The 57,671-nt window shown below is 54.1% G+C and carries 50 protein-coding genes and 1 riboswitch (2 of these 51 cut by a window edge); of the genes, 23 read left to right on the top strand and 27 right to left on the bottom strand.

Going from position 1 to position 57,671, the window contains the following annotated elements; translation table 11 throughout:
* Window positions 1–360, top strand: partial view of a galactofuranose ABC transporter, permease protein YjfF gene (gene yjfF / locus IMQ33_RS20320; RefSeq protein ID WP_037376500.1) — the 3' end only. 633 nt of this gene lie to the left of the window's left edge; 360 of the gene's 993 nt are visible here — the last part of the coding sequence; the start codon falls outside the window, past its left edge; it ends in the stop codon at window positions 358–360.
* Window positions 361–364: 4 nt separating this feature from the next.
* On the opposite strand, the gene hdfR is transcribed toward yjfF, so the two are convergent.
* Window positions 365–1,192, bottom strand: a complete 828-nt coding sequence (gene hdfR / locus IMQ33_RS20315; RefSeq protein ID WP_065683942.1) for an HTH-type transcriptional regulator HdfR — start codon at window positions 1,190–1,192, stop codon at window positions 365–367.
* A 119-nt stretch (window positions 1,193–1,311) separates the two neighbouring features.
* On the opposite strand from hdfR, the gene IMQ33_RS20310 reads away from it, so the two are divergent.
* Entirely contained in the window at window positions 1,312–1,650 is a 339-nt protein-coding gene (locus IMQ33_RS20310) for a DUF413 domain-containing protein (RefSeq protein ID WP_021181829.1), read from the top strand.
* Between the two features lie 28 nt (window positions 1,651–1,678).
* Here IMQ33_RS20310 and IMQ33_RS20305 read toward each other — a convergent pair whose 3' ends face one another.
* Window positions 1,679–3,202, bottom strand: a complete 1,524-nt coding sequence (locus tag IMQ33_RS20305) for a YifB family Mg chelatase-like AAA ATPase (RefSeq protein WP_065683943.1) — start codon at window positions 3,200–3,202, stop codon at window positions 1,679–1,681.
* A gap of 342 nt (window positions 3,203–3,544) precedes the next feature.
* Between IMQ33_RS20305 and IMQ33_RS20300 the strand changes: the two genes are divergently transcribed.
* From IMQ33_RS20300 to IMQ33_RS20265, 8 genes are all read left to right on the top strand, one after another.
* A complete protein-coding gene (locus IMQ33_RS20300) occupies window positions 3,545–4,777 on the top strand; it encodes an MFS transporter (RefSeq protein WP_065683944.1) in 1,233 nt (410 codons plus the stop codon).
* Window positions 4,778–4,910: 133 nt separating this feature from the next.
* Window positions 4,911–5,009 carry an ilv operon leader peptide gene (gene ilvL, locus IMQ33_RS20295; RefSeq protein ID WP_071681478.1) on the top strand — a complete coding sequence of 33 codons (99 nt, stop codon included), beginning with the start codon at window positions 4,911–4,913 and terminating at the stop codon, window positions 5,007–5,009.
* 141 nt (window positions 5,010–5,150) lie between these two features.
* Complete coding sequence (gene ilvG / locus IMQ33_RS20290) at window positions 5,151–6,797, top strand: acetolactate synthase 2 catalytic subunit (protein WP_098929464.1); 1,647 nt, start codon at window positions 5,151–5,153, stop codon at window positions 6,795–6,797.
* Window positions 6,794–7,051, top strand: coding sequence for an acetolactate synthase 2 small subunit (gene ilvM / locus IMQ33_RS20285; RefSeq protein ID WP_021181824.1), 258 nt, complete (start codon window positions 6,794–6,796; stop codon window positions 7,049–7,051). Before ilvG ends, ilvM begins: the two co-directional genes overlap by 4 nt.
* 21 nt (window positions 7,052–7,072) lie before the next feature.
* Entirely contained in the window at window positions 7,073–7,999 is a 927-nt protein-coding gene (gene ilvE / locus IMQ33_RS20280; protein WP_021181823.1) for a branched-chain-amino-acid transaminase, read from the top strand.
* Window positions 8,000–8,067: 68 nt separating this feature from the next.
* Complete coding sequence (ilvD, locus tag IMQ33_RS20275) at window positions 8,068–9,918, top strand: dihydroxy-acid dehydratase (protein WP_021181822.1); 1,851 nt, start codon at window positions 8,068–8,070, stop codon at window positions 9,916–9,918.
* Window positions 9,919–9,923: 5 nt separating this feature from the next.
* The gene (gene ilvA / locus IMQ33_RS20270; protein WP_021181821.1) at window positions 9,924–11,468 is read left to right on the top strand and encodes a threonine ammonia-lyase, biosynthetic; all 1,545 of its coding nucleotides are present in this window, start codon (window positions 9,924–9,926) and stop codon (window positions 11,466–11,468) included.
* A gap of 21 nt (window positions 11,469–11,489) precedes the next feature.
* A complete protein-coding gene (locus tag IMQ33_RS20265) occupies window positions 11,490–12,191 on the top strand; it encodes a DUF2461 domain-containing protein (RefSeq protein WP_196061861.1) in 702 nt (233 codons plus the stop codon).
* Between the two features lie 181 nt (window positions 12,192–12,372).
* Here IMQ33_RS20265 and ilvY read toward each other — a convergent pair whose 3' ends face one another.
* A complete protein-coding gene (ilvY, locus tag IMQ33_RS20260) occupies window positions 12,373–13,254 on the bottom strand; it encodes an HTH-type transcriptional activator IlvY (RefSeq protein ID WP_024527663.1) in 882 nt (293 codons plus the stop codon).
* Between the two features lie 168 nt (window positions 13,255–13,422).
* On the opposite strand from ilvY, the gene ilvC reads away from it, so the two are divergent.
* Window positions 13,423–14,898, top strand: a complete 1,476-nt coding sequence (gene ilvC / locus IMQ33_RS20255; RefSeq protein WP_196061860.1) for a ketol-acid reductoisomerase — start codon at window positions 13,423–13,425, stop codon at window positions 14,896–14,898.
* An 87-nt stretch (window positions 14,899–14,985) separates the two neighbouring features.
* Here the strand turns inward: ilvC and IMQ33_RS20250 are convergent, their stop codons facing one another.
* Window positions 14,986–15,918, bottom strand: a complete 933-nt coding sequence (locus IMQ33_RS20250; protein WP_173408518.1) for a sugar kinase — start codon at window positions 15,916–15,918, stop codon at window positions 14,986–14,988.
* Between the two features lie 153 nt (window positions 15,919–16,071).
* On the bottom strand, window positions 16,072–16,275 hold the full coding sequence (locus tag IMQ33_RS20245) for a 2-hydroxymuconate tautomerase family protein (protein WP_021181815.1): 204 nt from the start codon (window positions 16,273–16,275) through the stop codon (window positions 16,072–16,074).
* 142 nt (window positions 16,276–16,417) lie between these two features.
* On the opposite strand from IMQ33_RS20245, the gene pdeH reads away from it, so the two are divergent.
* Together pdeH and IMQ33_RS20235 are read left to right on the top strand one after the other, a co-directional pair.
* On the top strand, window positions 16,418–17,218 hold the full coding sequence (pdeH, locus tag IMQ33_RS20240) for a cyclic-guanylate-specific phosphodiesterase (protein ID WP_186531206.1): 801 nt from the start codon (window positions 16,418–16,420) through the stop codon (window positions 17,216–17,218).
* Window positions 17,219–17,321: 103 nt separating this feature from the next.
* Complete coding sequence (locus IMQ33_RS20235; RefSeq protein WP_196061859.1) at window positions 17,322–19,367, top strand: AsmA family protein; 2,046 nt, start codon at window positions 17,322–17,324, stop codon at window positions 19,365–19,367.
* Between the two features lie 7 nt (window positions 19,368–19,374).
* On the opposite strand, the gene IMQ33_RS20230 is transcribed toward IMQ33_RS20235, so the two are convergent.
* The 3 genes from IMQ33_RS20230 to yhjD all read right to left on the bottom strand — a co-directional run bounded on the left by IMQ33_RS20230 (window position 19,375) and on the right by yhjD (window position 22,879).
* Window positions 19,375–20,127: a CDP-diacylglycerol diphosphatase gene (locus tag IMQ33_RS20230; protein WP_196061858.1), complete on the bottom strand. Its 753-nt coding sequence runs from the start codon at window positions 20,125–20,127 to the stop codon at window positions 19,375–19,377.
* Between the two features lie 92 nt (window positions 20,128–20,219).
* Window positions 20,220–21,542: an MFS transporter gene (locus IMQ33_RS20225; protein ID WP_021807376.1), complete on the bottom strand. Its 1,323-nt coding sequence runs from the start codon at window positions 21,540–21,542 to the stop codon at window positions 20,220–20,222.
* A 341-nt stretch (window positions 21,543–21,883) separates the two neighbouring features.
* Window positions 21,884–22,879 (bottom strand): inner membrane protein YhjD, encoded by a 996-nt coding sequence (gene yhjD / locus IMQ33_RS20220; RefSeq protein ID WP_021181810.1) that lies wholly within the window; start codon window positions 22,877–22,879, stop codon window positions 21,884–21,886.
* Window positions 22,880–23,200: 321 nt separating this feature from the next.
* Between yhjD and IMQ33_RS20215 the strand changes: the two genes are divergently transcribed.
* On the top strand, window positions 23,201–24,067 hold the full coding sequence (locus tag IMQ33_RS20215; protein ID WP_065683951.1) for a crotonase/enoyl-CoA hydratase family protein: 867 nt from the start codon (window positions 23,201–23,203) through the stop codon (window positions 24,065–24,067).
* A gap of 19 nt (window positions 24,068–24,086) precedes the next feature.
* Here the strand turns inward: IMQ33_RS20215 and pdeR are convergent, their stop codons facing one another.
* Window positions 24,087–26,078, bottom strand: a complete 1,992-nt coding sequence (pdeR, locus tag IMQ33_RS20210; protein WP_065683952.1) for a cyclic di-GMP phosphodiesterase — start codon at window positions 26,076–26,078, stop codon at window positions 24,087–24,089.
* Between the two features lie 411 nt (window positions 26,079–26,489).
* On the opposite strand from pdeR, the gene spy reads away from it, so the two are divergent.
* Complete coding sequence (gene spy / locus IMQ33_RS20205) at window positions 26,490–26,993, top strand: ATP-independent periplasmic protein-refolding chaperone Spy (protein ID WP_098929472.1); 504 nt, start codon at window positions 26,490–26,492, stop codon at window positions 26,991–26,993.
* A 70-nt stretch (window positions 26,994–27,063) separates the two neighbouring features.
* On the opposite strand, the gene IMQ33_RS20200 is transcribed toward spy, so the two are convergent.
* Window positions 27,064–28,284, bottom strand: coding sequence for a Tm-1-like ATP-binding domain-containing protein (locus tag IMQ33_RS20200; protein WP_196061864.1), 1,221 nt, complete (start codon window positions 28,282–28,284; stop codon window positions 27,064–27,066).
* Between the two features lie 385 nt (window positions 28,285–28,669).
* Between IMQ33_RS20200 and IMQ33_RS20195 the strand changes: the two genes are divergently transcribed.
* Window positions 28,670–29,206, top strand: a complete 537-nt coding sequence (locus IMQ33_RS20195; protein WP_226906696.1) for a TetR/AcrR family transcriptional regulator — start codon at window positions 28,670–28,672, stop codon at window positions 29,204–29,206.
* 409 nt (window positions 29,207–29,615) lie between these two features.
* On the top strand, window positions 29,616–30,467 hold the full coding sequence (locus IMQ33_RS20190) for a helix-turn-helix domain-containing protein (RefSeq protein WP_098929477.1): 852 nt from the start codon (window positions 29,616–29,618) through the stop codon (window positions 30,465–30,467).
* Here the strand turns inward: IMQ33_RS20190 and IMQ33_RS20185 are convergent.
* From IMQ33_RS20185 to IMQ33_RS20175, 3 genes are read right to left on the bottom strand one after another with little or no spacing between them, the layout of a single operon-like run.
* Complete coding sequence (locus tag IMQ33_RS20185; RefSeq protein WP_065683956.1) at window positions 30,457–32,244, bottom strand: ATP-binding protein; 1,788 nt, start codon at window positions 32,242–32,244, stop codon at window positions 30,457–30,459. The genes IMQ33_RS20190 and IMQ33_RS20185 overlap by 11 nt on opposite strands.
* Entirely contained in the window at window positions 32,241–32,735 is a 495-nt protein-coding gene (locus IMQ33_RS20180) for a molybdopterin-dependent oxidoreductase (RefSeq protein WP_024527650.1), read from the bottom strand. The genes IMQ33_RS20185 and IMQ33_RS20180 overlap by 4 nt, the downstream gene beginning before the upstream one ends.
* Before the next feature lie 22 nt (window positions 32,736–32,757).
* The gene (locus IMQ33_RS20175) at window positions 32,758–33,792 is read right to left on the bottom strand and encodes a glycosyltransferase family 9 protein (RefSeq protein ID WP_098929479.1); all 1,035 of its coding nucleotides are present in this window, start codon (window positions 33,790–33,792) and stop codon (window positions 32,758–32,760) included.
* A gap of 230 nt (window positions 33,793–34,022) precedes the next feature.
* Between IMQ33_RS20175 and IMQ33_RS20170 the strand changes: the two genes are divergently transcribed.
* Window positions 34,023–34,565 (top strand): hypothetical protein, encoded by a 543-nt coding sequence (locus tag IMQ33_RS20170; RefSeq protein WP_065684038.1) that lies wholly within the window; start codon window positions 34,023–34,025, stop codon window positions 34,563–34,565.
* Between the two features lie 37 nt (window positions 34,566–34,602).
* Here the strand turns inward: IMQ33_RS20170 and IMQ33_RS20165 are convergent, their stop codons facing one another.
* Window positions 34,603–35,685 (bottom strand): mechanosensitive ion channel family protein, encoded by a 1,083-nt coding sequence (locus tag IMQ33_RS20165; protein WP_065683958.1) that lies wholly within the window; start codon window positions 35,683–35,685, stop codon window positions 34,603–34,605.
* Window positions 35,686–36,080: 395 nt separating this feature from the next.
* On the opposite strand from IMQ33_RS20165, the gene IMQ33_RS20160 reads away from it, so the two are divergent.
* The 4 genes from IMQ33_RS20160 to IMQ33_RS20145 all read left to right on the top strand — a co-directional run bounded on the left by IMQ33_RS20160 (window position 36,081) and on the right by IMQ33_RS20145 (window position 43,759).
* The gene (locus tag IMQ33_RS20160; RefSeq protein WP_065683959.1) at window positions 36,081–37,646 is read left to right on the top strand and encodes a PTS transporter subunit EIIC; all 1,566 of its coding nucleotides are present in this window, start codon (window positions 36,081–36,083) and stop codon (window positions 37,644–37,646) included.
* A gap of 12 nt (window positions 37,647–37,658) precedes the next feature.
* Window positions 37,659–39,011, top strand: a complete 1,353-nt coding sequence (locus IMQ33_RS20155; protein ID WP_186531192.1) for an adenylosuccinate lyase family protein — start codon at window positions 37,659–37,661, stop codon at window positions 39,009–39,011.
* Window positions 39,004–40,212 carry an N-acetylglucosamine-6-phosphate deacetylase gene (locus IMQ33_RS20150; protein ID WP_196061857.1) on the top strand — a complete coding sequence of 403 codons (1,209 nt, stop codon included), beginning with the start codon at window positions 39,004–39,006 and terminating at the stop codon, window positions 40,210–40,212. The genes IMQ33_RS20155 and IMQ33_RS20150 overlap by 8 nt, the downstream gene beginning before the upstream one ends.
* Before the next feature lie 298 nt (window positions 40,213–40,510).
* Window positions 40,511–43,759, top strand: a complete 3,249-nt coding sequence (locus tag IMQ33_RS20145; protein ID WP_196061856.1) for a S8 family serine peptidase — start codon at window positions 40,511–40,513, stop codon at window positions 43,757–43,759.
* 51 nt (window positions 43,760–43,810) lie between these two features.
* Here the strand turns inward: IMQ33_RS20145 and IMQ33_RS20140 are convergent, their stop codons facing one another.
* On the bottom strand, window positions 43,811–45,358 hold the full coding sequence (locus tag IMQ33_RS20140) for a hypothetical protein (protein WP_196061855.1): 1,548 nt from the start codon (window positions 45,356–45,358) through the stop codon (window positions 43,811–43,813).
* Between the two features lie 302 nt (window positions 45,359–45,660).
* Between IMQ33_RS20140 and IMQ33_RS20135 the strand changes: the two genes are divergently transcribed.
* On the top strand, window positions 45,661–47,049 hold the full coding sequence (locus tag IMQ33_RS20135; RefSeq protein WP_196061854.1) for an amidohydrolase family protein: 1,389 nt from the start codon (window positions 45,661–45,663) through the stop codon (window positions 47,047–47,049).
* 77 nt (window positions 47,050–47,126) lie between these two features.
* Here IMQ33_RS20135 and IMQ33_RS20130 read toward each other — a convergent pair whose 3' ends face one another.
* The 12 genes from IMQ33_RS20130 to IMQ33_RS20075 all read right to left on the bottom strand — a co-directional run.
* On the bottom strand, window positions 47,127–48,491 hold the full coding sequence (locus IMQ33_RS20130) for a cation-efflux pump (protein WP_196061853.1): 1,365 nt from the start codon (window positions 48,489–48,491) through the stop codon (window positions 47,127–47,129).
* A gap of 148 nt (window positions 48,492–48,639) precedes the next feature.
* On the bottom strand, window positions 48,640–48,807 hold the full coding sequence (locus tag IMQ33_RS20125) for a hypothetical protein (RefSeq protein ID WP_158006201.1): 168 nt from the start codon (window positions 48,805–48,807) through the stop codon (window positions 48,640–48,642).
* Window positions 48,807–48,887: a protein MgtS gene (gene mgtS, locus IMQ33_RS20120; RefSeq protein ID WP_255518653.1), complete on the bottom strand. Its 81-nt coding sequence runs from the start codon at window positions 48,885–48,887 to the stop codon at window positions 48,807–48,809. Before mgtS ends, IMQ33_RS20125 begins: the two co-directional genes overlap by 1 nt.
* A 26-nt stretch (window positions 48,888–48,913) precedes the next feature.
* On the bottom strand, window positions 48,914–49,093 hold the full coding sequence (locus tag IMQ33_RS20115) for a hypothetical protein (protein ID WP_161738622.1): 180 nt from the start codon (window positions 49,091–49,093) through the stop codon (window positions 48,914–48,916).
* A gap of 71 nt (window positions 49,094–49,164) precedes the next feature.
* Window positions 49,165–49,336, bottom strand: a riboswitch (M-box (ykoK) riboswitch).
* Window positions 49,337–49,574: 238 nt separating this feature from the next.
* Window positions 49,575–50,927, bottom strand: coding sequence for a glutathione-disulfide reductase (gene gorA / locus IMQ33_RS20110; protein ID WP_021181790.1), 1,353 nt, complete (start codon window positions 50,925–50,927; stop codon window positions 49,575–49,577).
* A 123-nt stretch (window positions 50,928–51,050) separates the two neighbouring features.
* Complete coding sequence (locus tag IMQ33_RS20105) at window positions 51,051–51,839, bottom strand: DeoR/GlpR family DNA-binding transcription regulator (RefSeq protein ID WP_024527643.1); 789 nt, start codon at window positions 51,837–51,839, stop codon at window positions 51,051–51,053.
* Between the two features lie 128 nt (window positions 51,840–51,967).
* Window positions 51,968–53,017 carry a galactitol-1-phosphate 5-dehydrogenase gene (gatD, locus tag IMQ33_RS20100; RefSeq protein ID WP_065683964.1) on the bottom strand — a complete coding sequence of 350 codons (1,050 nt, stop codon included), beginning with the start codon at window positions 53,015–53,017 and terminating at the stop codon, window positions 51,968–51,970.
* A gap of 51 nt (window positions 53,018–53,068) precedes the next feature.
* Window positions 53,069–54,451, bottom strand: coding sequence for a galactitol-specific PTS transporter subunit IIC (locus tag IMQ33_RS20095; RefSeq protein ID WP_024527641.1), 1,383 nt, complete (start codon window positions 54,449–54,451; stop codon window positions 53,069–53,071).
* A 3-nt stretch (window positions 54,452–54,454) separates the two neighbouring features.
* Window positions 54,455–54,739 carry a PTS galactitol transporter subunit IIB gene (gatB, locus tag IMQ33_RS20090; protein ID WP_021181786.1) on the bottom strand — a complete coding sequence of 95 codons (285 nt, stop codon included), beginning with the start codon at window positions 54,737–54,739 and terminating at the stop codon, window positions 54,455–54,457.
* The gene (gatA, locus tag IMQ33_RS20085; protein ID WP_098929490.1) at window positions 54,736–55,233 is read right to left on the bottom strand and encodes a PTS galactitol transporter subunit IIA; all 498 of its coding nucleotides are present in this window, start codon (window positions 55,231–55,233) and stop codon (window positions 54,736–54,738) included. The genes gatB and gatA overlap by 4 nt, the downstream gene beginning before the upstream one ends.
* Window positions 55,226–56,527: a tagatose-bisphosphate aldolase subunit GatZ gene (gatZ, locus tag IMQ33_RS20080; protein ID WP_098929492.1), complete on the bottom strand. Its 1,302-nt coding sequence runs from the start codon at window positions 56,525–56,527 to the stop codon at window positions 55,226–55,228. The genes gatA and gatZ overlap by 8 nt, the downstream gene beginning before the upstream one ends.
* 437 nt (window positions 56,528–56,964) lie before the next feature.
* Window positions 56,965–57,671, bottom strand: the 3' portion of a protein-coding gene (locus IMQ33_RS20075) for a tagatose bisphosphate family class II aldolase (protein WP_098929494.1). The gene runs 148 nt beyond the window's last position; 707 of the gene's 855 nt are visible here — the last part of the coding sequence; its start codon lies off the right edge, out of view; it ends in the stop codon at window positions 56,965–56,967.

The following is a 57,671-nucleotide window of genomic DNA, read 5'->3' as shown; positions in this document are numbered from 1 at the left end:
CAGATTTACATGCTCTCCAGTACGCTGGCGGCCCTCTCCGGCATAATTTTCTCGCTGTACACTTCTGCCGGTTATGCGCTGGCTGCCAGTGGTGTTGAACTGGATGCCATTGCGGCGGTCGTGATTGGGGGAACATTGCTGACTGGCGGCGTCGGTACCATTTTGGGCACCTTGTTTGGCGTGCTGATCCAAGGCTTGATCCAGAGTTACATCACTTTTGATGGCTCCCTCAGCTCCTGGTGGACAAAAATCGTCATCGGCATCCTGCTGTTCTGCTTTATCGGCCTCCAGAAGGCGATGAGCGCCTTTTGGCAGACCAGACGGGCAAAACCCCGCCATCCACGCCTGAAGCCGTCATAGCCGCTCAGGTTGCGGTATTTAAAGGTATTTTCAGCAGTTGGCGGATTAACGGCTGCTGGTCGCTGTTTTGCAGCCAGACGGCATAAAGCGGACGAACGATCGGCTGGGCGTCAGCAACAGCGACCAGTTGAGGGTAGTCTTTTTCCCACTGGCTGGGGAGAAATGCACAGCCACCGGTTGTCTCCAGCAATTGGCGCGTCAGATGCGCCGAAGTGGTGGTCAGCACGGGCATGCTGTCGCCCTCAAGCATGCGGGCTTCCTGTTGGTGAAAATCGGCACCCCATTCCAGTTTGATGTAAGGCATGGGGGCGGGGTTATCGCGTAGCGACGAGGAAAACAGGCGAAGCGAGAAGTTACCCAATAGCTGGCTGGCCAGCTCATCCATCTTTGGCGGTTCGGTGGTGATTAGCAAATCGAGCTGTCTTTCATGTAACTGCTTCACCAACGAATGGCGCAGGGCTACCCTGGCTTCGAGCTGCAAGGCCTCCCGCTGCTGGTAGAGCGATTGCAGCCAGGGCGTGAGGTAAGCTTCCCATAGCGACGCGGTGGCACCGATCGAAAGTTCGCTGTGCTGTAGCGATCGCACCACCTCTTTCTTTGCCAACTGCCACGTGTTCATCAGGCTCTCGGCATAGGGCAACAGCCGCTCTCCTGCAGGTGTCAGGCGGATGTTGTTGCGGTGGCGAGTGAATAAATTCGCCCCTAATTGAGTTTCAAGCTGACGGATACGGAAACTCACCGCAGACTGCGTTAAGTACAGGGATTCCGCTGCGCGGCCAAAGTGTCGCGTTCTACTGACCTCCAAAAAGGTTTTCAGTAATTCGGTGTCCACACCAATCTCCAAAGTTTTTTATCGTTAAGATTTAAATGTTTTGTTTTACACGATGTCAAGCCTATCTAATACTCCGCGCCATAAACAGCACGGCCATGAGAGAATTAGGAGCGTGTCAGATGGCGGATAGCTTCACCACCAACAGTCGTTTTTTTGATAATAAAAACTATCCTCGCGGGTTCTCCCGTCACGGCGATTTCACCATTAAAGAAGCGCAATTGCTAGAGCGTTTCGGGTATGCGTTCAACGAGTTGGATGCCGGCAAACGCCAGCCAGCCACTGAAGAAGAACAGTTGTTCGTTGCAGTGTGTCGCGGTGAGCGTGAACCGGTAACCGAGCAAGAAAAAGTATGGTCTAAATATCTGGCGCGCACCCGCCGCCCGAAAAAATTCCATACGCTGTCAGGTGGCAAGCCGCAGGCTGATGCGGTAGAAGACTACACTGAAAGCGACGATTGATCATCATGGGGCCATTCGGCCCCATTTTTTATTCCAGGCTGCGGTGTAGCTGCAGCAGCAGGCGATCCATACTGCGATAGCTGAGCGCTTCGCTGAGATGGCGTTTATCAATCTGTTGTTCCCCTGCCAAATCGGCCAGCGTGCGTGCCACTTTCAGGATGCGATGCCAGGCTCGAACCGATAATCCCAGTTGGCTCAGCGTTTTCTCTAAAAACTCCGCTTCAGTTGCAGGCAAATGGCAATCCCGATCCACCTCGCGGTTACTCAACAGCGCATTCACTTTACCTGCCCGTGCCAGCTGCTGTTCGCGCGCCACCAGCACCCGTTGACGTACCTGTTGGCTGCTTTCCCCCGCATGGTGCTGCTTGGCCAGTACGCCCGGTGGCAGCAGCGGCACCTCAATCGACAAATCAAATCGATCGAGGAAGGGGCCAGAGAGCCTGCCGAGGTAGCGCAAAATCTGCTGCGGTGGTGTGCGGTTGTGTATGCCCTGATAGTGCCCGGTTGGGCTGGGGTTCATCGCCGCAATCAGCTGCACTCGGGCAGGGAAGCGTACCTTGGCGCTGGCGCGTGAGATGACGATTTCACCTGATTCCAGCGGCTCACGCAGCGCATCTAATACTCGCCGTTCAAATTCGGGTAACTCATCCAGAAACAGTACGCCGTTGTGCGCCATGGAGATTTCCCCTGGCCGTGGCAAGGAACCTCCCCCAACCAGGGCAGCCATCGAAGCGCTGTGGTGTGGGGCGCGAAACGGCCGCTGGCGCCATGGCAGGGTTTCATCTGGATGATGCAGTAAGCTGGCAACGGCGACGCTTTCCAGCGCCTCCCGATCGCTTAACGGCGGCAGCAAGCCGTTGAGGCGGCTGGCCAGCATGGTTTTGCCGGTGCCCGGGGGGCCAAGCAGCAACAGGTTGTGGCCCCCGGCCGCAGCAATTTCCAACGCTCGCTTTGCCTGTTCCTGGCCAATGACTTCCTGCAAGTCGGCAGTTTCCGTTGACGTGGCAGCCGCAGGAGGCGCTACGGCGATCGGCAGATCCCCCTTACCCTGCAAAAAAGCGCACACCTCCAGTAAATGTTCTGCGACTCGGGTCGTGCTGTTGGGAAGCAACCCCGCCTCTTTGCCGTTGGCCGCAGCCAGGATCAACTCCCGCTTGGCCTCGGCTGCCGCTATTGCCGCCGGAATGGCGCCGTGCACCGCCCTCAATGCGCCAGAAAGCGCTAATTCACCCAGGAACTCATAGTGCGCCAACTTATCTGCTGGCAGCTGCTCTGAGGCCGCCAGAATGGCCAGCGCAATGGGTAAATCATAGCGCCCCCCTTCCTTAGGCAAATCGGCCGGTGCCAGATTGACGGTGATGCGTTTGGCCGGAAAAGTGAAGCCGTTGTTGATCAGTGCGCTGCGCACCCGGTCACGGGCTTCTTTCACCGTGGTTTCCGGCAGGCCGACCAGGGTAAGGCCGGGTAATCCGTTGCTGATATGGACTTCAACCATGACCGAAGGCGCCTGCACGCCGATCGTGGCACGGGTATAGATTACCGCCAGTGACATATTGCTCTCCTCGCTGAAGGCAACATGATGCGGGAACAGCCCGAAAGCCGCGCGCTACTCATCGTCAACTTGCGTAGTGCTACAAAATTAAAAGTAATTTATTTCATCATGTTAGTGATTTTTTTCGAGCTGGTACGCATTTCGTTGTAATACCCATTAACAATTACGGGAAAGCTGCAACAAATTAGCAAGCTAACCAAGTTGCAACAGCAGGGTTAATGGGTGTATTTAACAATTGGTTAAAATAAAAATCACTTCTTTAACAAAGCCCCGACCGCTACCGCACCCGCTGCGGCCGCCGCTAAATCTGATGACCTCGTACTCTACGGTAGGGATAACACTATGTTTGGTTGGACTCCGCTGCAGCGCAATGCGGCAATTGCCAGCTTTTCAAGCTGGACGCTCGATGCTTTCGATTTCTTTGTGCTGGTCTTCCTGCTCAGCGATATAGCTCAGGCTTTTCAGGTCGGGATGGAAGAAGTCACCCTGGCGATCCTGCTGACGTTGGCGGTACGCCCGATTGGCGCGCTTATTTTTGGCCGTGCGGCGGAAAAGTACGGTCGTAAACCGATCCTGATGTTGAATATCGTGTTTTTCTCGGTATTTGAGCTGTTGTCGGCGGCCGCTCCTTCTTTGACTGTCTTCCTGTTGCTGCGAGTGCTTTACGGCGTGGCGATGGGCGGCATCTGGGGCGTGGCCTCTTCGCTGGCGATGGAAAGCATCCCAGACCGTTCGCGTGGCCTGATGTCCGGTATCTTCCAGGCGGGGTATCCGTTTGGCTATCTGTTGGCGGCGGTGGCCTATGGCCTGCTGTTTGAAGTGGTCGGCTGGCGTGGCATGTTCGTGATCGGGGCCGCGCCGATCCTGTTGCTGCCGTTTATCTACTTCTGCGTGGAAGAGTCGCCGGTGTGGCTGGCGGCACGGGCACGTAAAGAAAGCACCGCTTTGCTGCCAGTTCTCAAGAGTCATTGGAAGCTGTGTCTCTATCTGGTGCTGCTGATGGCGGCGTTTAATTTCTTCTCCCACGGCACGCAGGACATGTATCCGGCCTTCCTGAAAATTCAGCACGGTTTCGATCCTAAAACCGTCAGTATCATCGCCATTAGCTACAATATCGCGTCCATTATCGGCGGTATTTTCTTTGGTACCCTGTCGGAAAAAATTGGCCGCAAGAAAGCCATAATTATTGCTGCCCTGCTGGCGTTACCGGTCATCCCGCTGTGGGCCTTCGCGAGTGGTTCGCTGATGCTGGGGTTGGGGGCGTTCATGATGCAATTCATGGTTCAGGGGGCATGGGGGGTGATCCCAACCTACCTCAACGAACTGGTGCCAGCGAATACTCGCGCGGTATTGCCAGGGTTTGTTTACCAACTGGGTAACCTGATTGCTTCGGTGAATGCAACCTTGCAGGCCGCGATTGCGGAACATCATGGGCAAAACTACGGCCTGGCGATGGCGATAATCGCCGGGACGGTGGCGATTGTGATCGCGGTGCTGGTGTATTTTGGCAAGGATACGCGCGGCAAAGCGATTGCGGTGGAAAGTAAAGCGCCTAGTGCTGGTGTTAGCGTTTGAATTTCATGCGCTTTGTTGCAGTTTTGACCCGGCAGAGCCGAATAATAACGCAAAAAAAGTGTTGTCAGGTTACCGCCTGCTATGGTAACTCTGTAGGCATTAGTTCGAAACGAGCACAGTGAACAAACCGATTATGAAAGCCCTAGCCCAAGTGATTAGCCTAGTCGTGATTAGCGTGGTGGTGATTATTATCCCACCGTGCGGGGCTGCACTTGGACGAAGAAAGGCTTAGAAAACAAGCCGGAATCGCAAGATAACCCCCGCACCCAAAAGGTCCGGGGGTTTTTTTATGCCAAGAAAATGTGAACAAGGAGCAGAGAATGACCAACAGAATAAAATCCTGCACTTCCCGCAACAAGGCGGGGAAATAACCATGAATGGTGCTCAGTGGGTAGTTCAAGCGTTGTGTGCGCAGGGGGTAGACAAGGTATTCGGCTATCCCGGTGGTGCGATCATGCCGGTCTACGATGCGTTGTATGACGGCGGGGTTGAACATCTGCTGTGTCGTCATGAGCAAGGTGCGGCGATTGCGGCTATTGGCTATGCCCGTTCCAGCGGTAAAGTTGGCGTCTGTATCGCCACCTCTGGCCCCGGCGCGACCAACCTGATCACCGGGTTGGCGGATGCGCTGCTGGACTCGGTGCCAGTGGTTGCGATCACCGGTCAGGTCGGTTCTGCGCTTATCGGTACCGATGCTTTTCAGGAGATCGATGTTCTGGGCCTGTCTCTGGCCTGTACCAAACACAGTTTCCTGGTGGAGTCGCTGGAAGCGCTGCCGGGGATCATGGCAGAGGCGTTTGCCATTGCCACCAGCGGCCGCCCAGGCCCGGTACTGATCGACATCCCGAAAGACATCCAACTGGCGCAGGGTGATTTGCCTCCTCATCTGATGCCTGTAGAAGATCCGTTCGAACATCCCGCAGCAGAGTTGGCCATGGCCACGCAACTGCTGGCACAGGCGAAGAAGCCGATGCTGTATGTGGGCGGTGGCGTGGGGATGGCGCAGGCCGTCCCGGCATTACGGGAATTTGTCGAGCTGACGCAGATCCCAACCGTGGCGACCTTGAAAGGCCTGGGCGCACCGGATGCCAACCATCCGTATTATCTCGGCATGTTGGGTATGCATGGCACCAAAGCTGCCAACTTTGCCGTGCAAGAGTGTGATTTATTGATAGCCGTGGGGGCGCGTTTTGACGACCGGGTGACCGGCAAGCTGAACGCCTTTGCGCCGCAGGCCAAGGTGATCCACATGGATATCGACCCGGCGGAAATGAGCAAGCTGCGTCAGGCGCATGTGGCCCTGCAAGGGGATCTGAGAACCCTGCTGCCAGCGCTGCAACAGCCGATGCAGATCGCTCCCTGGCTGCAACGAGTGGCCGAACTGAAAGAAACCCACCCTTGGCGTTACGACCACCCGGGCCAACCGATTTATGCTCCGTTGCTGCTCAAGCAACTGTCTGAACGCAAACCGGCCAATACCGTAGTGACCACCGACGTGGGCCAGCACCAGATGTGGACCGCGCAGCACATGAGCTTTGAACGCCCAGAGAACTTCATCACTTCCAGCGGGTTGGGGACGATGGGTTTCGGTATCCCCGCAGCGGTAGGTGCGCAGATGGCGCGCCCGGAGGACATGGTGATCTGCGTGTCCGGGGATGGTTCCTTCATGATGAACGTGCAGGAGTTGGGCACCATCAAACGCAAACAGTTACCGCTGAAAATCGTGTTACTGGATAACCAGCGTTTAGGGATGGTTCGCCAGTGGCAGCAACTGTTCTTTGATGGTCGTTACAGCGAAACCAACCTCTCCGATAACCCCGATTTCCTGATATTGGCCAGCGCCTTCGGCATCCCCGGCCAACGTATTACTCGCAAAGACCAGGTCGCAGACGCGCTCGATACCTTGCTTAACAGCGAAGGGCCTTATCTGCTGCAGGTTTCCATTGATGAACTCGAGAACGTCTGGCCGCTGGTGCCGCCGGGCGCAGGCAACGAAACCATGTTGGAGAAAGTATCATGATGCAGCATCAACTCTCGATCCAGGCCCGCTTCCGCCCTGAAATGTTAGAGCGCGTATTGCGCGTTGTCCGTCACCGTGGCTTCCAGGTCTGTGCTATGAATATGGCTTCGGGCAGCAATAGCGACGATATAAATATTGAATTGACCGTTGCCAGCCAGCGCCCTGTGGATTTACTGTCATCTCAGTTAAGCAAACTGATGGATGTCTCCAGCGTTGAGATACAGCAACAATCATCACAACAAATACGCGCCTGATTGCGTAAAAGGAACAGAACAATGACGAAGAAAGCTGATTATATCTGGTTCAATGGTGAGATGGTTCCCTGGGCCGATGCCAAGGTTCACGTAATGTCACATGCGCTACACTACGGGACGTCGGTATTTGAAGGGGTCCGCTGCTACGACTCCCATAAAGGCCCAGTGGTATTCCGCCACCGTGAACATATGCAGCGTCTGCATGACTCGGCCAAAATTTACCGCATGCCGGTAACGCAAAGCGTCGATGAGCTGATGGAAGCCTGCCGTGCTACGCTGCGTAAAAACAATCTGGTCAGCGCTTATATTCGTCCTTTGGTGTTTGTTGGTGATGTTGGCATGGGCGTTAACCCACCGGCTGGCTATAAAACCGACGTGATTATCGCGGCGTTTCCTTGGGGCGCGTATCTGGGTGAAGAAGCGCTGGATCAAGGTATCGATGCGATGGTCTCTTCCTGGCACCGTGTGGCACCAAACACCATTCCTACCGCGGCGAAAGCCGGGGGCAACTACCTTTCCTCACTGCTGGTGGGCAGCGAAGCACGCCGCCACGGCTATCAGGAAGGTATCGCGCTGGATGTTCACGGCTATATCTCTGAAGGCGCAGGCGAGAACCTGTTTGAAGTGAAAGACGGCGTGCTGTTTACTCCACCGTTCACCTCTTCCGCTCTGCCGGGTATCACGCGTGACGCGATCATCAAGCTGGCAAAAGACATGGGCTTCGAAGTGCGTGAGCAAGTGCTTTCCCGTGAGTCTCTGTATCTGGCGGACGAAGTGTTTATGTCCGGCACCGCGGCGGAAATCACGCCGGTGCGCAGCGTGGATGGCATTCAGGTGGGGATCGGCAAGTGCGGCCCAATTACCAAGCAGATCCAGCAGGCATTCTTTGGCCTGTTCAGCGGCAAAACCGAAGACAAGTACGGCTGGTTGGATCCGGTAAACCAATAACGACAGACAACACTAAACGGATGGTTCGTTCGCCATCCGTAAAATGACTATTTTTTGGAGTGAAGAGCATGCCTAAGTACCGTTCCGCCACCACCACCCACGGCCGCAACATGGCGGGTGCCCGCGCATTATGGCGCGCGACCGGGATGACCGACGACGATTTCGGCAAACCGATTATTGCGGTGGTCAACTCCTTCACCCAGTTTGTGCCGGGCCATGTGCATCTGCGCGACTTGGGCAAGTTGGTTGCAGAACAGATCGAAGCCTCTGGCGGCGTTGCCAAAGAGTTCAACACCATTGCGGTGGATGATGGGATCGCCATGGGCCACGGCGGCATGCTCTATTCTCTGCCGTCGCGCGAACTGATCGCCGACTCGGTGGAGTATATGGTGAATGCCCACTGCGCCGATGCGATGGTGTGTATCTCCAACTGCGACAAGATCACCCCAGGGATGCTGATGGCGTCACTGCGCCTGAATATTCCGGTGATCTTCGTTTCCGGCGGCCCGATGGAAGCCGGTAAAACCAAGCTTTCCGACAAAATCATCAAGCTGGACCTGATCGATGCGATGATCCAGGGGGCTAACCCGAACGTCAGCGACGCCGACAGCGCACAAATCGAACGTTCCGCTTGCCCAACCTGCGGTTCGTGCTCCGGGATGTTTACCGCCAACTCCATGAACTGCCTCACCGAAGCGTTGGGCCTGTCCCAGCCAGGCAACGGCTCGCTGTTGGCGACCCACGCCGATCGTAAAGACCTGTTCCTGAACGCCGGTAAGCGCATCGTTGAACTGACCAAGCGTTACTACGAGCAGGACGATGAGAGCGCACTGCCACGCAGCATCGCCAACAAGGCAGCGTTCGAAAACGCCATGACGCTGGACATTGCGATGGGTGGCTCCACCAATACCGTGCTGCACCTGTTGGCGGCAGCGCAGGAAGGCGAGATCGACTTCGCCATGGCGGATATCGATCGTCTATCCCGCAAAGTGCCACACCTTTGCAAGGTGGCGCCAAGCACTCAGAAATACCATATGGAAGACGTACACCGTGCCGGTGGCGTGCTGGCCATTCTTGGCGAGCTGGATCGCGCCGGGCTGATGAACCGCGATGTGGATAACATCCTGGGGATGAAGCTGCCAGAGACCCTGGAAAAGTACGACATCATGCTGACTCAGGATGAGGCCGTGAAGAAAATGTTCCGCGCAGGCCCGGCAGGTATCCGTACCACCCAGGCATTCTCTCAAGACTGCCGTTGGGACACCCTGGACAACGATCGTGCCGATGGCTGTATCCGCTCCTTGGAAAACGCCTTCAGCCTGGAGGGGGGTCTGGCGGTGCTGTATGGCAACATGGCCGAAGACGGCAGCATCGTTAAAACCGCCGGCGTGGATAAAGACAACCTGACCTTCCGTGGGCCAGCCAAAGTTTATGAGAGCCAGGATACGGCCGTTGAGGCGATCCTGGGCGGTAAAGTGGTCGCGGGCGACGTGGTTGTTATCCGCTATGAAGGGCCAAAAGGCGGTCCTGGCATGCAGGAAATGCTTTACCCAACTACCTATCTGAAATCGATGGGGCTGGGCAAGGCCTGTGCGCTGATCACCGATGGTCGCTTCTCTGGTGGCACTTCCGGTTTATCCATTGGTCACGTTTCGCCGGAAGCGGCCAGCGGTGGCCTGATTGCGCTGGTGGAAGAAGGGGACATGATCGATATCGATATCCCGAAACGCAGCATGGTGCTGGATGTGCCGGAGAGCGTACTGGCTGCACGCCGTGAGGCGGAACTGGCACGCGGTGATGCGGCCTGGACACCGAAAGCGCGTGAGCGCCAGGTATCTTATGCGTTACGTGCTTACGCTACGCTAGCTACCAGTGCAGACAAAGGCGCAGTGCGGGACAAGAGCAAGCTGGGAGGCTAACCACCATGGCGGTATCACAACCCCTACCCGACGCCCCCTGCGGCGCCGAATATTTGCGAGCGGTACTCCGCTCGCCAGTTTACGAGGTGGCTCAGGTCACCCCGTTACAGACAATGGGCAAGATCTCTGCGCGCCTCGGCAATACCATTCTGGTGAAGCGCGAAGATCGCCAGCCGGTGCACAGCTTTAAGCTGCGCGGGGCTTACGCGATGATTGCCAGCCTGGATGAAGAGCAGAGGGCACGTGGCGTGGTCACGGCCTCTGCGGGCAACCATGCGCAGGGCGTCGCCTTTTCCGGCAACCGTTTGGGGATCAAAACCCTGATCGTGATGCCGGTGTCGACGGCGGATATCAAGGTTGATGCGGTGCGCGGCTTCGGCGGTGAAGTGTTACTGCACGGTGCCAACTTCGACGAAGCCAAGGTCAAGGCGATTGAGCTCTCGCAGCAGCAGGGCATGACCTTCGTGCCACCGTTCGATCACCCGGCAGTGATTGCCGGGCAGGGCACTTTGGCGATGGAGCTGTTGCAGCAGGACGCGCACCTGGACCGGGTGTTTGTCCCGGTTGGCGGTGGCGGCCTGGCGGCCGGTGTAGCGGTGCTGATCAAGCAGTTGATGCCACAAATCAAAGTGATTGGCGTGGAAGCCGAGGATTCGGCCTGCCTGCGTGCGGCGCTGGATGCCGGGCAGCCGGTCGATCTGGCGCGCGTTGGGCTGTTTGCCGAAGGCGTGGCGGTAAAGCGCATCGGTGATGAAACCTTCCGTTTGTGCCGTGAATACCTTGATGACGTGATCACCGTTGATAGCGATGCGATCTGCGCAGCGGTGAAAGACCTGTTCGAAGACGTGCGGGCCATCGCTGAACCTTCCGGCGCGCTGGCGTTGGCAGGGCTGAAAAAATACGTGCAGCAGCACAATATTCAGGGTGAGCGGCTGGCCCACGTGCTTTCCGGTGCCAATGTGAATTTCCACGGCCTGCGCTACGTTTCCGAACGCTGCGAACTGGGCGAACAACGCGAAGCGCTGCTGGCGGTGACCATTCCAGAACAGAAGGGCAGCTTCCTGAAGTTCTGCCAACTGTTGGGCGGCCGTGCGGTTACCGAGTTCAACTACCGCTATGCCGATGCCGACAACGCCTGCATCTTTGTCGGTGTCCGCCTGACCCGAGGCCATACCGAGCGGCTGGAAATCATCGATGAGCTGAACCGTGATGGCTATCAGGTAGTGGACCTGTCCGACGATGAGATGGCGAAACTGCACGTGCGTTACATGGTTGGCGGGCGGCCTTCGAAACCGCTGCGTGAGCGTCTGTACAGCTTTGAGTTCCCAGAGTCACCGGGTGCTCTGCTCAAGTTCTTGCAAACGCTGGGCACGCACTGGAATATTTCGCTGTTCCACTACCGCAGCCACGGCACCGATTTTGGTCGCGTGTTGGCAGGGTTTGAGCTTTCGCAGACCGAGCCAGAGTTTGAGCAGCACCTGCAGGCGTTGGGTTACGACTGCCATGATGAGACCGACAACCCGGCCTTCCGGTTCTTCCTGCAAGGCTAACATCGGCGACAAGGATAGCGTATGAGTAATGAGTTCACCGGGTTCAGCCAACAAGGGCTGGACTTCCTGCAACAGGTGCGGATCGAGAACGACAAGGAGTGGTTTGATGCCAATCGGGGCGTGTATGACCGTGAGCTGTTAACGCCGTTTCGTTCGCTGGTGGATGCGCTGAGTCCTGCGATGCTGATGATTGACCCGCAGTTTGAAACCCGTCCGGCCATTGGCAAAACGCTGTCGCGCATTCATCGCGACACGCGTTTTTCCCATGATAAATCCCGCTATCGTAGCCGTATGTGGCTGACCTTCAAGCGGCCAAGCAAAGACTGGAAGCTGGCACCGGTGTATTTCTTTGAGCTGGGGCCGGACATGCTGCGTTATGGCCTGGGCTATTACAGCGCCGACAAAGCCACCATGGATCTGTTTCGCCATACCTTGCTGCGCAGGCCACAGGCGTTTTTGGAGGTGGCCGAGTGCTGCCGCGCGCCGTTCGAGCTGGTGGGGGAAAGCTATAAGCGCCCGCGAGTGTTGGAGCAGGCACCGGAGATTGCCACCTGGTACAACCGTAAGTCCTTTGCGGTGATGGCCACAGATAATCAGGTGGAAAAGCTGTTCAGCACCGATCTGGTCGCAACCTTGACCCAGAGTTTCCAGCAGTTGGAGCCGCTGTACCAGTGGCTGATGCAGGTAGAAGCGATGAAGCAGGTCGATCCCCAAGACCTATGAATACCCGTCGTCTTTCAAGCACAGCGCTGTTGGCTGCACTCACTCCCCCCTGTCACTTACCCAAAAGTAAGCTCCTGGGGATGAGCGAGCTGGCCGCCTAGCTGTGATTTGAAATCCATAGGATATTATTAAGTTGTGATAAACAACCTCATTGAGTTTTGAGTGGGGATCGCACTGCTATTCACAAAAGTTGCCAGAACGCCTCAATTAGCGGTTCGTTGAGGCGTTTTTTCGGCACGCAGACCCCCAGTTCGAACGGTTCGACCATCGAGATATTCTCCAACTGAGAAATGCGGTTGCGAACTGGCTCCGGGCTATTGTCTACCACCACGCTGGGGATCAACGCGATACCGCAGCCTAATGCCACCATCGAAACAATCGCCTCATGCCCACCGACGGTGGCGTAAATCAGCGGATTGGTGATGTGCTGGCGGCGGAACCACAGCTCGATGCGTTTTCGTGACGGGCCATGCTCCGGCAGGATAAACGGCATATTGGCCCAGTCCGGCTGCTCGGCAAAAGCCTGCGTTCGAACCGCGCACGGCAGAGCGGGAGCAATCAGCACCAGCGGGATCTCACCGATTTGGGTGAAAGCGACGCTGGTGGGGAGGGTTTCAGGCCGCCCGGCGATACCAAGGTCGGCCTCGTTGGACTGTACTTTGTCCACCGCATCGGCGGCATCACCGGTGGTCAATTTGATTTCAACCAGGGGATGCTGAGCACGGAAGCGATCGAGGATCGGCGGCAGATGGCTGTAAGCGGCGGTGACAGAGCAGAACAAGCGCAGTTCGCCGCTCAGCGATGGGCCGTGCTGGCCAAGCGAATGTTTCAACTGCTGATACTGCAGCAGCGTTTGTTGTGCGAACACTTTCAGCTGTTCACCCGCATCGGTCAGCTCTACGGTGCGGTTATCACGCAGAAACAGCGGTTGTCCAAGCGTTTCTTCCAGCCGTTGGATCTGGCGGGAAAGCGTGGAGGGGCTGACGTGCATCGCCTTGGCGGTACGGCCAAAGTGATGGCTTTCCGCCAGGTGCAGGAACAGCTTGAGATCACGTAAGTCCATAATCAGTACGCTCGCAGCGGGGTGTTGCAGAAATTGCAACGTCACGTTCGTAATATATCAATTTAAGCAACGCAATTCCTGTTATACATTGGTTTCAACGGATCCCGTACCGACAGGGCGGGGATGAGAATAATATTGCACGACACAACATCTAACTGGAGCATCACCATGGCTAACTATTTCAACACATTGAACCTGCGTCAGCAGTTGGCGCAATTGGGTAAGTGCCGTTTCATGGCGCGTGACGAATTTGCGGATGAAGCTGGCTACCTGAAAGGGAAAAAAGTGGTGATTGTCGGCTGTGGTGCTCAGGGTCTGAACCAGGGTCTGAACATGCGTGATTCCGGCCTGGACGTGGCTTATGCGCTGCGTAAAGAAGCGATTGCCGAGAAGCGTGCCTCATGGCGCAAAGCCACCGAGAACGGCTTCAAGGTTGGCACCTACGAAGATCTGATCCCGCAGGCCGATCTGGTAGTTAACCTGACGCCAGACAAGCAGCACACCTCAGTAGTTCGTGCCGTACAGCCGCTGATGAAAGACGGTGCTGCGCTGGGCTACTCCCACGGCTTCAACATCGTTGAAGTGGGCGAGCAGGTTCGTAAAGACATCACCGTAGTGATGGTTGCGCCTAAGTGCCCAGGTACCGAAGTACGTGAAGAATACAAACGTGGTTTCGGTGTACCAACGCTGATCGCGGTTCACCCGGAAAACGATCCAAAAGGCGAAGGCATGGCGATTGCCAAGGCATGGGCGGCAGCCACCGGCGGCCACCGTGCAGGCGTGCTGGAATCCTCCTTCGTGGCAGAAGTGAAATCTGACCTGATGGGCGAGCAGACCATCCTGTGCGGTATGCTGCAAGCGGGTTCTCTGCTGTGCTTCGACAAGCTGGTGTCTGAAGGTACCGACCCGGCGTACGCAGAAAAACTGATCCAGTTCGGCTGGGAAACCATCACCGAAGCGCTGAAGCAGGGCGGTATCACCCTGATGATGGATCGTCTGTCCAACCCGGCGAAACTGCGTGCCTATGCGCTGTCTGAGCAACTGAAAGGCATCATGGCTCCGTTGTTCCAGAAGCACATGGACGACATCATCTCTGGTGAGTTCTCCAGCGGTATGATGGCAGACTGGGCCGCAGACGATGTGAAACTGCTGACCTGGCGTGAAGAGACCGGCAAAACCGCTTTCGAAACCGCGCCGCAGTTTGAAGGCAAAATCAGCGAGCAGGAATACTTCGACAACGGCGTACTGATGGTAGCAATGGTGAAAGCGGGCGTTGAGCTGGCCTTCGAAACCATGGTGGATTCAGGCATCATCGAAGAGTCTGCTTACTACGAATCACTGCACGAGTTGCCGCTGATCGCCAACACCATCGCGCGTAAGCGTCTGTATGAAATGAACGTGGTGATCTCCGATACCGCAGAATACGGTAACTACCTGTTCTCTTATGCGGCGGTACCGTTGCTGAAAGAGTTCATGACCACTCTGCAGGTGGGCGATCTGGGTAAATCTGTTGCTGGTACCACCGTTGACAACGCGCAGCTGCGTGACGTGAACGAAGCGGTGCGTAACCACCCAATCGAATCCGTTGGCCGCAAACTGCGTGGCTATATGACCGATATGAAACGTATCGCAGTAGCTGGTTAAGCACCAAGATTGTAGCGGCCCGATTTATCGGGCCAACTAAAAAGGCCAGCATCGTTGCTGGCCTTTCGCCTATCTAGACGACGGAAATTACTGCGGCATCGCCTCGCGTGGGATAATGGCCCCGCGATACTGGATCACCGTGCTGGCGGTCAGGTGACCACGCTTGGCCGCGCTAACTGCATCACCGCCGGTCAGGCGTACAGCCAGATAGCCCGCGCTGAAGGAGTCCCCGGCGGCGGTGGTATCAATCACTTTCTCTTTTGGCAGTTTGACTGCTGGTACATCGTGGGTTTCCCCATTGGCACAGAAGACCAGGCAGGAATCTGCGCCACGCTTAATCACAATCTCACTTACGCCAAAGTCGCGGGTACGGCTCACCACCTGCTCAACCGGCTGTTTACCCCACAGTAAATCTTCATCATCCAGCGTCAGGAAAGCGATGTCGGTACAGGCCAGGATCTCGCGATAGGCCTGCTGAGTCTCTTGCTGGCTTTGCCACAGCCGTGGCCGATAGTTGTTATCGAAGATCACTTTGCCGCCGTTGGCCCGGCATTGGCGCAGCAGGGTCAGCAATTTGGCCCGGCTGGCAGGGTTGAGGATCGCCACGCTGATACCGCTCAGATACAGGTAATCAAACTGCGCCAGCTGCGCGCACAGGCTCTCTGCCTGCGGGCCATCCAGCCAGTAGCGGGCGGCAGCATCGTTACGCCAATAATAGAAGGTGCGCTCGCCGGTATCGTCGGTTTCGATCACGTACAGCCCCGGCAGCTTGTTGTCCAATTGCTGGATCAGATCGGTTTTCACCTGCTCCTGCTGCCAGGTTTGCAGCATTTCCCGGCTGAAGCTGTCGGTGCCCAGTGCGGTGACATAATGCACGTTCAGAGCCTGTTGCGGCACCTGGCGGGCGATATAGACGGCAGTGTTGAGAGTGTCGCCACCGAATCCACGGCTGAGATCGGCGCCTTTCTGCGACAGTTCGATCATGCATTCGCCGATCACGGCGAGGTTTTTGCTGTTCATGATAATCCCTGGCTTGATAATGAGTCTGGTTGCTGCGAATACGTCCAGTCTCAACGCAAGGGCGAAATGAGTCAATAGGAATAAAACAGCGTTTTAATTAGTTTATGATCGCGATCGGGAAACGCGTGGTTTCCCGCCGCTGAGGAAGAAAAACTACTTGGCTGCCGCGCGCAGATCGGTGACGCATTGACCACCAATCCCCCAGTTATCGGTTTCCACTTCATCGATCACCACCACGGTAGTGGCGGGGTTTTTGCCGAGCGTATCGACCAACAGTTGGGTTACGCCTGCGATTAGCTGTTTTTTCTGCTCCGCGGTTGCACCCTCGCGGGTAATTTTGATATTTACGTAGGGCATTAAAATTTCCTCTTGTTATAGAAACGTTGCATGTAGGTAATGGCTTAATGTAGGGACCTTTTACCCAAGCTTAAAGTTTTATTGTGCGTTGCCGATAACAAGATCGACAAATTTCCGGCAACGTTATCGTTCCCATTCCCTAATGGCGATAGTACCGATGATAACCAACATGATCTCTGGTTTACTGACGCCATTGTTTGCCGCCTGGCAGCGTGCCAAGGTCTTCCATTACTGGCGGCAGTGTCGGCGTTTGTATACTTTTCAACCCATTTACCGCACCTGCGGCAAACTGCTGGCGGTGGAGTTGCTCACGGCGGTACATCATCCGGCGTCACCGGGCAAGCCGGTATCCCCAGAACATTACTTTGCTGCACTGGGGCTACGCCAGCGCCTGGCGGTCATTCAGGAACAGCTCGATTTACTGCAGCAATGGCAGCCCCTGTTTACCCGTCATGCGCTAATGGTCTCCATCAATATCGACGGTAAGGCATTGCAGGCACTGCAACTGCATCCGGCGATGCAGCGGCAAATCAGCGTCATGCCTTACCTGCGTTTTGAGCTGGTGGAGCAGGCAGACAGGGCGTTGAATGGGCCGCTGCAGCATATCCCCGGGGCGGAGCGCCTGTGGCTGGATGATTTCGGTAGCGGGCTGGCGAATTTCTCCGCGGTCAGCAGTTGGCGTTATCAGTATATCAAGGTGGCGCGCGAGCTGTTTATGTTGCTCAAGCAGAGCGATGAGGGCATCCAGCTGTTTTTTACTCTCGTGCGCCTGATGAGCCAGCACAGCGACGGGGTGATTGTCGAAGGGGTAGAAACAGAGCAGGAATGGCGACTGGTACAGCGCTCTGGCGCGTTTGCCGCCCAAGGGTATTACCTTAGCCGCCCTGCACATTTTGACCAGCTTAAAACCCTGCCTATGCGGTTTATTGCCCCTACTCCCTGATCCATTAGTTCCCAAAGCGTGAACTCTAGCCTATCCTCTACTAGGCTTTCAGTAAGGCTGCTTATCAATTTGAGCAGTCTGCTATCGCCTCGAGGGAACCGTTATGACAAGAACAGGCAAAACGTTTAGCTGGATTGGCGGCATCGTACTGCTGATCGTCGTGGTTTTGGTGGTGTTCATTGCCACCTTCGATTGGAACCGTCTCAAACCCACCATCAATAGCAAAGTCTCTGCCGAGCTGCAGCGCCCGTTTGCTATTCGTGGCGATCTGGGCGTTAACTGGGAACGTCACCAGGATGAGGGGGGCTGGCATGCCTGGGTACCGTGGCCTCATATCCACGCCGAAGATATTATGCTGGGCAACCCGGCCAAAATACCGGGCGACGAGATGGTCACACTGCAACGTGTCGATGCCTCGATCGCGCCATTGGCGCTGCTGGGCAAAGAGGTACTGATCCCGCGTATCTGGTTGAAGCAGCCAAATGCCTCGCTACAGCGCCTGGCGAACGGTGACAATAACTGGACCTTCAACCTGGCCAACAGCGCCGATAAAGACCCCAACCAACCACAGTCAAACTGGTCGGTCAGCATTCACGATATCGTGTTCGATCGCGGCCAGATTGATTTTAAAGACGCCACGCTCAAGGCCGACTTCCAGGCGTTGATCGACCCGCTTGGCAAGCCTCTGCCCTTTAGTGAAGTTGCGGGTAAACAGCCGGGGGATAAAGTGACGACGCCGGATTATGTTTTCGGCTGGAAGGTTAAAGGAAAATACCACGGTGAAGCGCTGTCAGGCAGCGGCAAGATGGGTGGCATGCTGTCACTGCAAAGCGCTGATATACCGTTCCCACTGCAGGCCGATGTCCGTTCCGGCAATACCAGAGTGCAGGTCGCGGGGACGTTATCCGATCCGCTGAACCTTGGCGGTCTGGATCTACGGCTGAAATTCTCCGGTGACAGCCTGGGAAACCTGTATGCGCTGACCGGCGTGTTGTTACCGAATACCCCTCCTTATTCTACCGATGGTCATCTGATCGCCCAGCTGCATCAACCGGGCGGTGCGGTATTCCAGTATCAGGGCTTTGACGGCAAGATCGGTGACAGCGATATCCATGGGGATTTGAAGTACGTTGCGAGCCACCCTCGGCCCAAGTTGAGTGGTGAAGTGCTTTCCAAACAGCTGCGTTTTGCCGATCTTGCGCCATTAATCGGTGCGGACTCCAATCAGCAGAAAGCCAATCGCGGCGAGAAGACCCGCCAGCCGAGCGATAAAGTGCTGCCGGTTGAGAAGTTCGAAACCAAAAGCTGGGGGGTAATGGATGCCGACGTCAAATTTACCGCCAAACGCATTGAGCATGGCAGTTCGCTGCCGCTGAGCGATCTGAATACCCACCTTAAGCTGGATAACGCGGTGATCCTGATGGACCCGCTGCGCTTCGGCGTGGCCGGGGGGAACCTGAATGCCACCGTCCGTCTTGATGGTAGCAAGAGCCCGATGCAGGGCCGGGTGGATATGCATGCGCGTAAGTTCCAGCTGAAACAGCTGCTGCCGAACGTGGAGTCGATGAAGCGTAGCCTGGGAGAATTGAACGGCGATGCTAAATTGACAGGCAGCGGCAACTCGGTAGCCGACTTGCTGGCAACCAGCAGCGGCGACCTGCGCCTGCTGATCAATGACGGCGTGATCAGCCGCAGCCTGATGGAAATTCTGGGCCTGAACGTAGGCAACTACCTGGTAGCTCAACTGTTTGGCGATGACGAGGTGGGGATCAACTGTGCGGCGGCGGATGTCGGCATTCGCAGCGGGTTGGCGACGCCGCGGCTGTTCGTGTTTGATACGGAAAACGCCATTATCAACATCACCGGCAACATCAATTTCGCCACCGAGCGGCTGGATCTGTCCATCGACCCGGAGAGCAAAGGGATGCGGGTGCTGACCCTGCGTTCGCCGCTGTATGTCAAAGGGACGTTCAAAAAACCGGACGCGGGCGTGAAGGCCGGGCCGTTGATTGCCCGCGGGGTGGCTGCTGTGGCGTTGGGCGTTGTCGTTGCTCCGGCAGCGGCATTGCTGGCCCTGGTTTCACCGAGTGACGGTGGCGAAGAAAACCAGTGTGGCAAGATCCTGCAGCAGATGAAGAACAAGAAGTGACCCAAGATTACTGTAGTACCTGGCAGCTGTGATCCTGGATCTCTTCGGCGGAGGCCAGATTCAGCTGCCATAGGTTACGTTTCACAGCCAACAGCAGGAAATCCCCTCCCGGCAAGGCCGTCATCGCCATGCCGTAGCTCCCCATGCTTTCACGTGCGCCCTCAACGCCCTGAGCCAGCAAACGGAATGCCCCAAGCTGCTTGAGTTCAGCAGCGCTGGCGCGGCGAGCCAAATAATCATGCCCCAGCAATCCACCGGGTAGCGGCTGCCAGCTTTCGCTGAAATCCCCTTGCAGCTGCGCCAGCCGGATTTTTACCGCCGGTTGCAGGCAGGAGATATGAATATGCAGCTGATTTTGCGTACGGCCGTATTCAGAGTTGATCGCCAGTGAGATGACGGCATCGTCGATCGGTTTACCGAGTTTATCTGCCATAAAATGCCGGGCCTGCCAGGCTAAGGCGAAGAAGTTGGCGGTGTCGGGCTGTAATATCTGCGGGCTTTCAATGCCGGTGATTTTGACCGTTGGCATCAACAGGTATTGCAAGGGCCCATTGCGGTCTTTCAGCACTACGAACCCGGCCTGCTCATCTACCTGTGCGCAGGGGGCCGGATTATGGTTTTGTTGCTGATTTGGCAGGCATTGCTGGTTGACGATATGCCACAGTACATCCGGGTGGGCCGGTTTCAGCCAGAAATAGGCGGCAATGGCGATAATAATCAGCAACGTAACAGACAAACAGAGCCAACGGCGCAACGACATGGGCGGGTTTCCTCAGCAAATGGGGGGATAGCATAGCCGGGATTTGTGACAACAGACAAACAGGCCCCCATAGGTAGGGGGCCGGGAGAGGATTACAGCGACGTGTGGCGGGTTTCTTTCATCAGCAACAGCGCGATCAGCGTCAGGCTGGCCATGGCCGCCAGGTACATACCAACGTAGAACAGCCCGTAGTTGTTAGCTAACCAGGTCGCAATATAAGGCGCTACCGAAGCCCCCAGGATCGAGGCCACGTTATACGAGAACGAGGCCCCGGTGTAGCGCACTTCGGTTGGGAACAGTTCAGGCAGCAGTGCGCCCATCGGGCCAAAGGTCAGGCCCATAATGCTCAGCCCAAGCAGCAGGAAAGCCATTACCAACAGCTGATTGCCGGAACCCAGCATGCTCGGGAACAGGAAGGCAAAGCCGATCATCAACAGGGTGATGACAATCATGGTCTTGCGGCGGCCAAAGGCATCGGCCAGCAAACCGGCGATCGGCACCATCACGCCAAACCCAATCACTGCCACCATCAGCATCCACAGGAAGCTGTTACGCGAATAGCCCAGCCCCAGCGGCTCTGCGGCCGTGCCGTAGGTCATGGAGTAAACGGTCATCAGGTAGAACAGCGTATAGGTAGCCAGCATGATGAAGGTACCCAGGATGGTGGCCTTTTTGTGCTTGCTCAGCAGCGTCCCGAGCGGGACCTTTACCTGTTTGCCCGCTTTGGCCACCTTGGCAAAAACCGGAGTCTCGTGCAGCGAAATACGCACATACAGACCCACCAGCACCAGCGCGGCAGAGAGGATAAACGGTACGCGCCAGCCCCAGGTCATGAACTGTTCGTCAGTCAGCAACCAGGAGAGCAGCAGGAAGGTGCCGTTGGCGAAGAAGAAGCCTATCGGTGCCCCTAACTGTGGGAACGAGCCGTACAGCGCCCGCTTGTTGGCAGGCGCATTCTCGGTGGCCAGCAACGCGGCACCTCCCCATTCGCCACCCAAACCCAGGCCTTGGCCAAAGCGTGCCAGCGCCAGCAGGATCGGTGCAAAGATGCCAATGGTTGCATAGCTTGGCAGCAGGCCGATCAGCACGGTGGAAATCCCCATGGTCAGCAGTGAAGCCACCAAAGTCACCTTCCGCCCGACGCGATCGCCGAAGTGGCCGAACAGCGCAGAACCGATTGGCCGCGCCACAAAGGCGATGGCGAAGGTGGCCAGCGATTGCAGCGTGGCGGCGGCAGGATCGCCCTGTGGGAAGAAGATATGCGGGAACACGATCACCGCAGCGGTGGCATAAATATAGAAATCAAAGAACTCGATGGCGGTACCGACCAGAGAGGCGACGATGACTTTTCCCCGGGAGTTAACCGGTGTGGACGCGGCATCGGCGTCCAAGGGGGTTGCGATGGTGGCTTGCATAGTTATTTCTTATATTTTGACTAGGGAAAAATTCATCTTAGTCATAGCAAAATGGCTTTTCAACGGGGAGATTTTGTACTATCTGGCAAATAAACTGTTAAAAAGACTAATGTTTTAACGAGTTGATGTTCTATGGTCGTTAACGTGGTGAAGTGAGCTATAAGCAGAGAGAATGACTGGAAAAGGTGCAAAGAAAAGTTATAGGGTAGTTTGTTATGCTGGTTTTGGCCGGTTGGTTAGTCTGGTTTTAGAGCTATTGACTGCTTTTTGGTTTGATTATCGAAATAAAAAACCAGTCGCAACCTTGCGACTGGCATGAATGCAATGCTGATGGCGGATATTCACTTGCCCTGCGGCAGGGTTTTGTCCTCTTTATACTGTGCCGTGGCGATCCAGGCGGCGCAAAACAGCGTCAGGCGGGCAAAAAAGTAGAAGAACGCCATCAGCCCGATCACCGAGCCAAAGGCGGCACCGGAAGGCGATTTGGCGACCTGCGGCAGCGTCATGGTCATCACAAACTTGATCGCCTCAAAGCCAATTGCGGCGATTAGCGTACCGCGCAGCAGCGCTTTTTTCTTCGGCTTATGGCGCGGCAGCATCCAGAAGATCCACAGAAACAGCAGGTAGTTGGCAAAGATGGAGATCGACAGCGCGATCAGCGTCATCGCCGGCCGTAGCCATTCAATGCCATCCAGCCCCAACGCATGCACGATGGCCGCCTGGGCAGAACCCGCAATCGAGGTTAACGACAGCGTGACGATCAGTGCCACCACCAGGCCGGTTAATGAAATAAAATCGCGGGTGTAGCGAAAATAGATTTTCTCCTGATCCTGCGGATTACGTTCCCAAACGTCACGGGACTGGGCGCGGATCGCCTCACGCAGGTTACCCATCCAACTGATGCCGGAGTACAGCGCCAGCGCCAGGCCGGTCAGGCCGACGGTGGTACGTTGCTGAATGGCGGTGTTCACCGTGTTCTTCAAGGTACTGGCCAACGTGGGATCGCTGATGCTATTGACGATCTTGTTGATCAATTCGGCCAGCAAATCCGGGTTAGATGCCAGCACAAAGCCCACGGCGGCAAACGACACCATCAGGATCGGGATCAGAGAGAGAAACGAGAAGTAAGTAATGGCGGCGCCAAACTGGCTGCCAAGACGGTCGTTGAAGCGTTCGGTGGCTCGCAGCAGGTGAGCGATGGTGGGCCAGGCTTTAACGCGCTCTATCAGGCGAGCGAACCCCGAAAGGCCTTTATCCAGTTTTTGGTTGCCGGTTTTGATGGCGATCGTCGGTTTCTCAATGGCCTCAGGCTGCTCTGGAGCGGCTTTATTCTGCATTACGTCACGGTATCCTTCAGGTAAATCAATGGGCATGTGCTTGATTATAGCCAAATATGCCCTCGATTTGGTCGCTAATGGACGAGATTGGGTTAATTCTGATGATGGCTCCTACCAACCGCTGCGAGCAAGAACGTTCGATTTTGTCCTCTTCACCACACGTCTGTTTTTCTGCCGGATCCCTGCAATTTTATCTATCTCAGCGCCAGGAAGGCTTTTACTCATCTTATGGCGCGCGCTTTTTTACCCGGTTTGCGCCTACTGCAGCCGTAGGGGCTGGAACGGTTATCTCCTGAATCAATAGATAAAATGGAAGGTCTTATGAAATTATTCAATCATCCCACCTGTCGCCCATTTACCGAAGCGGGCAACCTGTCGCAACTTTCCGCTTATTACGAGGAAGATCGCCACATTATGTGGATGCTAATGCGTGCAGAGCCGCGCCCTTGCTTCAATCAGGCACTGATCGAAGACATCATGACGCTGGCGCAGGCGGCGAAAGAGTCGACGTTGCAGTTCGACTTTTGGGTCACCGGCTCGCTGGTGCAAAACATGTTTAACGTCGGCGGGGATCTGAGCTTTTTTGCCGAAGCGATCAAAAACCGCAAGCGTGAGGCGATGATGGCGTATGCCCGGGCCTGTATCGACTGTGTGCATGCCGCAGCACGAGGCTTTGATACCGGAGCCATCAGCATTGCCATGGTGGAGGGCAGCGCGCTAGGGGGCGGTTTTGAGGCGGCATTGGCGCACCATTTTGTTTTGGCGCAGAACAATGTGCGGATGGGATTCCCAGAAATCGCCTTCAATCTGTTTCCCGGTATGGGGGGTTATTCACTGGTAGCCCGCAAGGCAGGCATGCGCTTGGCAGAAGAACTGATCTGGAGTGGGGAATCTCATACTGCCGAATGGTTCGAAAGCTATGGGCTGGTGGATAAGCTGTTTCAACCGGGGGATGCCTATATGGCGACTCGTACCTTTATCGACACCATCAGGCCCAAGCTGAACGGTATGCGTGCCATGTTGCGCGCGCGTCAGCGGGTATTGCAGTTAACCCGCTCCGAGCTGATGGATATTACCGAGGATTGGGTGCATTCGGCCTTTACCATCGAGGAGAAGGATCGCCTGTACATTGAGCGGTTGGTGATCTTGCAGGATCGGCACACGCTTAATCAGCGTCACGCTGGCTAAGCGTTAATTCCCGCCCGCATCACTTTGGTGATTGCGGGCTATAGGTTTTCAGCCACTGTTCCAATTGCTCGGGCAGCATCGGCCGGGCGAACAGGAATCCTTGTTTTTCATCGACTCCTACGCAGTCCAGGAAGCGATTTTCACTGTCTGTCTCAACCCCTTCGGCAATCACCTTGAACTGTAGCGCTGCGGCGACCGCGACGATGGCGCGTATCAGTGATTGTGATACCGGGGCCAGATTGACGCCGCGAACAAAGCTTTGATCCAGCTTGATGGCGTCCAGCGGGATACGTGCCAACTGGGCCAGAGAGGAGTAGCCGGTGCCAAAATCATCCAGATGTACCTGTGCACCCAAGGCCCGTAGTCGGGCGATCACCTCACGCGCCCGGTTTTCATCTTCTATCAGGCTGCTTTCGGTCAGTTCAAAATCCAGCGTGCAGTGAGAAAGTTGATTTTCTCGCAGTACCTCAACCAGATCGTTTACCACGCTGTCATCCACTAACTGCCTGGCGGAAAGGTTAACCGCGATGCGCAGATTCAGCCCTTGCTGTTGCCAAATGGCTGCCTGTTTAGCGGCGGTTTGCAGCACCCAGCGGCCAAGTGGGGCAATCAGCCCGGACTCTTCGGCGTAGGAGATAAACTGTAATGGTGGGATCAGCCCGCGCTCCGGCGAATCCCAGCGGACCAGCGCCTCTACGCTGTGCACGGCGCCGTTGAGCGTTGTGATCTTGGGTTGGTAATACACCACCAGTTGCTCCTGTTCCAGCCCCTTACGCAGATTGGTATCCAGCCACATGTATTCGGCAACGCGGCGGTTCATTTCCGGCGAGAAGACGATAAAGGTGCGTTTGCCGTGTTCCTTGGCAACGTACATGGCGGTATCGGCGCTGCGGATCAGGCTGTCCAGATCGTGGCCATGTTGCGGGCACAGGGCAATGCCAATCGAACAGCCGGTGTAGACCTCGATCAGGCCGATGCGGAAGGGCATTTGCAAGCGATCGATAATGCGCTGTGCCAGCTCTTGCAGCATGATCCGGTCGGCCTGGGTAACCAGCACCAGAAATTCATCGCCTCCCAGACGGGCAAGTTTTTCTCCATGATCCAGGCAACTGAGAATGGCGTGGGACACCTCGATCAACAAGCGATCGCCAAACATATGCCCATAGGCGTCGTTCACTTTTTTGAAGTTATCCAGATCGAGATAGACCAGCCCAATGTGGCTGTCACCGCGTTCGCTAATCGCCCGGTTAATATCATCCTGAATGGCGTTGCGGTTTGGCAGGCCGGTGATGGTATCGGTATTGGCCAATAGCCGCAGGCGTTCCTGGGCGCGGCGTTCTTCGGTGATATCCGTGCCGGAACAGATCAGGAACACCTCTTTTTTGCCGCTGCCGCTGTGGACGAACTTGTTGCGGAACAGGAATAACCGCTCGCCTTTGACCGTTTTGATCCAGCGCTCCACCTCATAGGAGGCCCCGTTGCGAAAGAAGGTGGCAATATTGCGCCGGGATGCAGCGGCCTCTTCGGGGCTCATAAACATCTTGAAGACGTTTTTGCCGATCACATCCTGTTCCTGCAGGCCGGTATACTCTTCGCTCAGGCGGTTAAAGCGCTGGACGCGGCCGTGTTGGTCAACGATGACAATGACGGAATTAGCTTCTGACACCACCTGTTCGGCAAACGATAGGCCGTGCACCAAATCACGTGCCACGGCCTCGGTATCGGTATAGGCAGAGGCGGTACCCGCCCACTCTAATTTATTGACCCGGCGGCCGACCAAATGCAGGTGGATGGGTTGGCCGCTGAGCAGAATGGTCAGATCCAGGCTGGCGGTGACCCCGCTCAGACGGCGGATTTTCGCTGCCTGCATTTCGTCGAGGGCCACGGCAAGGTGTGTTTTGCCTTTGATTGCCGTCAACTGCAGGGCATTACTGTCAAACGCCAGATGCCAGTAAGGGCTGCTGGTGCCAAAATGAGTGTTTAGGAGTATCGGGCCTTGGTCTGCGAACATGTTCATTCCTCAAAAAGGGACAGCCGGACCCTACGCTGCAACCTGAAAGACGATGGGGATCGCGTGAACGACGTCTGTATAGAGTGTAAAAGAGAACCGCGCAGTGTGCGAAAATCAGTTTTTGGCTTCGTTGAGCCAGGGTTGTGGCTAGGGATGCTAAATTAATCCCTGGCTGGAGGTGGACAAAAGCCACACTAATAATTACGCTTGGGCAATGTAATCTTCCAAATAACAGACGCCTTCTCCATAATTTATTCATAATTGACGAATATTACCATTTTTGATTTTAAAAAATTTACACTCCATCGCATTACTATATATTCATACGCATACTATTATTTCCGACGACGAGATAGTGAGCCTGTTAACGTACAGCGCTCCTGATGAAGAATAACTTTTAAGGAAATAATTATGCGTAAACTGACTGCTTTATTTGTCGCTTCAACGTTAGCCCTGGGTTCTGCTTCTGCCGCCTTCGCAGCCGACGCAACTACCGCCCCGGCAACCGCATCGGCCACAACCGCCGCCCCGGTGAAAATGATGCACTATAAAGACGCAAAAAGAGACAGTCCTTTTGCTGGCTTGAACCTGACCAAAGAGCAGCGCCAGCAGATGCGCGATATCATGAAAGAGTCGCATCAAAAACGCGGCCCGGGTGCTAAAGACGAGCGCCAGGCACTGCACAGCATGATCGCTTCGGAAAGCTTCGACGAAGCCAAGGCAAAAGCCCAGATCGATGCGATCGGTAAAGCGCAATCTGAGCACATGCTGGAACGCGCCAAAGCGGAAAACAAAATGTATAACCTGCTAACGCCAGAGCAGAAAAAACAATACAATGAGAATTATCAGAAACGTGAGCAGAAGATGATGGAGCATATGAAAAAAATGCGCGATCATGTCCCTGCTGCTGAATAATTAACATTGCTGTCAAAATAAAAATGCCGGGTTATTTGCCCGGCTTTTTTTATTTTATTTTCTGACAGGATTATTTAGACGTAGCAGCAATGGCATTAAATTGTTCGATAATAACCGCGGCGAACAGGGGATCGTTGATATGGTACGGCACTTTGAGCAACCGGCGTTTTGCGGTCTGTACCAGCGTCCGTTCCAGCGAGTGAACAAAAGCGCCCAGCGCCTGTGGATCCCAGAAGGGCTGCCCTGGCGCATCCAAGGTTGAAAAGCCCCCCAGCGGTACTACAAAGCATACCTCCCCGGCACAGGCGTTCAGCTTGCTGCCAATCCATCGCCCCAACTGGGTATTCTCCTGCGCCGTGGTGCGCATCAGCGTTACCTGGCTGTTGTGGCAATAAAATTGACGATTGGCGTAGCGGGCCGGAATGGTTTTCGGGTGACCGAAGTTGATCATATCCAGCCCTCCGCATGACATCACACCAGGGATCTCAGTGCGGGCAATGGCCCCAAAGCGATCTTCGTTGCAGGCCAACACGCCATCAAACAGATAGTCGCACACCTCGGTGGTGGTCAGATCCAATACGGCGTTGAGCAAGCGGCTGTCGATCAGCTTTTCCATAGCCTGGCCACCACTGCCGGTAGCGTGAAACACCAGGCAATCCCAGTCGTGCTCAATGGCGCTGGTCACGGCCTTGATACAAGGCGTAGTGACGCCAAACATGGTCAGGCCGGTGGCGGGTTTGCTGTCGGCATCATCATCGATATGAAAGCGGATGGCCCCGGCTATCTGGTTGGCGGCATTGCTCAATACCTTGCGTGAAATGCGATTTAGCCCGGCGATATCGGTGACGGAATACAGCATGGCAATATCGCTGGAGCCGACATAGCCGGCGACATCACCCGCAGCCATACTCGATACCATCAGTTTTGGCAGGCCGATGGGCAACTGTTGCATGGCGGGCGTGATGATTGCGGTGCCACCAGACCCGCCCAAACCGAGTAGTGCAGCAATATCACGGCGTGAGAGCATGAAGCGCTCAAAAGCGATAGCCATGGCCGCAATCGCCTGCCCGCGATTAGCACAAAAAACGGCTTGTTCACCTTCCGGATGGTAACCCGCGATCTCATGTGCAGAAACGTCCGCGTGATACAGAGAAGGCTTACCGGAAGTGGAGAGATCGAGGGTGATGACGGGTAAATCGAGATTGGTGATCAGATGACGGACATATTCCAGTTCTTGTCCTTTAGTATCTGCTGTGGTAGCAATATAGACAAAACCTGGGGTGCTGCTCATCATCTGTTCCTGAAAAAGGTTCAGACAAAAGTCTGAACAAATTGATTTTAATGCTATTTTTTATTGTAGGTTGTGAACCCTGGTGTCGGACAATAAGGTACTATCGTTTATTTGTTGGTCATAATGAGACTGCCGTATCATTTTTGCAAGCATTAATTTGTTTAAAGTGAGACTTGTGTCCCGTTTTTGGCTATCTTAGCTATGATTTTTTACGCTGCCGATGGGCCAGGATCTGTCGGTGAGGCTGTCTATCGTATTGACTCCAAGGCTGGAAGATACGAGGAAGTTCGAGGAAAACGTGCCAATATCCGCATTTCCCGCTCCGCGGGATGAATCTTTGACACATACTCGTGCCAAAACCCGCAGCTTGCTGCTGGCCTGTGCGATGGAGCTCTACGATGGTGGTGTCTTCCCTTCGATTACAGAGCTAGCGGCGCATGCGCAGGTCTCCCGCGCCACCGCTTATCGCTATTTCCCCACCCAAAGCGCCCTGATCTCCGCCGTTGTGGCGAAAAGCCTGGGGCCGATCCTTGAATGGCAACCGCAGGATAACGATGCGCTCAAGCGCATTCATCAACTGTTGGCGTTTGCCTATCCGCAGATGGAGCAGCATGAAGGCGCGCTACGTGCGGCGTTACAACTATCGCTCCAGCAATGGGCTAACGCGACGCCCGGCGAAAAGTTTGTGCGTGGCAATCGCAAGCGGCTGTTGAAGCTGGCGGTGGAGCCCTTGCAGAACAAACTCCCTGCTGAAGCCCTGCAACGCGTGATCCACGCCTTTTCGCTGATTTATGGTTCCGAGGTGTTCCTGGTGCTGAAGGACATTTGGGGTTTAGAGCTCGATGATATTCAAGATGTGACCCAGTGGATGGCCAAAGCCATCATTCGCCAGGCTGAGGAAGATGCCAACGCTGGAGGGTAATCTGCCGATCGAGGTTGGCCATGCTGACGGGCCGGGGAGTGTTCTCCGGCCTTTTCATTGGGTTTTGGGCAAATAAAAAACCGGAACCCTTGCGGGCCCCGGCTTAACGAGGGGTGAAGCAATTAACTCTGCGGTTAAACTTGCTCAGCTTGCAACTCCCTGTCGATACTTTAATCAGGTGTTGTGGCCGGCTTATAATTTCCCTGGTGTCGGTATGGTTATTACTGACTTATCGTTTTACTATCGTTTTTATAATACATCACTTCTGATACCATGTTTGACCATAAAAGATGGTATGTCAAGCAAGCTATTAGGCTAAGATTGTATAGTATGCGAGATTTCGATAACGTTTTTGTACGTATGGGTGTCAAAGCGACTGAAAAATCAGCGAGATATATCGAAGGATAAAATGTTTAACAATCATCAAAAATTCGATTCGCAGTCGATTGCAGGCAAGGTCAGGGAACTCTTTTTGCAGCATGGGATCGGCAAGCGACAACATGCCAAGGAGCTCAGCCGCATTTTGGATCTGAGTTTTTCCCATGCTCACCGCAAGCTGAAAGGCCAGAGCCCATGGACGCTGGAACAAATCAACAGCGTGGCACTGGCCTTGGGAGAAACGCCGGCGTCCATCGTCGACATTCTCCCCGAAAGCGAGCCTGTTGGGTCCACTGTGGCACAGGATGCCATCTTTTCTGTGGCCGGGGTGGCGTTACCTTGTGTGGCGCACATTAGCAGCGAGCTATTGGGCAGCAAGCAGGCCGAATTTGTTGGCTTGCAGCAGGATGGGCAGTGGATCGTTTATCGAGCCAGCGAGGCTCCACAGGGCAAGCGTTTTGTTGTCGAACTGATCGAGATCCGTCCCGGCCATATCGAAGACGATCGCCTGAGCATTGCGGTATTGGATGATGCACATCAGGCCGCTGATGAGCTAACCAAGTATCTCAATAGTCAAGGATTCAACGCCGTGGCTTTCTATGACGTCAGCAGTTTCTGCCAGGCGCTGGCCAAAAACCCGTTTGATGGCTACGTGGTGGATTGGTTGATAGGCCATGAGACGGCGCAGAGATGCATTGAAACCATTCGCACTTCCGATCATGCAGATGCGCCGATCCTGGTGCTGACCGGCCAGTTGGGCACCGATTTGCGTGAGTCAGAGATTGCCAGAGCGATGCGCGATTATGACGTGCTAGGCCCGTATGAAAAGCCGGTGCGGCTCCATGTGATCGAAGCCGCACTGCAACGGTGCTTTAATCTGTAGCGACAAACAGCGACGTGAGTGAGGTGGATAGCGCCTCCATGCGTACCGGTTTCATCAGATAATCGTCAAACATGGCGCGTTGCTCGCTAGGCAGCAGCTCCGGCGTATAGGCGCTGATACCGATAATCGGGATATTACGGTTCGGGCCACGCTGGTCACGCAGCTGTTGTGCCACTGCCACACCATCGATGCCGGGCATTTGCAGATCGAGCAGCAAGGCATCGTAAGGCCGCCGCAACAGCTTTTGCAGCGCACGTTCCGACGAGTCACACAGCTCATATTGATAGCCCAATTTGTCGAGCAGGGCGATAAAGGCCATGCCTGCGGCAGGATTGTCGTCCACCACCAGGATGTGCTGCTCTTTTTTCAACAGCGTCGCTACCGGGCGTGGGCTTTGCTCTGGCAACTGTTCTTCACTGATCTCAACGGGGATGCTGACGATAAAGGTGCTGCCTTCTCCTACTTCGCTGTACACCGTGATCGTGCCATCGAGCAATTCAACCAGGCCGTGGACGATCGCCAACCCCATGCCAACCCCGCTGTATTGGCGAGTATTTGACTGATCGAGTTGGGTAAAGGGCTCAAAAATCTGCGGTAGCAGGGCATTGTCGATACCGATGCCAGTATCCGTAACTTCAATGATTAACGAACTCCCCGCAGGTTGGCTACGCAGGCAGCTGTGCAGCGTGATGGTACCGCTTTCGGTATATTTAAAGGCGTTGGTCAGCAGGTTAACCACGATTTGCCTTAGCCGCTGCGGGTCGGAATAGACCTGCGCATGGGTAAACTCCACTTCACGTACCAGTTTGACCCCTGGTTTATGGGTCAGCATGGCGATTTCATCCGTCGTTTCGTCGATCACCTGTTGGGCATTAAAGGGAACAATGCGCAGCTCCATCATGCCGCTGTCCAGGCGTGCATAATCGGTGAGATCCTTCATCTGGCTTTCTATCTGCTCGGCGGCAGTTTCCAACCGGTGGAAGGTATCCTTGTGCTCATGGGATACGCGGGTATTGGTCAGCACATCAATGGCGGACATAATGCTTTGCAGCGAGGTGCGAAGTTCATGCCCGATGGCCCCGAGGAAGGCGTTTTTGGTGCGGATAGCCTTTTGCTCTGCGCGAATGGCCTTCGACTGTTGGCTGATGGTTTGACGCTGCTGGCGGATGACGATCAGCGTGATGGCAATCAGCGCGATCACCGAGAACATGATGATCACCAGGCCATAAAAGATGATGTGCCTTTTCTCGATAAAATCTTCGTAAGCCCCGGTACGCTGCTTCACTTCAGCGTGGTCCGCCAGGTTGGCCATCATAATCGCGGAGGGTTTGATCTGTTGCATGGCCTGCGAAATCAGCCCCAGATCTACCTGAGGGCTGTTGACCAACTGATCCAGCTGAGTTATTTCTTCGCGCATCCGTTCAACGAGCTCGGGATATCCAGGTTCGTGGTACAGCGGCAGGGTCGATTCTGACGGGCGGGCGAGCACCGAATAGCGAGAATAGAGAATATCGAACCTTAGCCTCAGGTTATCGATATCCACCTGATTGGTGCTTTTTTGCTGTTCCACCAGGGTTTCAAATTCCGCCAGCTTGATGGCGAACTTGGCGATCGACCAAGAGTAGTTTTCCTGCGTACCGGCAACGGCATACAGCCCTTTTTTGGACAAGGTGGCACTGTAGTAATACAGCGTCACCGTCGAGGCGAGCAGGAATAAGGCGGCAAAAATGGCCGGAATAGCCAATCTGCCACTGTCTTTGAACCTGACTAACTTCATTTAATGACGATCCTGTTGATCTGCCAGATAAAGCGCGAGTTATACAGCGGAGAGTTGAGCTCCGCACCCCCGGCATCGCGGGGATAGATCAGAAACAGCGGCCCGAAATCGCGCACCTTTAACATTTCCCCGCCCATTTTATAAGCCAGGATCATATTGTATTTAGCCACGTCCGAGATGGGCACATCAATATAATAATCGTTCAGCGCGTAGAGCGTCATCATGGTGCCTTCGGCACCCACTTTAGCCAAAATATCTGCCAGCAATACGCCATCGAATTTTACTCTGGGCGTCCACGAAGTGGTGGTCGTGATGCTGTGGACCGGCATGGCAAACAGCTCTTTATCGGTAAAGACATAGGTTTTATTCTCGGCGTCGGTGGTGTTTTTAATCTTGCCGCCGACTTCCAGGGTGAAACTGAGAGCGCTGGTTTGGGTAATGACCAAAGCCAGCAGGGCAAACGCGGTATTTCTTATTGCGGTCAACAGCATCGGTAGTTCTCCAGACCGGGGATCAGGCCCACGGCAATTCGTTTAGCATCAGGGTAGTAAAGGCTAGTTCGACCTGCTCCAGGTCATGCTTTCTGGCGCTGGCCTGCACGTTGTTCAGCTCGGGGATGGCAAAATAGACAGGCTGACATAAAGGATAGTCTCGCACCCGCAATTCGGGAGCGATTGAGGTAAAGAAGGCGGTGGTTGGGACATCGTAGCCAGCGGCAATATGCACCGCAGCGGTATCCGATGTCAGAACATAGCGGGCATGCTTCACCCAGGCCAGGAAATCAGCAGTAGCGGTGGAAAGCGGTTGAATATCCACATAATGTGGATGATCTACCGCGCCGAACCCCAGCACCGGGCAGGCAAATTTCTCCCACAGGGCGTTCACCAATGGCACATGGGCACTGGCCGGGATGCTGCGTAACGGCGTACTGGCGGTGGGGCAAAACAGCACGTAGGGCTTATTCTGCCAGCGCTCAGGTAATGGCGGCAGACACAGTTTTTGCATCCAGCGGTTGGCTTTCGCCGCGGCAGGAATAGCGGCAGGTTCAACGCCCAGCGCCTGCAGGAAGAAATCAATCATCGGCAACGTGGTGAAGGCTGGCCAGAACAGCTGATTACCGGCATCGATACACAGTTCTTGCTCTGGAATATGCTCTGCCTTCCACGGCAGCCAACGTAAATCCGCCACCACGCCTGCCGCCAGATGATAAAGCTGATCGACATAGTGGGGCGCGCGCCCTGGCCGGTAGATAATAGTGTGCAGGTTGGAATTAAACTCGCGCAGCGCCTCAAGCGCGGTCAGGCCAATAATGGAATCGCCCAGCGTTACGCCCATGCCATTAATGATGTGCACGACTGATTCGTTACAATAATCCACGCTGAAAGGAGCCGCAGCGGCGTTGCGGATACCGCGGTAGCCAGCCAGGCTAAAATAATCACCGGAAAAGCTCTCCTGCTGCTCAAGATCCCATGAGGCGACCATGACGCCGTCTGCTGTCAGCAAACTTCCCCGGTGATATAACACTTCATCCTTTGTTAACACTTCCATTATTTGTCCTGTCTACGAAGGCGCGGCTAAGGCTTGGAGGAATAGGCAAAAGAATGGCAGAAAATGCCGCACTTTGCAGGTCAGAATAAGCTAAATAGCATTAAAAAGACTGGAGTGTGAACTTTATCCGAATAACAGCAAGAAAGCCTCTCAAATCAATAGATAAGATGCCAACCATGTTTTTTTCCGCTAGATTGTCTTCAATGGATAATGATAAGCAGGATAATGAGATGAAAAAGAGCGTACTGGCATTGGTTTTGGTGATGATTACTACCCCTGGCGTTAGGGCCGAAGAAACCGCCGTGGTGAAAGACAGCGTAAAAAGCGTGGTCTCAGGCGTTATTGCTTCAGGTAAAGATGCGCTCAGCGGCCTGAAAGATGGCGTGGATGATGGCCGTCAGTCAGGTAGCAGCGTTGATGGAGCCATCATTGTGACCGACAAAGACAATCTGGTTAAAAATGTCACCGCCTCGGTTTCCTCCATTGAGAAAGTTGCGGCTCAAGAATATAAAGTGACTCTTTCCCTACGCAATAAAACCGACAAAATCGTACGCCTGAGTAATCTGAACGAAAGTAAATCATTGATGCTGTTAGACAAGGAAGGTTTTGTTTCACCGCTAAAAACCGCATTGGTGCCAGGAGACGCGGATATTACCATCCCGGAAAATGCGGCAATCCGGGCGCGTTATGTTTTTGCCGGCGTTGAAGATACGCCAGCCATGCTGCGCCTTTATGGATTGGAGATCCCGGTACCCGCTGTCTCAAATCCGTAAGTTGCCTACTTGAAGGCCACCTGTAATAAATGACAAATCACCGCATGTCCGAAAGCGACCGGGGTGGCGATTTGTCGTTCGCTTCTTCCTTACCTGCGGGTATCTCGTTCTTCTGGTTGTCGAAGTAAAGCGTGCTGCTTGGGAAAGCAAAGTCAGCGCCATGCTGATGGACGATATCAATGATCTTTAGGTAAACCGCCTGTTGTACCGTCAGCCACTCACCCCAAGCGGTTGTCTTGGTAAAGCAGTAAATCATGATATTTAATGATGAATCACCAAATAAATTAAAATTAACCAACAGGGTTTTGCTCTGATCGATATTACCGTCCGATTTTAGCATAGCCAATATATCCTGGGTAATGCCTGCTATCTTGTCCGCATCTTCATAGCGCAGGCCGATAGAGGCTTCGATACGGCGATTGGTCATTCTGCTCGGGTTTTCAACGCTGATCGATGAAAACACAGAGTTTGGAACATATAATGGCCGCTGATCGAAGGTGGTTATCTTGGTCATTCGCCAACCCACCTCGACAACCGTACCCTCGATGTTTCTATCCGGTGAGCGTATCCAGTCACCAATTGAAAAGGGACGATCAAAGTACAGCATGATGCCAGAGAAAAAGTTACTTAGGATGTCCTTCCCGGCCATACCGATGGCAATGCCGCCAATCCCGCCGAACGTCACCAACCCCGACACGCTCATGCCAAAATGCTCGCCATACAGCAGTATCATGATAACGACAATCGTGGCTTTTAATATGCGGGAAATAATGTGCGTAGTCGTGATGTCTCGCCCTTTTTGGATTTGATTCTTTTCCAGACGATTGATCATTAAAAACAGTTTTCTAAGCAAAATCAATGAAATGAGAGTGGTGCAGAAAAAATTGATGGTACGGGATGAAATAAATGAGATTTTATACGCAGCAACGGCAATTTCTGCGTAGCCACCGAGTATGGTAATAATACATACCCAAATAATAAATTGAGCAGCGTGAACGATAACGCCAAATTTCCCCTTTTCTCTTTCACGGTCATAGATAGTCAATCCAATAATAGCAACAATACAAACTGCCAATACGCTAACGCTGGCTATATTATTAGAAACAAACTCGCTATCCATATCATCACCCCTAAATTCTTCTTATATGCCAGGCTCATTTTCTCTCAATAGCTTTTCACAATAGTAGCTCAATTGAGGAACTCAATCCGGTTTGAGCGATCTGATCAAGAGCCAACTCTCATTGTCGGGTTGAGTTATGCCGATCATAGCACCGGTACCCAGAAATCAACGATGCCAGATGCAGAAGACTGTGCAAAAAACAGGGGATAAGGGCTAGGCCAGAAGGCTGGTAGCCATACATATGCAGTATGGTGGTCAGGTGAGCTCCTGTTTTCGGCCTTCGCCCTGTTTTTTGACGGGCAAAAAATGAGCCTTGAATCGGCCAGTATTTGGCCTTGATGGCGGGAGCGTCGGCATTGTTTGATAGAGAGGTAAAGTAAACCAGGGGCCAGATAATGAAATCCAACTTTAAAAACGAAATACAGACGTTTGGGCGTTCCCTATTATTGCCTATCGCCGTGTTAGCCCCGGTGGGGATGCTAATGGGGATCTGTAGCGCGCTGGGCCAGGCGTATATGATCGATAAACTGCCGTTTTTGGGCAATGCCTACTGCAAGGCGATCCTCTCTTCGGTGGGATTAATCAGCAGCGTGGTGTTCCAGAATATTCCATTGCTGTTCGCCATGGGGGTCGCTTATGGCATGTCGAAGAAGGAAAAGGGCATTGCGGTCTTCGCTTCGGTCATCGCCTATCTAACCTTACTGATCTCCATGCACGTGCATCTGAAAGTGATGGACCAATTGGTGACGGAGAATATGGCGCTGGTCGGGCAGGGCATGGTGCTCGGCATCCACACGCTGAAAATAGAGGCGCTGGGAGGGATCATTGCCGGTTTGCTTGCCGCCAAGGTGACAGACCGATTCTATCGGCTGCAACTGCCGCTGGCCTTTGCCTTCTTTAGCGGGAAGAAGTCGGTCGCCATTCTATCGATTGCCTTCACCATTCCGGTCGGCCTGCTGATCCCATTCGTGTGGGATGTGTTTACCTATGGGATGCGGAGTATCTCGACCGTGATGATGGCCCCGAACATCGGTGCCGGGATCTACATGACCCTGAACCGTTTGCTGATCCCGTTTGGCTTGCACCATGTCCTGAGTTCGACGGTGCGTTTTACCGAAGCGGGTGGCACCTACCTGATTGATGGGCAAACCTACGTTGGCATTCTTCCCGCCATGAACAAGATCCTGTTTGAACTGGGGCCTAACCATCCGGCATGGAATGAGTTCATGCCAACGCTGTCCAGCTACCTGGCGTCGTCGCAGATGCTGACCACGTTGTTCCGCGTCCCGGCTATCGGGCTGGCGATGTACCACATGGCCTATTTCAAAAACAAGAAATTCGCCAAAGGGATGATCCTGACCGTGGTGCTGACGGCATTCCTCGGCAATATCACCGAGCCGCTTGAATTCTCCTTCTTATTTATTGCGCCGCAGCTCTTTGTTATCTATGCGATCTTGTGCGGCCTGTTAACCATTCCTCTGCAAATGTTGGACGTCTCGATTGGCTATATTCGCGGCACCATCTTTGACTTCGGCATCTTTGGGCTGATGTACGAAAACACCCATTGGCCGAACCTGCTGCTGCTGGGCGCGATTAACTTTGTGGTGTTCTATGGCGTATTCCGCTACGCCATTGGCAAGTTTGATATCAAAACGCCAGGCCGCGAGAAAGAGATGGCGGACAGTGCACTGCTCAATAACAAAGAGTACGACAAGGTGGCGGAGCTGGTCGTAGAAGGACTGGGCGGCAGGCAGAACATCAAGCGGGTAGAAAACTGTGTGTCGCGGCTGCGTATCGACCTTGGCGACCAGAAGCTGATGAACATGGAGTTGCTGAAAGAGGCGGGCTCATTGGGGACCTTTATTCCCTCCAGCAACCATATTCACGTTGTCTTCGGGCCACACGTCGAGTTTGTCCGTAACGCGGTAGATGACAATCTTGCTGGCATCCAGCAACGTTAAGAGGAACACAGCATGCGCGCACTTTATGATTCCAAAAGTAAAACCATCGACCATCAGGGTATGAAAGACCTGTTTACTCATGAAGCCAGGGTGCAGTCATGGCTAGACGTGGAAGGCGCTCTGGCGATGGCCCAGGCTAAGGTCGGTATGATCCCTGCTGCTGCGGCAGAAAATATCGCCGCCAACTGCCAGTTGGAGCGGATCGATCTGGCGGAGATCGACCGTTTGATGCGTCAGATTGGCCACGGATTTGTTCCTGTCATCAAGGTGCTGGTCAAAGCTTGTGATGCAGAAAGCGGCAAGTACGTGCACTACGGCGTGACGACCCAAAACATACAGCAAACGGCCCATCTGCTGATCGTGCAGAAATTCCACCGTCATCTTATGAAGTTTGTCGATGACACGTTGGTCAATCTGGCTCGCCTGGCAAAGGCACATAAAAATACCCTGATGGCGGGGCGCACTCATGGCAAACATGCCTTGCCCATCACCTATGGTTATAAGGTTTCCGTGTGGATTTATGAGTTGCTGGCGGCGGTGGAGCGTATGCAAGAGGCAGAAAAGCGCGTCTTCACCGTGATGATGGGCGGTGCCGTGGGGGCCTTTCACGCCACGGGGGAAGCGGGCAGGACGGTGCAGGATCTGGTCGCCGAACAGCTCGGGATGCATTCGATGCTGGTGCCTTCACGTAACGCCAGAGTGTTCCGCGCCGAGTACATCAGCAACCTGTGTTTGCTGGCAACCACCCTGCATAAAATTGCCGAAGAGGTTTATCAGACGTCCAGCGAGGAGTTTGGCGAAGTCTCCGAGGCGTTCACCAAAGGCACCGTGGGTAGCAGCACCATGCCGCAGAAGGTCAATCCCAAGTTGGCAAAGGGCATCATTGCCAACGCCCAGAAGCTGTATTCGGTGATGACGGCGGTGCTCTACGTCTGTCCAAGGCCGTTTGAGGCGGACAGCTCGGCTTATTTTATCTTTGATGCCAGCCTACAGGAAAGCATTGAGCTGATGGCCGAGATTATCCTGCGTGCGGAGGAGCTGACGCGCACGCTGGTGATTAACCCTGAGCGGATGCATGAAAACGTGATGCTGACGCACGGGCTGATCAACAGCGAGAAAATCATGATGAAGCTGGTGGATAAGCTGGGTAAGGATCCGGCCCATGAGCTGGTTTACACCATGGCGATGCGCAGCACCCATGAACACCTCGAATACGGTGAAATACTAAGCCAGGATCCGGTCATGGCCGAAAACTTCACGGCGCAGGAGATTGCGGAGCTGCTGGATCCCGGTGCTTATACTGGCCTTTGCGCCGTCTTGGCCGATGAACTGGCAGACCGGGTCTTGGAGAGAAGCCATGGATGACCAGCGCTCCGGAGTTATCAAATCCAACCGGATCGTGTTCCCCGACGGTATCAAGGCCGGTTATCTATTGGTGCAGCAAGGGCAAGTCAGCGGGTTTGTCAGCCACTTTTCCGGTAGCTGCATCGACCATAGCGAGCGGATCATCATGCCCGGCTTTGTCGATATCCATGTGCACGGTTGGGGGCGGGGTTCGTTCGGCTACAAGGGCAATAAGGCGTCGCTGAAGTGGATGAGCCACGATTTGGTCAAGGCTGGTGTCACTTCTTACCTGCCCACCTCCGGCACGATGCCAAATGATTTCCTTGAGACGTCGTTAATGGAGGCAGCCGACTATATTGCCACGGCAACGCCAGCGAACGGGGCCGAAGCCATCGGTATCCATATGGAAGGCCCTTACATCAGTGAAAAACACCTCGGTATGCAGCGAGCCGACTGCCTGCAACGGCCAAGCGTTGAGGGATTCGAGCGTTTTAACCATCTGGCGGGCCGTAACATCCGCCTGATGACGCTAGCGCCAGAGCTGGAAGGGGCGTTGGATTTGATTCGCCATCTGCGGGCGCAGGGGATCACCGCGTCGGCAGGGCATACCGATGCCACCTTTGCTGAGGTTACGGCAGCGATAGAGGCGGGATTAAATCACTTCACCCACGCTTATAGCGGGATGCGTGGCTTCCATCACCGTGAGCTCGGGGTGGTTGGTGCGCTGATGTACTATCAGGATACCTATGCGGAAGTTGCGAAACAGAGCGGTATCACCATCAAACCGGAAGCATTTGATCTGCTTTATCGCCTGAAACGCGATCGGCGCATGGTGCTGATGAGTGACTGTATGGGCTATGTTGATTTCCCGGAAGGCTATGAGTTTCACCATTACCTGCGCAAAGAGACCTTCCGTATCAAACAGGGGCAGTTAGAGATTACCTCAGACGGTGGCGATACGCGCCACGTTTGCCCCTGTGACTACGGTGCGGTCCAGCAACTGGAGATGAACTTTCTCGATTCGGTGAAGAACATCGTCGATCGTCTGGATAATGGTCTGGTTTCCGTCGCCAGTATCGCTTGCGAAAACCCGGCGTTTCTGGCGGGCGCGCAGAGCCGGAAAGGGTCACTTTGCCTGGGGAAAGATGCCGATATTCTGGTGCTGAATGAAGGGTTGGATCTGGTGGAGGTCTACTGCCGGGGCGTTCGTCAGACACTGTAACCTTGCCTAATGCACGGCCAACGTTGGTTGGCCGTTGTGCCCTCCAATCCCTCCTAGCCAAAACTCCCAGCGGTACAACCTCAAAAAATTTCGGCGATTTTATTGATGAAGGCCGTCACATAATCTAATTATTTGAGGGACTGTAAAAAAATATGTTGATATTTATCAATATGTGTCAGTTCAAAAAGTGAGCAAACTGCGGGTGCTCGTTTGAAATGGTATACAAATCAATAAAAAAGGTGTGGCCAACTTGGCACAAAGAAATATCTCTGTGAGCATTATTGAAAGGAATATCAACATGAATTTGATTTCAAAGGTATTTTTTCACAAGGCTTGTCAACAACCCAACAAAATAAATCAAAAACAGGGGAAAAAAGTAACGCTTAACAAGTCACTCATTGCCTTGACCATTTCCGCCGCAATCTCGCCGATGGCCGGTGTGGCCACCGCAGCTTATGTGGAAACAGGGCAGATTGGCGATAAAGCCAGTTGGGAAACAGAGGAATACAGTAGGGATTGGGGCATAACTGCGATGAAAGCATCCAGCGCCTATGCGCTGGGGTACTCTGGGCAAGGGGTTAACGTTGGCGTAATGGATTCTGGTGCTTTGTTATTTATTCATCAAGATCTTAACGGCGATCGCTTCCATGCAGTCCAGGCTAATGGCATCTACGGTTCGTCCGGTTTGCGTTACCCACAGTCGGCTCCGGGGTTACAGGGCGAATATATCGAGGGTGAAGCATTTGATATCAGCGGCCAATGGGTAGCCGGTGTTAACGATGGCCATGGAACCCACGTAACCGGCACCGTTGGGGCTAATCGTGATGGTGAAGGCATGCACGGCGTTGCCTGGGGATCCAATATTTATGTCGCTAATACCGGTGGCACAGATAGCAATAACTATGGCCCGTTCCAGGATTATCAGTACTTCTATACCGGTTGGAAAGCGCTGGTTGATTCCGGTGCAGAGGTGATTAACAACAGCTGGGGCACCAACATTCGTATTGTCGACAACGGGTCAACCGGCAGTGACGGTGGCAATACCGGTGTGCATATACCGGCCAATAACATGACCCAGTCAGAATATGAGTACTTTTATTTCAATAAAGTCTACGGAGATAATCCGTCCTTTGTTGATGCTGCCTATGATGCCGTGAAAGGCACCACGGTGGTGCAGATATTTACCACGGGCAACCGCGATTTTGCCAATCCATTCTATCGTGCACTTTACCCTTATTATCACCCTGAAGCCGAGCAGCACTGGATTGCTGTTGCCGGGTTGCAACGGGTAACCGGTACCGATAAATACTCCCTCTCTTATACCTGGAATGAGGCTGGTGAGGCCAAATGGTGGACCGTGGCTGCGCCGGGAAATGGCATCTACTCAACCACGGTGAATGCGACAACCGGGGCTCCGGGCTGGGGGAACTCATCAGGTACCTCCATGTCGGCTCCCCATGTGGCTGGTGCCATGGGCGTACTGCTATCACGCTATCAGGATATGAGCGCTCTTCAGGTTCGTGATGTGATGTTCACCACTGCCAGCCACCAGAACCCAGACGGTAGTACGCTGGCCAACTGGACTGCGGCTGACGGCGTTCCCGATGTTCGCTACGGCTGGGGAGTGCCCGATCTTGATAAAGGTATGTATGGGCCCGGTCAGTTCCTTGGCAAGGTTGAATACAACATGGCCACAACACCGCTTGATGTCTGGAGTAATAACATCAGCCAGCAAGCGCTGGATGCGCGTAAACAAGAAGATTTGGCCTGGCTACAGAACTATAAAAATCAGGGTATTGCGGCAGGTGGAGCCTATGAGCTGGGTAATAGCTTCGTAGTCAATGACGGTAACAGCGATCCGACGGATCATATCGTTAGCCAGGAGGATGCAGAGAAATGGCGGCAGGATTATTACGCAGCGCGTGCTGCTGCTATTGAGGCCAAAATTGACGCCGATCTCTATACCGGTTCCCTGGTTAAACTCGGTGCGGGTACGTTGATTATGACCGGTGATAACAGCTATCAGGGGAATACCACCGTGGAGAACGGCGCCCTGTATGGCTTCACTGAATCCTTTGGTAGCGGCACCGTGGCGGTGAATGGCGGTAAGTTCGGGGTCATTGGCCACTATAACGATACGTTTACGCTGAAGGGGCCACTGACATCGACAGCAAGCCATAAGGCTAATATTGACGTCAATGCCGGGGGCACTTACGTCGTCAGCACGGATGAACATGTCAATGTGGGTCAGTTGACCTTTAACGATGGTTCGATGATTACTGTGGGCTCCAACGACAGGGACGTGTACGCAGACGTGTTTAATAATGGCACCGTCGCTGTTGGCACGGTCACCGCTGATGCCTTAACCGGTGTTGATAAGGCCATTGCCACACCTCAGTACGCGTTCTTCAACACCCAGGTCGAGGTTTCTGGTAATGCCCTCACCGCCAGTTTTGGCCGCAATGATGATGTGACGTTTGCCTCTTACGCTTCAAACCACAATGGCCGCTCTATTGCCAATACGATTGAGGGCACGGGTAGGGGGATACTTTTCAACTCCCTGCTTATGGCATCTGGCGAGGAGGTTAGTAATACCTACAACTCACTCGGCAATGATATGTACCTCAATACGCAAAATGCCAGCATCGTTAATTCAATGACTATGTCCCGTGTTATCAAGGATCAGGCGGTTGGCATAGGTGGAGGGCGTTATGTCGAAACGGCCGATGGTTCGGGTCGCTTCTGGATGGCACCTATAGGTAGCTGGTCTAATGTGGATTACGGCCAATCCAGCATGGACGTCGATTTCTTCGCGGCCTTAATCGGCAGTGAAATCGATGTGAGCAGCGGCACTAAACTCGGGCTGTACTTCGGGGCGGGTAGCACCGATTTCAAAGGGGGAAGCAGCGGTAAAATCGACAGTGACGACCTGCATTTCGGGGTTTACGGCGTATCCAAAATCGCTGATGTGGCTTCGCTGAATTATGGTGCGATGTACACCAAGCAGGATCGTGATGCTAATCGTACTTTGAGTGTCCTCGATCAGGTTGGCACAAATTCTGTTTCCCCAAATGTGGATATTACCCAGCTGTTTGCAGAAGCGGCCTATTCAGGATTCAATACCGATAGCTATTCTGTTGAGCCTTATTTCGGTATCAGCTGGATGCATATCAAATCCGACGGCTATGTGGAAACGGTTAACAATATGGTGTTTACCACCAACGTTGATAACCAGGATCTGCAGGTTACCACCCTTGGCGTGCGTACCGCGGTGCCATTTACCTTGGCTAACCTGGATATGGCAGTGAAAGGCGATCTGTATGGTACCCACTTCTTCGGTGATACCACTCCAGAAGCGACAATGTCTCTTGCAGATAGCGGAGTAGCCAGGATCCAGGGTGGCAAATTATCTAACCTGGTTGGCGTGGGGTTAGGTATTGAAACCAAGCTCGGTAAAGCAACCACCTTCGGTCTGTCATACACCGGTGCCTATAATAGCGATATCACTTCAAACGGCTTTTACGCCAAGTTAAAAATCGATTTCTAGAGTTATAACGCGATAAAACAACCACTGGCCAAGGCTGGTGGTTGTTCCCGATCAAATGAAAAAGTCAGGATATCTCTGTTCTAGCACGGCGCGCAGCTGCTGCCGATCCAATCCTTCAATCTCCTGAATAAACCCCTCTGCCGGGATCTTCTTCTTCGCCCGGGAAAGCCCGTGCTGGCTGAGCAGCGAGATATCATCGCGGCTGAGATAGAAATTCACCTTGATGTAATCCCACTGATAATACTTCAGATAGCTCGAGATTTTATTGGTGAAGGTGATCAGCAAATCAAAGGGGATCTGCTTGAGCGTGTGTATCTCATTGATATTCACGTAGCCAACAATCTCAATATGGAAGTGCGACTTCAACACCTCCTTGAAATAGCCCACCTTACTTTCCGAAGAGTTGGTCACGATAATGACGCGTTTTTTCTCCTCGCTGTGGACTCGGTTTTGCAGCTCGTATTTCTTCAGGATCAACACCAGCGTGGACAGATGCACCGGCGAAAAGGTGGTTTGATAGTGCTGCGCGATGGGCGCGGTAGCCTGGGTGACGCCCTGATAGAGCAGCGCGTGCCGGGTCTGCACCTGATGCAGCTTTTTATCGTCAAAGTAGAGATTGAACTTGTTTTGTACGATGGTCGAATAGACGAACTGGTAGATCTCGGCGAAGAAGGGCGAACGGTTGTGGATTTCTGCCCGCAGCAACGAGGTCAGGGTTTCACAAAGGCGGCCAACGAGTGAAATTAGCGTGGGATCGTAGATATCGAACGGCCGCCAGGTGTAGGTCAGCGATGAAATCAGCAGGTCGAGAAAGCGATTTTCGTGCTCGCCATCCAGCAGCCCAAAGTCAGAGGATTGAATAAAGCTCAGGTTATCGCTGTGAGTGATGAAATGCCCGCGCCGCATGCGGTGTAGCGCAATGCTCATATACACCAGGAAGTATTTTTTGCTGTTATAGCCCAGCGTGATCCGCTGGCTCAGCCGCTGTTGGTACAGCTCTGCGGCGGCGCTGATTTCTTGTTGGCACACCTTTAAGAACTGCGTGGCAATGGAGCGGTTAATCGGCTCGTTGGCTTTGTGCGGCACCAGCAGGTGATCTTCGCCGATCTCGATGGTTTTCAGGATCGTCAGGCAAATGGCGATGCGCAGCAGGATCTCGTCGCCATCCAGCCGCGAGCCCTGTTTGGGAATGGCGGTAACGGTGAGATGATTGGCCTGTAAAAATGCCGACAGCGCCTGGTTATCGTTTTTGAGCGTGGTTGGGCTGACGTTAAACTTGCGGTAATACTCGCTTTTGTTTACCACGTCCTGCAGGCAGAGCGCCACGCTGAGATCTTTAATGCGTTCATCGGCGGTGGTGATGTAGCGGTTAAACGGGATCTGCTCCAGAAAGGCGATGTATTCCCGGTAGCCGATCGCTGTGACGATCCACAGCCCATCGATATGCAGGTGGCAATCTGGTTCCAGGAACTCGTTGATCTCCTTCATGGAGCGCTTCAGCGTCGACGTGGTTTTACCAAACCTGGAGGTGACATCCTCGATTAACACCGGGCTGTGTTCCTGAATATATTTCAACAATGACAGGTCAAAACTGTTCACCAAGGCATCTCAACGTCTGGTCTGGAGTCGGATAGCTGAGAGTATAGAAAATGGTGAGTGTTGTCTGTGAGCTGGGTGGAGCGGTTGCAACAACCTCCTCGGCTCTGATTATCACTTCCAGTATTCTATCGCTGCCAGCTATTTTCCTCTCCCTAGAAAGCGATTAGTTTTGTCTGAAAAGAATTAATACATTGCATTTTAATGGGGGGTTTTTCACTCACCAGATAAAAAAGTTCTAAACTCTATCGAGACTAAAGTCTTCCCGTGCTCTTTTTGGATCTCAGAGGAAGAATCTATCGGTTATGAATAATAAACACTATCTGGTTCAGGGATTCGAGAGGGCATTACTGATGTTAGATCCAATCAAAAGAACATTCTTGGCCACATGTCTGACCGGCCTCCTGCTCCAACCCTCATTATCCGTTGCTCAATCGACAATGACCATCTTCGAGGATGTGCGGATCTTTGACGGCACAAGTTTAACTGCCAAGATGAATGTGGCCGTTGAAGGCAATAAAATTACTCAAATTTCTTCCCAACCGATTAGTTCACCCACTGATGCAGTGCATATCGCTGGTAATGGTCAAACATTGATGCCTGGCCTTATCGATGCTCACTGGCATACCTTTATGGTGCGCCCTACCATGGCACAGGCATCAATGGCTCCGTTAACTTTTATTACTTTGCTGGCCGGTGCTGAAGCAGAATCAACACTTATGCGTGGATTTACCAGCGTTCGCGATTTGGGTGGTCCAGCGTTTGGCTTAAAACTCGCTATTGATAATGGCGTCATCAAAGGGCCACGCATCTGGCCATCGGGGGCAATGATTTCACAAACGGGGGGGCATGGTGATTTTCGTATGCTTTCAGAGATACCGTCTACCCCTGATCAATTGAGCTATCCAGAGCGAGTTGGCATATCAGCGATAGCGGATTCACCCGGTGAGGTTCGCAAGCGTACCAGAGAGCAATTATTGCAAGGAGCCAGCCAGATCAAGCTGACCGGGGGCGGCGGCGTTTCTTCTCCCTATGGCCCGATAGATACGGTACAGCTTAGTGTCGATGAAATTCATGCCGCAGTTGAGGCAGCGGCGAATTGGGGGACCTATGTGACAGTCCATGCATATACCCCGGAAGCCATTCGTAATGCCATTCAGGCTGGTGCAAAAGTGATTGAACATGGTCAACTAGCCGATGATGCAACGGCAAAGCTGATGGCAGATACGGGAACATGGTGGAGTCTGCAACCTTTTTTGGCTGATGAAAACGCCAATCAACTGCCCGATGCAGCCGGACAAGCCAGGGCAGCACAAGTGTTTGCCGGAACGGATAATGCCTATCGCTTGGCAAAAAAATACGGTGTGAAAGTCGCATTTGGCACGGACGTGTTATTTGATGCCAATTTGGCAGCCAGGCAAGGCTCTCAGCTTTCTACCATGACGCGGTGGTACACCCCAGCCGAAGTGCTCAAAATGGCGACGGCTGATAATGCAAAATTGTTGGCACTATCAGATCGACGCAACCCCTATCCAGGAAAACTGGGCGTTGTCGAAGTCGGCGCTTTAGCTGACTTATTACTGGTCAACGGCGATCCGATAGCTGATATCGGCCTGCTGGCCGATCCTGGCAAAAACCTGACTGTCATTATGAAAGACGGCCAGATAGTAAAAAACCAGCTGGTGGCGAAGTGAGTTTTCTTATAAGGCAAAGAAAGGGCTAATTGAATTAGCCCTTTCCGCGTTTTGACAAATCATTCCGCTGTGAGGGATCACAGCGGTTCAACATGCCCAACCACCCGCGATACCATCGGGAATTGCATTCTCAATTGCCGTTCAATATGGTCCACCGCATCGTGCACCGCAGAAATCGACAAGGCCGGAAGGGCCCGACAGTGAAAATTCACAATCACGCCCTGTGGCGTTTCTCGCGCCCGGATATCATGGATGTCTTGCACCAATCCGCTGTTTTTCGCTGAAACCGTCAATGCTTGTTCAATCTTCGCCAGTTCGCCGTGTTCCACATCCTGGCTAGCCAGCCAATCCAGCATCTGGGGCTCCAGGTGGGTTTCGATCTCCGTATTTTCGCCCAACGTCTGGTGTAGAGCCTCCTCCACCTCGCTGGCGATATCATGCGCCTGCTCTACGCTGGCATTGGCCGGAACCAACAGATCCATACCGATGGCCACTCGGTCTGCCAATTGTTGTAGCGAAAGGCTCTGCACCACGGCCCCATGGTTGGCGGCCAGCATGCGAATACGGGTTGCCAGATCTTCATCACTTCTGGCTTGAGGGATGGCAATCACCCGCACTTCCGAGTTGGCGTATTGCTGTTCAAGTTTGGCGGTAACTGTCTGCTTCAACTCCTTGATCCGCTCAAGCGGTAGCGTCCGGCATACCCCGACGCTTACCTCGATAAACAGCGTGGCTCCGCCACTGCGCAGGCGAATATTCTCCGTAGACAACACCGCTGGGAAATCGTTAAGCAGGGTAGCAATATCTTCCCGCGTGCCAGCCGGTGCAGTATCAATCAGGGAATCAAAGGAGCGTTTCCCTAGCTTCAAGGCGGCAGTCAGGATAAAGCAGGCGACGATCAGGGCTGCCAGCGCATCCGCACGGGCAAAACCAAATAGCACAAAAACCATGCCCAACAGCACCACGCCAGAAGACAACATATCGGAGAAGAAATGCAGAGCATCGGCCTCCAGCGCCGCGCTGTTGGTGGCCTTGGCCACGCGGTTCAAGGCCCGGACACGGAAGAAATCAACCACAATAGACACCAGTAGTACCGCAATCACTACCGGTGCAGCCACAATCTGGTTTGCCTCACCTATCAGGCTGCTTACTGCTTCAAAGACGATCCAGCCGCCTGCCGCCAACAGGAGGAGTACCTCAAACAGTGCTGCCAGATTCTCAACCTTGCCATGGCCGAAGTGATGGTCATCATCAGCAGGCTTATCGCTGACGCTCACCGCCCACCAGGTGATGCTGGTGGCAATAAAATCGGTAAATGAATGGATACCTTCGGATATCAGGCCAATACTGCCGGTAAATATACCTGCGATAAATTTACCTAACGCCAACAATCCGCTGATAATCATCGAGTTTCGGGCGACGGCCTGTTTTTGATTTTGCATAGCACAGCTCATAGTTGAATTAAAAAATCAGCGTTTGGTTTTTACGGAACATTGCCAGACAAAAGCGACGAGCAGGAAGCTTGCGGTAGCTGTCAGCAATAAACAGGAAAGAAATGCAGTTTGACCGGTGGAATGTAAATAAATCTCATTAATACCTGCCGAGATCATAAAAATAGCGTACAGCAACCCAAGAATAAAAATCATCATCATTATCACGCGCGGTAAATACCGTCAGTTTATTGCGGTTATTCATCCTCCCCGCAATGATTGATGAGGCTACGGGGAGGATGATGCTAGGCGGATCTTTTTCGTTCATTAGTCATCCCATTTGGTGCTCAGATAGGCTGCGATCAGCCCCATTGAGCTGATGAAAAACAAAAACCCCATAAAAAACATCATATTTCCCATAATTTTATCCTCGGTTAACTGTAATCGATAACGACCTCTGTGGTTAAAAGTAAGTGTGCAACGTAGTCTCTGGCTTCATTCACCGTCAGGGTATCTGCGGCGGTGAAAAAGTCAGCGTTCAAAGAGTTAGCAATGGCTGGCCCGCCTGTGCTGCTGGCGCGGTAGCGGTCATTGCTGAGGAGTCTGGAAGTCATTGACCCTATTGCTGTTTAAACTTCAACAGTGCATCGCATAGGGGAGTAAACCAAAGAGGGGGAGTGCAGAAAGCCTATCTCCGCGTCCAGGTTTTAGCACTATACAACGTATCTGAAAAATTTCAGAAGTTACCTTGGGCTGAACCTTAATCCGATAAAGCCTGTCTTAACCTTGGGCATCTCTCGATGTCGTCAGATCAGTAACCTGTGTTTGTATAGGAGCCTCGCCAAACGAGATACTGCATATAACTACGCGGTGATTATAGGCGTGCTGGGAGCGATAGTGCTCGAAAATCGGCAACTCGTTGAGGTGATATTTAAGAAGTTATATTTAAACGAACGATTTATCTTAATGAACGTTAATTTTGCAGTGATATAAACACTATGGCGGGGATATTCATTTGCCTAAATCAGCATTTATAAGCTGAATAAAAGCAAAAACCGACCTTTTACAGTCGGTTTTACAGTTAGGAATGCACCATTACCGCATGGTAACGAACTCTTCTGCGGCGGTTGGGTGGATCGCCACGGTGTTGTCGAAGTCTTTCTTGGTCGCGCCCATCTTGATTGCCACGGCGAAGCCCTGCAGGATTTCATCCATACCAAAGCCAATCCCGTGCAGGCCAACAATCTTCTCTTCTTCACCCACACATACCAGCTTCATGCGGCACGGCTGTCGATGCTGAGTCACGGCGCTGTACATGGCGGTGAAGGAGGATTTATAAACCTTCACCTTATCCTCGCCAAACTGCTCTTTCGCCTGCGGTTCGGTCAGGCCAATGGTGCCAATTGGCGGGTGGCTGAACACCACGGTGGCGATGTTGCTGTAGTCCAGATGTTCGTCCGGCTTGTTGTTGAACAGGCGCTCGGACAGGCGGCGGCCAGCGGCAACGGCAACCGGGGTCAGCTCAACCGCACCGGTATTGTCACCTACCGCGTAGATGCCTTTCACGTTGGTGTTCTGGAATTTGTCGACTTCGATGTAACCTTTGGCATTGGTTTTCACGCCGGTCACTGCCAGGTTCAGATTATCGGTCGCTGGTTCGCGGCCGATGGCCCAGACCAGGCTGTCCACGGTGAACTCTTTGCCGTTTTCCAACGCCAGCGTCAGGCTGCCGTCGGCGTTTTTGACGATGGATTTTGGAATGGATTCGGTGTGCAGGGTTGGCCCTTCGGTGTTCATCACCTCAACCAGGGTTTCTACAATCATCGGATCGAAGGTACGCAGCGGGGCGTGTTTACGCACGAACAGATGCGTTTCCGCTCCCAGCGCGTTCATCACGCCGGCAATTTCTACCGCGATGTAGCCAGCACCTACCACTGCCACGCGTTTTGGCATGGCATCCAGCTCAAAGAAGCCGTCGGAGTCGATGCCGTATTCGGCACCAGGGATCGACGGATGGCTCGGGCGGCCACCGGTAGCGATCAGAATATGGTCTGCGGTGATTTTCTCGCCGTTGACTTCTACGGTATGCGCGTCGATAAAGCGGGCAAAACCTTTGATCACGTCAACCTTATTTTTGCCCAGCACGTTGTCGTAGGAAGTATGAATACGATCGATGTAGGCAGTACGGTTGGCGATCAGGCGTTTCCAGTCAAAGGCGTTGACGGTGGTATCAAAGCCGTAATCCGGGCCGTACTGGTGAATGGCCTCGGCGATCTGCGCCGCATGCCACATGACTTTTTTCGGGACACAACCCACGTTAACGCAGGTGCCGCCAAGTTCTTTGGCTTCAATCAGTGCGCATTTCTGGCCATACATGGCTGCCCGGTTGATCGATGCGATACCGCCGCTGCCGCCGCCAATTGCTAGATAATCGTAATGTTTCGTCATCTGGGTTTTCCATGAGTTGTGTGATTCGAGAAGGGTAAGAGTTTAACGCCTGACTGGGGGTTGTCGCAAAGATTGCGTCGATGGCTGTAATAGGCAGAGGCTTGATCCTCTGCCCGGTTGATTTTACACGATAACCAGTTCGGGTTTTGCCCGATCGAGCGCTTGGCGATCGGCACTGCTGATGCCGGTATCGGTAATGATCATGTCAATCTGGCTCATCGACAGCACCAGGTTGAACCCCCTGCGGCCGAACTTGGTGGAATCGACCACCGCGACCACGCGCTTGGCTGCCTGAGCCATCACGCCGCTGATCGAGTAGCCTTCATTAAAGGTGGTGATGCCGTTGGTGGCGTCCAATCCGTCGGCCCCGACGAACATCACGTCACCGGCAATGCCCTGTAGGGAGAGCTCCGCGATGGAGCCGTGCATGGAGCGCGTCTTATGGCGCAGCGTGCCGCCACACAGCACCAGCGTGATATCTTTATTGTCGGAAAGCGCAAAGGCAGCGGGCAGGTTATTGGTGATCACCGTGATATTGCCCATCTTCACCAGCTCTTCGGCGATCAGCATGGTGGTGCTGCCGCTGTCGAGGATCACCGTATCACCGGGATTGACCATGGCTGCTGCCTTTAAGGCAATGCGCTTTTTCGGGTCTTTAGCCAGCTGGTAGCGTTCCTCCAGGATGACCTCACCGGTGGTTTTCGGCACCTCGGCCTCCTGCTCCAACTGGCTGCCCGGCCTGGCTGCACCGCCGTGGAAGCGGATCAGCAGACCTTTTTCTTCCAGCAGGCGCAGGTCAGCGCGGATGGTAACCTCAGAAATTCCGAAGGAATTCGAAAGATCGCTAACCAAGATGCTGCCGTTCTGCTGAACCAGGTCGACAATTTTATTTCGTCTTTCAAAAGAGTTCATCATCCTGACCTATCGAAATGTTTTGCTTTTATTTTATGCGAAAGGGATATGAAAGGGGAGCATAAAGATCAAGGAGATGGGATTTGAGGCAAAATAATGGCTGCACCCGTGCAGCCATTGGCTAAATATCACCCTTCGCCAAGCTTGAGCATGATTTTTCCCTGCATCGGCTTACCGGCCAGGGCTGCAACGCTGGCGGCGTATTGCTGCGGGCGATCGATGCTGGCAATCAACGGCTCCAGAGCCAGATCCGCCGATTGGAACAGCTTCATGGCCTGTTGCCATTCTTCCCCTGGCCACGGGGCTGAATAGTTCATCCAACTGCCCAGCAGCGTCAGCTCCTTGCGCAGGATCTGACTGAAAGTGCTGTAAGACAGATGGAGGTCCTTATGAAGCGTCCCCACTAGCGCGATTTGTGCCCGTGGCCCGGCGATATCTAGCGCCAGTCCGACCGTTTGTGGCGTGCCAGCGGTTTCCAGAATCAACTGATCAAAGCGCTTTTCCTGCAAGCGTTCGGCTATCTCGGAGGGGCTAAGTTCCGCGCTGTTAAACGCGCTTTCTGCACCGATCTGCCGTGCCAGCTTGAGCCGGTCGTCATTGATATCGATCGCCGTGACGCTGCGTGCGCCCATCGCGCGGGCACATTGGATCGCCAGTTGGCCGATGGTGCCGGCGCCAATGATGATCACCTCTTTGCCTTGGCAGCCCCCAGCCAACTGAATGGCATGCAGGCCGACGGTGATGGGCTCAATAAACGCCCCCTGCAATAAGCTGACGTTGGCAGGTAATTTCACCAGATTGGCGCGTTTGACCACGATAAACTCGGCGTTGCCACCGTGGCTGCGTGAACCGACGAACTGGTAATGCTTGCACAGCGAATAGTAATGGCGCTGGCATTCCGGGCAGTTAAAGCACGGTAACAAAGGGACGCAGGCCACGGCATCATGCTGTTGCAGATCGGTAACCCGCTCGCCACAGGCCACGACCCGGCCACTGAACTCATGCCCCAGGGTAATCGGGTAGAAATGCGCGCCTTTGGCAAAGATGCGGGGGATATCCGAACCGCATAGCCCGGAATACGCCACCCGAACCAACACCTCATCGGCGGCCTCAATAGCAGGAGTAGGGCGTTCTTCAACGCGCACTTCTCCCTCCGTGTGGATCACGACTGATTGCATAGCTTGAACTCCGTAGAGAATAGATTGGGGGAGGCGGGCTCCCCCGAAGGATTAGGACATGGCGTTGAGGCTTTGGCTGGCCTGTTGCTTGGCGGTGGCTTCAGCCTGGGCAAATTGACGGGCACGGCGCCAGGTGAGGAACACTCCAATGGCGTAAATGACGCCGATAACGACCAGACCCACCACGTTTTGCCAGGTGAGCAGTTGGATCAGCAGGTAGGTGATCGGTGAGCCGCCTTGGTCCATCGAGGCCACTACGCCGCCCGCTTTCAGCGCACCAGCATTGGCAGCCAGTTGGGTATGCAGCCCGATGGTTTGGGTGGCGATCCACAGCGTGATGCTCATGATGATAAAACCCGAGATCAGCGTGCGGAACAGGTTGCCCTGATGCACCGCCACGGCGAGGGCCACAAAGAAGCCGATGGTTGCCAGATCGCCAAACGGCAGCACCTGGTTACCTGGGACGATCACGGCGATCAGAATGGTCAGCGGGATAAAGATCAGGCTGGCGGAGACCACGGCGGTATGGCCCAGCAGCAGCGCCGGGTCGAGGCCGATAAGGAACTCCTGGCCACCAAAGCGTGCTTGCAGGCGTTTACGGGCATGCTTGGCGATGGGCGTCAGGCCATCCATGATCGGTTTGATCACCCGTGGCATCAGCAGCATCACGGCAGCGGTTTTCACCGCCAGTTGCAGAATGCCCTTCAGGTCATAACCGGCCAGCGCACCGATAATCAGCCCCATCACAAAGCCGACGGTCACCGGCTCGCCGAATGGGCCAAAGCGTTTCTGTACGTCGTCTGCGCTGAAGTGAATACGGTTCAGGCCGGGGATCTTCTCGATAATGGTGTCCACCAGTACGGCGATCGGCCCCATATAGGCGGAGGTGCCGTGCGGAATGGCAATCCCTTCCAGCCCGAAGAAGTCGCGGGTGTCTTTGGCGAACCAGTCCCCCAGCTTGTAGACGAAGGCGGCATGCACCACCACGCCCAGCATACCCAACCAGTATGAACCGGTAGCCAGATGCACCATGGCACCGGTAAAGGTCATGTGCCAGATGTTCCAGATATCCACGTTAACCACTCGGGTCATACGCGTCAGCAACATCACGATGTTGACCGCAATCGCTACCGGGATGGCGATCAGGGCAATCTGCGAGGCCCAGGTCATCGGTGATGAGCCTGGCCAACCGATATCCACCACGTGCAGGTTGATCTGGAACTGCTCGGCCATCGATTTTGCCGCCGGGCCGATCGAGTCCAGCATCAGGCCGATAACCAGCCCGATACCGACAAAGCCGATGCCGATATGAATGCCGGATTTAAATGAATCCCCTAATTTCATCCCTAAAATCAGCGAGAAGATGATGATCACGATAGGCAGCATCACTGTAGGGCCGAGATCGAGGATATAACGCATGATGTCGGTAAACATGGGCTACTCCGTCAGAATGGTCAGTATTTTTTGTTTCAGCGCATCGATGCCGACACCGGAAATAAACGGCATGCCGTGCACCAACGGTATATCGCCAAACTGCCGGTCGACGCGGGCGGTGGTACAGATCAGGTCGGCATCGTCCATATAGGTTTCAATCTCGGTCACGCGGCACTGCACCAAGTCCAGCTCGATGTTGTGCTCCGCGCACAGCTCTTTGATCTCTTCTGCGGCCATGGTCGAGGTGGCAACGGCACCGCCGCAGGCAACGATAATTTTACGTTTCACAGTGTGGCTCCTTCATATTCTGTTTTTTGTTGTGGTCGGGAGGGCGAAGCGAAAACCCGCTGGGCAAAAATTTCGCCCAATTGGTCCTCGGGGGCGGTCAGAAGTGCAGCGATAAACTCAGGGTGCTGCAACTGGCCAAACAGCGTGCGCAGTAAAACTAACTGCGCCGCCGGGTCGGTGACGATCAGCGCGATAATCAGGGCAACGTCGATCGTGCCGTCATCATCCGCCTGAGCGAAGGGCACGGCCTGGTCAGGGCGGATCAGATAAATAGCCGGGGCACGTGCATGCTCCGCTTCACAATGGGGGATGGCGACCGCGTGCTGCTCAAGGGCGATGCCGGTGGGATAAGCGCTCTCACGCACCAGCAATGCCTGCGGGTAGCTGTTGTGAACGACCCCGGCGTTGAGCATGGTGACGCCAATGTGCTCCAGCGCCTGCTGCGCGTCGGCAAAGCTGATGCCAGTGCGAACGAACAGTTGGCTGTTATGCATGGGCCATCTCCTCGGCGTTTTTGGCTTGCTCTGCGGGGGCACAGCCGAAGCGATAAGCGCGCAGCACATCCTGAATTTTGTCGATCATCAGTGCGTGGGGCTGTTTCGCCAGCTTGCGTTCCATCACGCGCTGATACTGCAGCGGGAAGTATTGGCTCAGCAGGCCAGCGGGGATCTCTTGCTGGTCGAGGTTATTGAGCAGCGTCGTCATACTTTGGGCGATACGCGGGTGGGGCCAGTAGTAGCGGATACGGTCCGACAGGCTGAAATGCAGGTCGATCAGCGAGCGGCTGAACGTCGGGTGATAATACTTTTTCCAGTAATCCGGTTCGTCGAGCATGACGGCGTCAATCACCGCCAGGATCTGGCTACGTTTTTCCGGGGCAATCAGGGCCTGTTCGATATTGGCCAGAGCAAATACCGCTTCGCGCAGGGCGAACGTCAGGGCCGGGCCAACTTTGAGAATGGCGAAGTGATCGCGCACCAGCTGCTGATAGGCTTCACGCGTTTGGTAATCGGTAGAGTGCGCCTCATAGACCAGCGGCGTGGTGGTAATAAACTGGGAGAGCTCGCGGGCTAGCTGTGGTTGGTAAGCGATCACCTGTGAATGGTCGAACTCCACCCCTGGCTGCACTACCACGGCGATGATCCTCGGGATCGCCGCTGCCAACCCGGCCTGGCGGAACGCCTGATAGTGAGTGTCCAGCGTGGCGGCGGCATCTGTCGCGTGAGTGATATGTACGCTGCCAATGGCGGAAGATTCTCCTCCAGGAACTGGCACCTCGGTCCCAATCACATAGGTCAGCTGCTGTTTTTGCTCTGGGGTAGCGACCCGTTCGGCGACCTGACACAGGCGGGCGGCGCGTTCTGCCACCACGTGGGGATCTAACGGGGTCGGATCGTCGGCGCAGGACATGGACGCATCCAGATGGATCTTGCTGAATCCGGCGATGACGTAGTCGGCGATCAACACTTCCGCTTTCGCCATTGCGCTGGCGGCGGGTTCATTTTGCCAACAGTTCGGGCCTAGATGGTCGCCCCCTAACAGCAGCCGGGAGAGCGGAAAGCCGACGGTTGCCGCAATATCGCAGACAAACTGCCGGAAATCCGCCGGTTTCATGCCGGTGTAACCGCCAAACTGATTAACCTGGTTGGATGTGGCCTCGATCAGCACCTGGCGATCGCTGTGCAGATCCAGGCGTAATGCGGCTTCAATGACTAATGGGTGTGCCGAACAGACAGAGCAGATCCCGATCGGCTCCCCTGCTTTATGTCGTGCGATTATATTTTTCATTCTACCCTCCGTTTTCTTACGAATATAATCGTAATGTTTCGAAAGGTTAGCAATGCACTTTTCTATTATTCGTGATCAAGATCGAAAACTTTACCGCTATTTTTCCGTGCCGGTGCTTTCAGTGTGAGGGGGTAAGTTAACGGGTAGGGTAGATTTAGTTATTTAAAATCAGTTTATTACAGAATAATGGTGAAAGGAGGAGTCGGCATGCGCAATAAAGTGAAAGCGGTTATTGTGACGAGAGGATGCCCTTCACCCCAACCCTCTCCTTTAGTGAGAGGGAGCTGTTAGCCCCTGCTCTTTTGGAAGTAAAGAGGTCATCTCATTAAACGCGATCGTCCCCTTATTCAAGGTGCGTCACTGAGTTTTCAGACACTCTCGATCGGTCCCCTCACCCTGTGGGAGAGGGGGAGGGGCAATCACTGTGTTGGCGTAGGTCACAGCCTGCCTTCACAGCCACAAACCTGAATCACCTTTTGCACCACCTGCTGCATGGCCAGTTTGGCGGGCTGCATATAGTGGCGCGGGTCGTTGGCCTGCGGATGCTCCGCCAGATGCTGTTTCAGCGCATCGGAAAAGGCGATCTTAAGCTCCGTCGCCACGTTCACCTTGCAGACCCCCAGCCGAATTGCCTGCTGAATATCAGCGTCTGGCAAACCCGACGCACCATGCAGCACCAATGGCACGCTGACCTTATCGCGGATCTGCCCAAGGCGGGTGAAATCCAACTCTGGCTTGCCCTGATAAAGCCCATGTGCCGTACCAATCGCCACCGCCAGTGAATCGATGCCGGTGGAACGCACAAACTCCTCGGCCTGCTGCGGCGAGGTATAGCGGGCATCCTTGGCATCGACGCTGATGCCATCCTCAACGCCCCCAAGCCGCCCCAGCTCTGCCTCAACGCTGACATCATAACGATGGCAAAACTCGGTCACCTGCCGCACCAGCGCGATATTTTCCGCAAAGGGCAGGTGCGAGCCATCAATCATGGCCGAGCGGATCCCTGCATGTACTTTGGTTTGAATATCTTGCAGGGCTTCATGGTGATCCAGATGCACCGCCAGCGGGATGCGGTATTCGGTGGCCAACTGTTTGACAATGGCGACCACGTTAGCCGTTCCCGCATAGAGATAGGTGCCGGGCG

Source organism: Serratia sp. Res13-Sevr-LER1-36-b, from assembly GCF_015673035.1.
GTDB lineage: Bacteria > Pseudomonadota > Gammaproteobacteria > Enterobacterales > Enterobacteriaceae > Chania > Chania fonticola_C.
Note: the sequence above shows the minus strand (reverse complement) of the source record. Positions and strands in the feature narration are given on the sequence as shown.

Excerpts from the sequence above, each read along its gene's own strand:
- IMQ33_RS20310 (WP_021181829.1), top strand. The coding sequence starts at position 1,312 with ATGGCGGATAGCTTCACCACCAACAGTCGTTTTTTTGATAATAAAAAC.
- IMQ33_RS20305 (WP_065683943.1), bottom strand. The coding sequence starts at position 3,202 with ATGTCACTGGCGGTAATCTATACCCGTGCCACGATCGGCGTGCAGGCG.
- IMQ33_RS20300 (WP_065683944.1), top strand. The coding sequence starts at position 3,545 with ATGTTTGGTTGGACTCCGCTGCAGCGCAATGCGGCAATTGCCAGCTTT.
- ilvL (WP_071681478.1), top strand. The coding sequence starts at position 4,911 with ATGAAAGCCCTAGCCCAAGTGATTAGCCTAGTCGTGATTAGCGTGGTG.
- ilvG (WP_098929464.1), top strand. The coding sequence starts at position 5,151 with ATGAATGGTGCTCAGTGGGTAGTTCAAGCGTTGTGTGCGCAGGGGGTA.
- ilvM (WP_021181824.1), top strand. The coding sequence starts at position 6,794 with ATGATGCAGCATCAACTCTCGATCCAGGCCCGCTTCCGCCCTGAAATG.
- ilvE (WP_021181823.1), top strand. The coding sequence starts at position 7,073 with ATGACGAAGAAAGCTGATTATATCTGGTTCAATGGTGAGATGGTTCCC.
- ilvD (WP_021181822.1), top strand. The coding sequence starts at position 8,068 with ATGCCTAAGTACCGTTCCGCCACCACCACCCACGGCCGCAACATGGCG.
- ilvA (WP_021181821.1), top strand. The coding sequence starts at position 9,924 with ATGGCGGTATCACAACCCCTACCCGACGCCCCCTGCGGCGCCGAATAT.
- IMQ33_RS20265 (WP_196061861.1), top strand. The coding sequence starts at position 11,490 with ATGAGTAATGAGTTCACCGGGTTCAGCCAACAAGGGCTGGACTTCCTG.
- ilvY (WP_024527663.1), bottom strand. The coding sequence starts at position 13,254 with ATGGACTTACGTGATCTCAAGCTGTTCCTGCACCTGGCGGAAAGCCAT.
- ilvC (WP_196061860.1), top strand. The coding sequence starts at position 13,423 with ATGGCTAACTATTTCAACACATTGAACCTGCGTCAGCAGTTGGCGCAA.
- IMQ33_RS20250 (WP_173408518.1), bottom strand. The coding sequence starts at position 15,918 with ATGAACAGCAAAAACCTCGCCGTGATCGGCGAATGCATGATCGAACTG.
- IMQ33_RS20245 (WP_021181815.1), bottom strand. The coding sequence starts at position 16,275 with ATGCCCTACGTAAATATCAAAATTACCCGCGAGGGTGCAACCGCGGAG.
- pdeH (WP_186531206.1), top strand. The coding sequence starts at position 16,418 with ATGGCGATAGTACCGATGATAACCAACATGATCTCTGGTTTACTGACG.
- IMQ33_RS20235 (WP_196061859.1), top strand. The coding sequence starts at position 17,322 with ATGACAAGAACAGGCAAAACGTTTAGCTGGATTGGCGGCATCGTACTG.
- IMQ33_RS20230 (WP_196061858.1), bottom strand. The coding sequence starts at position 20,127 with ATGTCGTTGCGCCGTTGGCTCTGTTTGTCTGTTACGTTGCTGATTATT.
- IMQ33_RS20225 (WP_021807376.1), bottom strand. The coding sequence starts at position 21,542 with ATGCAAGCCACCATCGCAACCCCCTTGGACGCCGATGCCGCGTCCACA.
- yhjD (WP_021181810.1), bottom strand. The coding sequence starts at position 22,879 with ATGCAGAATAAAGCCGCTCCAGAGCAGCCTGAGGCCATTGAGAAACCG.
- IMQ33_RS20215 (WP_065683951.1), top strand. The coding sequence starts at position 23,201 with ATGAAATTATTCAATCATCCCACCTGTCGCCCATTTACCGAAGCGGGC.
- pdeR (WP_065683952.1), bottom strand. The coding sequence starts at position 26,078 with ATGTTCGCAGACCAAGGCCCGATACTCCTAAACACTCATTTTGGCACC.
- spy (WP_098929472.1), top strand. The coding sequence starts at position 26,490 with ATGCGTAAACTGACTGCTTTATTTGTCGCTTCAACGTTAGCCCTGGGT.
- IMQ33_RS20200 (WP_196061864.1), bottom strand. The coding sequence starts at position 28,284 with ATGAGCAGCACCCCAGGTTTTGTCTATATTGCTACCACAGCAGATACT.
- IMQ33_RS20195 (WP_226906696.1), top strand. The coding sequence starts at position 28,670 with ATGGAGCTCTACGATGGTGGTGTCTTCCCTTCGATTACAGAGCTAGCG.
- IMQ33_RS20190 (WP_098929477.1), top strand. The coding sequence starts at position 29,616 with ATGTTTAACAATCATCAAAAATTCGATTCGCAGTCGATTGCAGGCAAG.
- IMQ33_RS20185 (WP_065683956.1), bottom strand. The coding sequence starts at position 32,244 with ATGAAGTTAGTCAGGTTCAAAGACAGTGGCAGATTGGCTATTCCGGCC.
- IMQ33_RS20180 (WP_024527650.1), bottom strand. The coding sequence starts at position 32,735 with ATGCTGTTGACCGCAATAAGAAATACCGCGTTTGCCCTGCTGGCTTTG.
- IMQ33_RS20175 (WP_098929479.1), bottom strand. The coding sequence starts at position 33,792 with ATGGAAGTGTTAACAAAGGATGAAGTGTTATATCACCGGGGAAGTTTG.
- IMQ33_RS20170 (WP_065684038.1), top strand. The coding sequence starts at position 34,023 with ATGAAAAAGAGCGTACTGGCATTGGTTTTGGTGATGATTACTACCCCT.
- IMQ33_RS20165 (WP_065683958.1), bottom strand. The coding sequence starts at position 35,685 with ATGGATAGCGAGTTTGTTTCTAATAATATAGCCAGCGTTAGCGTATTG.
- IMQ33_RS20160 (WP_065683959.1), top strand. The coding sequence starts at position 36,081 with ATGAAATCCAACTTTAAAAACGAAATACAGACGTTTGGGCGTTCCCTA.
- IMQ33_RS20155 (WP_186531192.1), top strand. The coding sequence starts at position 37,659 with ATGCGCGCACTTTATGATTCCAAAAGTAAAACCATCGACCATCAGGGT.
- IMQ33_RS20150 (WP_196061857.1), top strand. The coding sequence starts at position 39,004 with ATGGATGACCAGCGCTCCGGAGTTATCAAATCCAACCGGATCGTGTTC.
- IMQ33_RS20145 (WP_196061856.1), top strand. The coding sequence starts at position 40,511 with ATGAATTTGATTTCAAAGGTATTTTTTCACAAGGCTTGTCAACAACCC.
- IMQ33_RS20135 (WP_196061854.1), top strand. The coding sequence starts at position 45,661 with ATGAATAATAAACACTATCTGGTTCAGGGATTCGAGAGGGCATTACTG.
- IMQ33_RS20130 (WP_196061853.1), bottom strand. The coding sequence starts at position 48,491 with ATGCAAAATCAAAAACAGGCCGTCGCCCGAAACTCGATGATTATCAGC.
- IMQ33_RS20125 (WP_158006201.1), bottom strand. The coding sequence starts at position 48,807 with ATGAACGAAAAAGATCCGCCTAGCATCATCCTCCCCGTAGCCTCATCA.
- mgtS (WP_255518653.1), bottom strand. The coding sequence starts at position 48,887 with ATGTTTTTTATGGGGTTTTTGTTTTTCATCAGCTCAATGGGGCTGATC.
- IMQ33_RS20115 (WP_161738622.1), bottom strand. The coding sequence starts at position 49,093 with ATGACTTCCAGACTCCTCAGCAATGACCGCTACCGCGCCAGCAGCACA.
- gorA (WP_021181790.1), bottom strand. The coding sequence starts at position 50,927 with ATGACGAAACATTACGATTATCTAGCAATTGGCGGCGGCAGCGGCGGT.
- IMQ33_RS20105 (WP_024527643.1), bottom strand. The coding sequence starts at position 51,839 with ATGAACTCTTTTGAAAGACGAAATAAAATTGTCGACCTGGTTCAGCAG.
- gatD (WP_065683964.1), bottom strand. The coding sequence starts at position 53,017 with ATGCAATCAGTCGTGATCCACACGGAGGGAGAAGTGCGCGTTGAAGAA.
- IMQ33_RS20095 (WP_024527641.1), bottom strand. The coding sequence starts at position 54,451 with ATGTTTACCGACATCATGCGTTATATCCTCGATCTCGGCCCTACAGTG.
- gatA (WP_098929490.1), bottom strand. The coding sequence starts at position 55,233 with ATGCATAACAGCCAACTGTTCGTTCGCACTGGCATCAGCTTTGCCGAC.
- gatZ (WP_098929492.1), bottom strand. The coding sequence starts at position 56,527 with ATGAAAAATATAATCGCACGACATAAAGCAGGGGAGCCGATCGGGATC.